Source organism: Rhizobium sp. CG4, assembly GCF_023701965.1.
GTDB lineage: Bacteria > Pseudomonadota > Alphaproteobacteria > Rhizobiales > Rhizobiaceae > Agrobacterium.
On sequence record NZ_JABAEG010000014.1, the window covers coordinates 1 to 57,671 of the forward strand.

52 protein-coding genes and 1 tRNA gene (1 of these 53 running past the window's edge) are annotated in these 57,671 nt (G+C 56.3%); 34 read left to right on the forward strand and 19 right to left on the reverse strand.

Annotated elements, in window-relative coordinates; all coding sequences use genetic code 11:
* Nucleotides 1-334: 334 nt before the first annotated feature.
* Nucleotides 335-1,588 (reverse strand): tyrosine--tRNA ligase, encoded by a 1,254-nt coding sequence (gene tyrS / locus HGO37_RS25665; RefSeq protein WP_250985854.1) that lies wholly within the window; start codon nt 1,586-1,588, stop codon nt 335-337.
* 141 nt (nt 1,589-1,729) lie between these two features.
* On the opposite strand from tyrS, the gene HGO37_RS25670 reads away from it, so the two are divergent.
* A complete protein-coding gene (locus tag HGO37_RS25670) occupies nt 1,730-2,851 on the forward strand; it encodes an anhydro-N-acetylmuramic acid kinase (protein ID WP_250985855.1) in 1,122 nt (373 codons plus the stop codon).
* Nucleotides 2,852-2,886: 35 nt separating this feature from the next.
* Nucleotides 2,887-3,369 (forward strand): hypothetical protein, encoded by a 483-nt coding sequence (locus tag HGO37_RS25675; RefSeq protein WP_250985856.1) that lies wholly within the window; start codon nt 2,887-2,889, stop codon nt 3,367-3,369.
* A 79-nt stretch (nt 3,370-3,448) separates the two neighbouring features.
* On the opposite strand, the gene HGO37_RS25680 is transcribed toward HGO37_RS25675, so the two are convergent.
* The gene (locus tag HGO37_RS25680; RefSeq protein ID WP_250985857.1) at nt 3,449-4,201 is read right to left on the reverse strand and encodes an SDR family NAD(P)-dependent oxidoreductase; all 753 of its coding nucleotides are present in this window, start codon (nt 4,199-4,201) and stop codon (nt 3,449-3,451) included.
* A gap of 108 nt (nt 4,202-4,309) precedes the next feature.
* Between HGO37_RS25680 and HGO37_RS25685 the strand changes: the two genes are divergently transcribed.
* Complete coding sequence (locus tag HGO37_RS25685; RefSeq protein ID WP_250985858.1) at nt 4,310-5,212, forward strand: LysR family transcriptional regulator; 903 nt, start codon at nt 4,310-4,312, stop codon at nt 5,210-5,212.
* Between the two features lie 56 nt (nt 5,213-5,268).
* On the opposite strand, the gene HGO37_RS25690 is transcribed toward HGO37_RS25685, so the two are convergent.
* Nucleotides 5,269-6,132: a DMT family transporter gene (locus tag HGO37_RS25690; protein ID WP_250985859.1), complete on the reverse strand. Its 864-nt coding sequence runs from the start codon at nt 6,130-6,132 to the stop codon at nt 5,269-5,271.
* Between the two features lie 85 nt (nt 6,133-6,217).
* Between HGO37_RS25690 and HGO37_RS25695 the strand changes: the two genes are divergently transcribed.
* Nucleotides 6,218-7,636, forward strand: a complete 1,419-nt coding sequence (locus HGO37_RS25695; protein WP_250985860.1) for an aminotransferase-like domain-containing protein — start codon at nt 6,218-6,220, stop codon at nt 7,634-7,636.
* Between the two features lie 116 nt (nt 7,637-7,752).
* The gene (locus tag HGO37_RS25700; protein WP_250985861.1) at nt 7,753-8,838 is read left to right on the forward strand and encodes a MerR family transcriptional regulator; all 1,086 of its coding nucleotides are present in this window, start codon (nt 7,753-7,755) and stop codon (nt 8,836-8,838) included.
* A gap of 85 nt (nt 8,839-8,923) precedes the next feature.
* Here HGO37_RS25700 and HGO37_RS25705 read toward each other — a convergent pair whose 3' ends face one another.
* Both HGO37_RS25705 and HGO37_RS25710 read right to left on the reverse strand, forming a co-directional pair.
* Nucleotides 8,924-11,311 carry a penicillin-binding protein 1A gene (locus HGO37_RS25705; RefSeq protein WP_250985901.1) on the reverse strand — a complete coding sequence of 796 codons (2,388 nt, stop codon included), beginning with the start codon at nt 11,309-11,311 and terminating at the stop codon, nt 8,924-8,926.
* A 590-nt stretch (nt 11,312-11,901) separates the two neighbouring features.
* Nucleotides 11,902-12,657 (reverse strand): SDR family oxidoreductase, encoded by a 756-nt coding sequence (locus tag HGO37_RS25710; RefSeq protein ID WP_250985862.1) that lies wholly within the window; start codon nt 12,655-12,657, stop codon nt 11,902-11,904.
* Nucleotides 12,658-12,727: 70 nt separating this feature from the next.
* Between HGO37_RS25710 and HGO37_RS25715 the strand changes: the two genes are divergently transcribed.
* From HGO37_RS25715 to HGO37_RS25725, 3 genes are all read left to right on the forward strand, one after another.
* Nucleotides 12,728-13,354 carry a TetR/AcrR family transcriptional regulator gene (locus tag HGO37_RS25715; protein WP_250985863.1) on the forward strand — a complete coding sequence of 209 codons (627 nt, stop codon included), beginning with the start codon at nt 12,728-12,730 and terminating at the stop codon, nt 13,352-13,354.
* A gap of 137 nt (nt 13,355-13,491) precedes the next feature.
* Nucleotides 13,492-15,093, forward strand: a complete 1,602-nt coding sequence (locus tag HGO37_RS25720; protein WP_250985864.1) for an EAL domain-containing protein — start codon at nt 13,492-13,494, stop codon at nt 15,091-15,093.
* A 64-nt stretch (nt 15,094-15,157) separates the two neighbouring features.
* Complete coding sequence (locus HGO37_RS25725; protein WP_250985865.1) at nt 15,158-16,219, forward strand: YwqG family protein; 1,062 nt, start codon at nt 15,158-15,160, stop codon at nt 16,217-16,219.
* A gap of 233 nt (nt 16,220-16,452) precedes the next feature.
* Here the strand turns inward: HGO37_RS25725 and HGO37_RS25730 are convergent, their stop codons facing one another.
* Nucleotides 16,453-17,130: an alpha/beta hydrolase gene (locus tag HGO37_RS25730; protein WP_192488811.1), complete on the reverse strand. Its 678-nt coding sequence runs from the start codon at nt 17,128-17,130 to the stop codon at nt 16,453-16,455.
* 212 nt (nt 17,131-17,342) lie between these two features.
* Between HGO37_RS25730 and HGO37_RS25735 the strand changes: the two genes are divergently transcribed.
* The 7 genes from HGO37_RS25735 to sufA all read left to right on the forward strand — a co-directional run bounded on the left by HGO37_RS25735 (nt 17,343) and on the right by sufA (nt 24,528).
* The gene (locus HGO37_RS25735) at nt 17,343-18,512 is read left to right on the forward strand and encodes a cysteine desulfurase family protein (protein WP_250985866.1); all 1,170 of its coding nucleotides are present in this window, start codon (nt 17,343-17,345) and stop codon (nt 18,510-18,512) included.
* Between the two features lie 144 nt (nt 18,513-18,656).
* Entirely contained in the window at nt 18,657-20,126 is a 1,470-nt protein-coding gene (sufB, locus tag HGO37_RS25740) for a Fe-S cluster assembly protein SufB (RefSeq protein ID WP_250985867.1), read from the forward strand.
* Nucleotides 20,127-20,198: 72 nt separating this feature from the next.
* Nucleotides 20,199-20,954: a Fe-S cluster assembly ATPase SufC gene (sufC, locus tag HGO37_RS25745; RefSeq protein ID WP_192488814.1), complete on the forward strand. Its 756-nt coding sequence runs from the start codon at nt 20,199-20,201 to the stop codon at nt 20,952-20,954.
* 23 nt (nt 20,955-20,977) lie between these two features.
* On the forward strand, nt 20,978-22,252 hold the full coding sequence (gene sufD / locus HGO37_RS25750) for a Fe-S cluster assembly protein SufD (RefSeq protein ID WP_250985868.1): 1,275 nt from the start codon (nt 20,978-20,980) through the stop codon (nt 22,250-22,252).
* Complete coding sequence (locus HGO37_RS25755; RefSeq protein WP_250985869.1) at nt 22,245-23,495, forward strand: cysteine desulfurase; 1,251 nt, start codon at nt 22,245-22,247, stop codon at nt 23,493-23,495. The genes sufD and HGO37_RS25755 overlap by 8 nt, the downstream gene beginning before the upstream one ends.
* Nucleotides 23,496-23,506: 11 nt before the next feature.
* Nucleotides 23,507-23,887: an SUF system Fe-S cluster assembly protein gene (locus HGO37_RS25760; RefSeq protein ID WP_192488817.1), complete on the forward strand. Its 381-nt coding sequence runs from the start codon at nt 23,507-23,509 to the stop codon at nt 23,885-23,887.
* A 254-nt stretch (nt 23,888-24,141) separates the two neighbouring features.
* Entirely contained in the window at nt 24,142-24,528 is a 387-nt protein-coding gene (gene sufA / locus HGO37_RS25765; RefSeq protein WP_192488902.1) for a Fe-S cluster assembly scaffold SufA, read from the forward strand.
* 577 nt (nt 24,529-25,105) lie between these two features.
* Here sufA and HGO37_RS25770 read toward each other — a convergent pair.
* The 4 genes from HGO37_RS25770 to HGO37_RS25785 form a co-directional block, all read right to left on the reverse strand.
* Complete coding sequence (locus HGO37_RS25770; protein WP_250985870.1) at nt 25,106-25,723, reverse strand: GntR family transcriptional regulator; 618 nt, start codon at nt 25,721-25,723, stop codon at nt 25,106-25,108.
* Nucleotides 25,724-25,842: 119 nt separating this feature from the next.
* Nucleotides 25,843-27,048 (reverse strand): ABC transporter permease, encoded by a 1,206-nt coding sequence (locus HGO37_RS25775; protein WP_250985871.1) that lies wholly within the window; start codon nt 27,046-27,048, stop codon nt 25,843-25,845.
* Nucleotides 27,038-27,757 (reverse strand): ABC transporter ATP-binding protein, encoded by a 720-nt coding sequence (locus tag HGO37_RS25780; RefSeq protein ID WP_250985872.1) that lies wholly within the window; start codon nt 27,755-27,757, stop codon nt 27,038-27,040. The genes HGO37_RS25775 and HGO37_RS25780 overlap by 11 nt, the downstream gene beginning before the upstream one ends.
* Before the next feature lie 16 nt (nt 27,758-27,773).
* A complete protein-coding gene (locus HGO37_RS25785; RefSeq protein ID WP_250985873.1) occupies nt 27,774-29,078 on the reverse strand; it encodes an efflux RND transporter periplasmic adaptor subunit in 1,305 nt (434 codons plus the stop codon).
* A gap of 302 nt (nt 29,079-29,380) precedes the next feature.
* Between HGO37_RS25785 and HGO37_RS25790 the strand changes: the two genes are divergently transcribed.
* Nucleotides 29,381-29,659: a hypothetical protein gene (locus tag HGO37_RS25790; RefSeq protein WP_250985874.1), complete on the forward strand. Its 279-nt coding sequence runs from the start codon at nt 29,381-29,383 to the stop codon at nt 29,657-29,659.
* Here the strand turns inward: HGO37_RS25790 and HGO37_RS25795 are convergent.
* Entirely contained in the window at nt 29,638-30,582 is a 945-nt protein-coding gene (locus HGO37_RS25795) for a sensor domain-containing diguanylate cyclase (RefSeq protein ID WP_250985875.1), read from the reverse strand. The genes HGO37_RS25790 and HGO37_RS25795 overlap by 22 nt on opposite strands.
* 397 nt (nt 30,583-30,979) lie before the next feature.
* Between HGO37_RS25795 and HGO37_RS25800 the strand changes: the two genes are divergently transcribed.
* Nucleotides 30,980-31,192 (forward strand): hypothetical protein, encoded by a 213-nt coding sequence (locus tag HGO37_RS25800; RefSeq protein ID WP_192490944.1) that lies wholly within the window; start codon nt 30,980-30,982, stop codon nt 31,190-31,192.
* Nucleotides 31,193-31,401: 209 nt separating this feature from the next.
* The gene (locus HGO37_RS25805; protein ID WP_250985876.1) at nt 31,402-33,219 is read left to right on the forward strand and encodes a PAS domain S-box protein; all 1,818 of its coding nucleotides are present in this window, start codon (nt 31,402-31,404) and stop codon (nt 33,217-33,219) included.
* 71 nt (nt 33,220-33,290) lie between these two features.
* Here HGO37_RS25805 and HGO37_RS25810 read toward each other — a convergent pair whose 3' ends face one another.
* Both HGO37_RS25810 and HGO37_RS25815 read right to left on the reverse strand, forming a co-directional pair.
* Nucleotides 33,291-34,280: an NAD(P)H-quinone oxidoreductase gene (locus HGO37_RS25810; RefSeq protein WP_250985877.1), complete on the reverse strand. Its 990-nt coding sequence runs from the start codon at nt 34,278-34,280 to the stop codon at nt 33,291-33,293.
* Nucleotides 34,281-34,288: 8 nt separating this feature from the next.
* Nucleotides 34,289-34,840, reverse strand: coding sequence for a hypothetical protein (locus HGO37_RS25815; protein WP_250985878.1), 552 nt, complete (start codon nt 34,838-34,840; stop codon nt 34,289-34,291).
* Between the two features lie 146 nt (nt 34,841-34,986).
* On the opposite strand from HGO37_RS25815, the gene HGO37_RS25820 reads away from it, so the two are divergent.
* The 5 genes from HGO37_RS25820 to HGO37_RS25840 all read left to right on the forward strand — a co-directional run bounded on the left by HGO37_RS25820 (nt 34,987) and on the right by HGO37_RS25840 (nt 39,969).
* Entirely contained in the window at nt 34,987-35,916 is a 930-nt protein-coding gene (locus HGO37_RS25820; protein ID WP_250985879.1) for a LysR family transcriptional regulator, read from the forward strand.
* Nucleotides 35,917-36,109: 193 nt separating this feature from the next.
* A complete protein-coding gene (osmF, locus tag HGO37_RS25825) occupies nt 36,110-37,018 on the forward strand; it encodes a glycine betaine ABC transporter substrate-binding protein OsmF (protein ID WP_409515560.1) in 909 nt (302 codons plus the stop codon).
* Between the two features lie 16 nt (nt 37,019-37,034).
* Nucleotides 37,035-38,234 (forward strand): ABC transporter permease, encoded by a 1,200-nt coding sequence (locus HGO37_RS25830; RefSeq protein ID WP_250985881.1) that lies wholly within the window; start codon nt 37,035-37,037, stop codon nt 38,232-38,234.
* Complete coding sequence (locus tag HGO37_RS25835; protein WP_250985882.1) at nt 38,231-39,169, forward strand: ABC transporter ATP-binding protein; 939 nt, start codon at nt 38,231-38,233, stop codon at nt 39,167-39,169. The genes HGO37_RS25830 and HGO37_RS25835 overlap by 4 nt, the downstream gene beginning before the upstream one ends.
* Nucleotides 39,170-39,198: 29 nt before the next feature.
* Nucleotides 39,199-39,969 (forward strand): ABC transporter permease, encoded by a 771-nt coding sequence (locus tag HGO37_RS25840; RefSeq protein ID WP_250985902.1) that lies wholly within the window; start codon nt 39,199-39,201, stop codon nt 39,967-39,969.
* Between the two features lie 42 nt (nt 39,970-40,011).
* Here the strand turns inward: HGO37_RS25840 and HGO37_RS25845 are convergent, their stop codons facing one another.
* Nucleotides 40,012-41,217 carry a cytochrome-c peroxidase gene (locus HGO37_RS25845; protein ID WP_250985883.1) on the reverse strand — a complete coding sequence of 402 codons (1,206 nt, stop codon included), beginning with the start codon at nt 41,215-41,217 and terminating at the stop codon, nt 40,012-40,014.
* Nucleotides 41,217-43,874: a TonB-dependent receptor gene (locus HGO37_RS25850; protein WP_250985884.1), complete on the reverse strand. Its 2,658-nt coding sequence runs from the start codon at nt 43,872-43,874 to the stop codon at nt 41,217-41,219. The genes HGO37_RS25845 and HGO37_RS25850 overlap by 1 nt, the downstream gene beginning before the upstream one ends.
* Nucleotides 43,875-44,351: 477 nt before the next feature.
* Between HGO37_RS25850 and HGO37_RS25855 the strand changes: the two genes are divergently transcribed.
* The 4 genes from HGO37_RS25855 to HGO37_RS25870 all read left to right on the forward strand — a co-directional run bounded on the left by HGO37_RS25855 (nt 44,352) and on the right by HGO37_RS25870 (nt 47,263).
* On the forward strand, nt 44,352-45,767 hold the full coding sequence (locus HGO37_RS25855) for a cytochrome ubiquinol oxidase subunit I (protein ID WP_310503188.1): 1,416 nt from the start codon (nt 44,352-44,354) through the stop codon (nt 45,765-45,767).
* Nucleotides 45,757-46,761, forward strand: coding sequence for a cytochrome d ubiquinol oxidase subunit II (gene cydB / locus HGO37_RS25860; RefSeq protein ID WP_250985885.1), 1,005 nt, complete (start codon nt 45,757-45,759; stop codon nt 46,759-46,761). Before HGO37_RS25855 ends, cydB begins: the two co-directional genes overlap by 11 nt.
* Nucleotides 46,761-46,886, forward strand: a complete 126-nt coding sequence (locus tag HGO37_RS25865) for a DUF2474 family protein (protein ID WP_250985886.1) — start codon at nt 46,761-46,763, stop codon at nt 46,884-46,886. Before cydB ends, HGO37_RS25865 begins: the two co-directional genes overlap by 1 nt.
* A gap of 98 nt (nt 46,887-46,984) precedes the next feature.
* Nucleotides 46,985-47,263: a hypothetical protein gene (locus HGO37_RS25870; protein ID WP_250985887.1), complete on the forward strand. Its 279-nt coding sequence runs from the start codon at nt 46,985-46,987 to the stop codon at nt 47,261-47,263.
* Nucleotides 47,264-47,318: 55 nt separating this feature from the next.
* Here the strand turns inward: HGO37_RS25870 and HGO37_RS25875 are convergent, their stop codons facing one another.
* The 3 genes from HGO37_RS25875 to HGO37_RS25885 all read right to left on the reverse strand — a co-directional run bounded on the left by HGO37_RS25875 (nt 47,319) and on the right by HGO37_RS25885 (nt 48,567).
* Nucleotides 47,319-47,564, reverse strand: coding sequence for a hypothetical protein (locus tag HGO37_RS25875; protein ID WP_250985888.1), 246 nt, complete (start codon nt 47,562-47,564; stop codon nt 47,319-47,321).
* A 123-nt stretch (nt 47,565-47,687) separates the two neighbouring features.
* Entirely contained in the window at nt 47,688-48,026 is a 339-nt protein-coding gene (locus tag HGO37_RS25880) for a hypothetical protein (protein ID WP_250985889.1), read from the reverse strand.
* A gap of 465 nt (nt 48,027-48,491) precedes the next feature.
* Nucleotides 48,492-48,567 (reverse strand) — tRNA-Lys (locus HGO37_RS25885).
* A gap of 178 nt (nt 48,568-48,745) precedes the next feature.
* On the opposite strand from HGO37_RS25885, the gene HGO37_RS25890 reads away from it, so the two are divergent.
* Nucleotides 48,746-49,492, forward strand: a complete 747-nt coding sequence (locus HGO37_RS25890) for a cytochrome c biogenesis CcdA family protein (protein ID WP_192490955.1) — start codon at nt 48,746-48,748, stop codon at nt 49,490-49,492.
* 44 nt (nt 49,493-49,536) lie between these two features.
* On the forward strand, nt 49,537-50,481 hold the full coding sequence (locus HGO37_RS25895) for an AEC family transporter (protein WP_250985890.1): 945 nt from the start codon (nt 49,537-49,539) through the stop codon (nt 50,479-50,481).
* 220 nt (nt 50,482-50,701) lie between these two features.
* Here HGO37_RS25895 and HGO37_RS25900 read toward each other — a convergent pair whose 3' ends face one another.
* Complete coding sequence (locus HGO37_RS25900; RefSeq protein ID WP_250985891.1) at nt 50,702-51,904, reverse strand: UbiH/UbiF family hydroxylase; 1,203 nt, start codon at nt 51,902-51,904, stop codon at nt 50,702-50,704.
* A 204-nt stretch (nt 51,905-52,108) separates the two neighbouring features.
* Here HGO37_RS25900 and pcsA point away from each other — a divergent pair, with 204 nt between their 5' ends.
* The 5 genes from pcsA to HGO37_RS25925 all read left to right on the forward strand — a co-directional run.
* The gene (gene pcsA, locus HGO37_RS25905) at nt 52,109-52,834 is read left to right on the forward strand and encodes a phosphatidylcholine synthase (protein WP_250985892.1); all 726 of its coding nucleotides are present in this window, start codon (nt 52,109-52,111) and stop codon (nt 52,832-52,834) included.
* A gap of 166 nt (nt 52,835-53,000) precedes the next feature.
* Nucleotides 53,001-54,575 carry an ABC transporter ATP-binding protein gene (locus HGO37_RS25910; protein ID WP_250985893.1) on the forward strand — a complete coding sequence of 525 codons (1,575 nt, stop codon included), beginning with the start codon at nt 53,001-53,003 and terminating at the stop codon, nt 54,573-54,575.
* A complete protein-coding gene (locus HGO37_RS25915; protein ID WP_250985894.1) occupies nt 54,565-55,653 on the forward strand; it encodes an ABC transporter permease in 1,089 nt (362 codons plus the stop codon). The genes HGO37_RS25910 and HGO37_RS25915 overlap by 11 nt, the downstream gene beginning before the upstream one ends.
* Nucleotides 55,653-56,573 (forward strand): ABC transporter permease, encoded by a 921-nt coding sequence (locus tag HGO37_RS25920; RefSeq protein WP_250985895.1) that lies wholly within the window; start codon nt 55,653-55,655, stop codon nt 56,571-56,573. The genes HGO37_RS25915 and HGO37_RS25920 overlap by 1 nt, the downstream gene beginning before the upstream one ends.
* A gap of 106 nt (nt 56,574-56,679) precedes the next feature.
* On the forward strand, nt 56,680-57,671 hold the 5' portion of the coding sequence (locus HGO37_RS25925) for a BMP family ABC transporter substrate-binding protein (RefSeq protein ID WP_192490962.1). 82 nt of this gene lie beyond the right edge of the window; 992 of the gene's 1,074 nt are visible here — the first part of the coding sequence; its start codon is at nt 56,680-56,682; its stop codon lies beyond the right edge, outside the window.

Here is a 57,671-nt window from a genome sequence, read left to right on the forward strand (position 1 = left end):
GCGGCCCATTATGAGGACGGTCGATGAGACCAACTCCCGTTCGGGCGCACGACCGCATGCTCCTCGGGGTGGCCACCTCGGGGAGCATCCAACTTCTCAAGCATTAAAGCATAAATCGGACAGACAATTCCCGTGCCTGTCACGGAAATCTAGTCGACGCGCGTCGGCGCGGCGGAAAGGGCTTTTCATCCCAAGGACTTGGGATGGGCCTGGATTCCCGCAACAAGTGCGGGAATGAGGGAGGCTGGGGTGAGCGTCGGTTTTCAAACTGTGCGTCCCAAACAAAAAGGCCGCTTGCGCGGCCTTTCCATCTATCATTCATGGGTGCTGGCCATCAGGCCGGGCGAACCAGAATGTGCTTTTTCTTGCCCAGCGACAGCTTGATGACATTGTCTGCCGTCACGTCGCCCGTGCCGATGATCTGACGTTCGTCGGACACGGCGTTGTCGTTGATGCGCACTGCACCACCCTGAATGTGGCGGCGGGCTTCACCATTCGATGTGGCAAGGCCAGCGCGAACGATCAGCGACAGCAGGCCAAGACCGGCTTCCAGCTCGGAAGCAGGAACCTCGATCGATGGCAGATTGTCGGCCAGCGCACCTTCTTCGAAAGTCTTGCGCGCGGTTTCTGCCGCTTCTTCGGCCGCTGTGCGGCCGTGCAGCATGGCGGTGATTTCGGTCGCGAGGATTTTCTTGACCTCGTTGATCTCGGAACCAGCCAGCGCCGAGAGGCGAGCAATCTCATCCATCGGCAGCGTGGTGTAGAGCTTGAGGAAGCGGGAAACATCCGCATCCTCGGTATTGCGCCAGTACTGCCAGAAATCATAGGCCGACAGCATGTCCGGGTTCAGCCAGACAGCGCCGTTCAGCGACTTGCCCATCTTGGCACCGGAGGCGGTGGTCAGAAGCGGCGAAGTCAGCGCGTAAAGCTGCGGTGTACCCATGCGATGACCAAGGTCGATACCGTTGATGATATTGCCCCACTGGTCGGAACCACCCATCTGCAAACGGCAACCGTAGCGCTTGTTCAGCTCCACGAAGTCATAGGCCTGCAGGATCATGTAGTTGAATTCGAGGAAGGACAGCGACTGCTCGCGGTCAAGGCGTGTCTTGACACTGTCGAAGGACAACATGCGGTTGACCGAGAAGTGACGGCCGACATCGCGCAGGAATTCCAGGTAGTTGATGTCACGCAGCCAGTCGCCGTTGTTGATCATCAGCGCAGGCTTGCCGGACTTATCGTAATCGAGATAGTTGGCAAACACGCGCTTGATGGAGGCGATGTTGCTCTCGATGGTGTCGATGGTCATCAGCTGGCGGGCATCATCCTTGAAGGACGGATCGCCAACCATGCCGGTGCCGCCACCCATCAGCGAGATCGGCTGGTGGCCGGTCTGCTGCATCCAGTGCAGCATCATGATCTGGATCAGGCCGCCGGCGTGCAGGCTAGGTGCGGTCGGGTCAAAGCCTATATAGGCGGTCACGGTTTCCTTGGCGAACAATTCGTCAAGACCTGCCTCGTCGGAGATCTGGTGAATGAAGCCGCGCTCGTCGAGCGTGCGGAGGAAATCGGACTTAAACCTGGACATAACCTTTTGTTCTCTCTGGTGTCATGTTTTCAAGTGCTGGCAAGCAGCAAACGCCGGGGCTTTAGCATTGTTTTTTGAATTGTGCACCAGTTTCAGCCATGAATGTTAAAAACGAATCCTTGATCAGGCAGGAGTAGCGGTGTGGGCACTATAAAAACGGCAATTGGCCTGATGAGCGGCACGTCGATGGACGGCATCGACATTGCCATGCTGCGCACCGATGGCGACTCATTTGTCGAGCGTGGGCCAAGCGGTTATTTTCCCTATGACGCCACCTTGCGGGCCAAATGGCAGCAGGCGCTGGTCACTGCGAAAAAGATCAATGAGCGTCGCGAACGGCCGGATGATCTGGCCGATGCCGAGACGGCACTGACGCTGTGCCATGCCGCCGTCGTGCAATCCTTTCTCAAGCGGAATGGTCTGGTGCCATCGGATGTTGATGTCATCGGTTTTCACGGGCAGACCGTTTTGCACCGGCCTGACGACGCGCTGACGGTGCAGATTGGCGACGGGCCGCTTCTGGCGCGTGAAACCGGTATCGATGTTGTCTATGACATGCGCGCCAATGACATGGTGCATGGCGGGCAGGGCGCGCCGCTTATCCCGGCCTATCACGCCGCCCTTTCGGCCAATCTGCCAGAGGCTTTTCAAACACCTGCGGTATTCGTCAATATTGGTGGCATTTCCAACCTGACCTTTATCGGCAATGGCGGCGCACTTGCGGCTTTTGACAGCGGTCCCGGCAACATGCTGATCGACCAGTGGATGGAGGCGCATACCGGCCAGACCTTTGACAAGGGCGGGCAGGTTGCGGCCAAGGGCAGTGTCAACGCGGCGTTGAGCGAACGTTATATGGCAAGCCCGTTCTTTTCGGCCAACCAACGGCGGTCGCTCGACCGCGGTGATTTTCTGCCGCCGCAAAAGGGTGAAATCTCTCTGGAAGATGGCGCGCGCACGTTGTCTCATGTTACGGCAGCCGCCATTCTCAAATCCGCGACCTATCTGCCGGACCACACCAAGACCTATATTGTCTGCGGTGGCGGGCGCCTGAACCCGGTGATCATGGCGGAGTTTGCCACCCTTGCTGCTGAAAAAGGTGCCAAGGTGGTGTCGGCCGAGGCGGCCGGTTTTGATGGCGGCGCGATGGAGGCTGAGGCCTGGGCCTATCTTGCCGTGCGCTCACTCAGCGGCCTGCCGCTGACCTATCCCGGAACAACCGGTGTGAAGGAGCCGGTGAGCGGCGGGGTTCTGGCAAAGGCATGAGGTTCCGGCCGTTCCGAAGACGTGAGAAAGTCCCGATGCCCAAAGACCGTATCGATGATTTGCAACTGCACATTGAGACCCTTTGGGCCAGTATCGGTAGGACTGCGGCTGTGCAGATTATGCGACGCCCTCAGGATGATGGCAGCCCGCATGTGGAAATGCGTGGTGACCTCTATGATATCGTTATTACCGAACGTGGATCGGAAAATAAGCGTATTGCCGGTCTTACACTCAACGATGCAGCGCGCTGGTTTGTGTTCGTCATGGCGGTTGGCCACGGCCAGAAAGAAGAACTTGAAAACCGCCACGTACCTGACGATGCGCCTTTGCTGGCATCTGGGCTGAAGGATGACGGTTATTCCCGCTGGAACTGGATGGCACCAGCAATCGAGATCATGGCGAAGATTTCACCGGAGTTTGGCGTGTGGGCTGAGGATTATTACGGCCAAGTGCTGAAGCTCTATCCGCTTGAGGCGTATGAGAAACGCAATTCCCGCTACCCATTGCCTGTTGAATAGTGCTGTGCCTGTCGAATAATGCGGTCGAGGAGGGCGTTGCCACTCTCCTCGTAACCTGTTGCTCAAATTCATGATGTGGTCAAATCTGCGCCTGACCACCATCAACGAACAATTCGATGCCGTTGACGAAGGAGGTTTCGTCGGAGGCCAGGAACAGCACCGCCTTGGCGATTTCTTCCGGCTGGCCGATGCGACCGGCGGGAATGAGGCTGGACAGGTAGTTCTTGGTGTTTTCGGCACTTTCGCCATTGCCGAACAGTTCATTGAGGCCGGCGGTGTCGGTCAGACCTGGGCTGACGGCGTTGACGCGGATGTGGCGGTCCTTCAGGTCCAGGATCCAGTTGCGGGCAAAATTGCGCACTGCCGCCTTGGTGGCAGAGTAGACGCTGAAGGCTGGCGTGCCGGAAATGCTTGTTGTCGATGATGTCAGGATGATCGAGGCACCGTCACGCAGCAACGGCAAAGACTTTTGTACCGTAAACAGTGTGCCCTTCACGTTGGTGTCGAAGGTTTTCTCGTAATGCTCTTCGGTGATGGCACCGAGGGCTGCCATCTCACCGCCGCCGGCATTGGCAAACACCACGTCGATCTGGGCATGTTTCTGCTGCACGGCATCATAGAGGCGGTCGATATCGACCAGCTTGCTCATGTCGGCCTGCACGCCAGTGACACGGCCACCAATTTCCTTGATGGCGGCATCCAGTGCATCCTTGCGGCGTCCGGTGATGAACACGAATGCACCCTGCCGCGAGAAGGCTTTTGCGGTGGCGAGGCCAATGCCGCTGGTGCCGCCGGTGACGATTACAACCTTGTTTTCAAATGTCTTGCTCATTGTCTTGTCTCCTTGTTGACGACCCGTTGTCGTTGGAATGAACATGACAGCAGAACGATGATGCAAATAGTCAGCAAAACTGTTACCCATCGTTCCGTATGGAGAACGATGATGCGATCTGATCTGAATGATCTCGTGTATTTTGCTGAAGTGGTCACCCATGGCGGGTTTGCAGCGGCGGGCCGGGCACTGCGGGAGCCGAAGTCAAAGCTGAGCCGCCGGGTTGCCGGGCTGGAGGCGCGTTTCGGTGTGCGGCTGATCGAAAGATCCAGCCGGCGCTTTCGGGTGACCGATGTCGGGCAAACTTTCTATGAGCGGTGCAAGGCGATGCTTGAGGAGGCGGAACGCGCCGAAGCGCTGGTCGCAGAGGCGCAGTCCGAACCCCATGGGCTAATTCGCATGAGTTGCCCGACCGGTCTGGTGGAACCGATCTCTGCGCTGATAACCCGGTTTCTCGGGCAATATCCCAAGGTGAGGCTGCAACTGGTGGCGATTGACCGCCCGGTCGATCTTATCGAGGAACGTATTGATATTGCGCTGCGTGTCCGCACGTCACTGGACGGTGATGCATCGCTGACCATGCGCTCGCTCGGCAATTCGGTGCGTATTCTGGTGGCAAGCCCGCAACTGGCCGGACGCATTGGCGAGATCGACCAGCTCGCTGCGCAGGCAACACTGTCGACCACCGACGATCATGGCGAGGTCAACTGGTTTCTGGAAACCGATGATGGGCGCAGCCACACGCTGCGGCATGAACCACGAATGGGTTGCGCTGATTTTACCGCTGTGAGAGCAGCGGCCATTGCCGGGTTGGGCGTGGCTTTGTTGCCGGACCATACCTGCCGTCAGGCGCTGGATGAGGGCAGGCTGGTGCGCGTGCTGCCAGCATGGCGTGGCGTGAAGGGGCTGGTGCATCTGGTGTTCACCACCCGGCGTGGCCTGCCGCCGGCGGTGCGCAAATTCATCGACAGTCTGGCGGCGGAATTTCCCAAGGACGCCTTGGCGCGCTGATGGGAAAATCCAGCCAGCCACCCCTCAAAAAAGAGAGTGGAGGCTGGCGGAATGGCTTACCGTGCAAAATGTTTGGCGCCGGCCACGCAAGCAATGACGGCAACCGTTACGGCAAGCATGCCCCAGGTTACCGGTTCGTTGAGCAGGGCTGCGGCCAGTGCAAGACCAAGGAACGGCTGCAGCAGTTGCAACTGGCCAACGGCGGCGATGCCACCCTGCGACAGGCCGCGATACCAGAATACAAAACCGATCAACATGCTGAACAATGAGACATAGGCAAGTCCGATGAAGGCGGGCATGTGAATGTCTGAAAATGTCGTGGGCATGTAAAGAAAGGCAGCGGGCAGCATCAAGGGCAGGGACAAAACCAGCGCCCAGCAGATCACCTGCCAGCCGCCCAGCGTGCGTGACAATCTGCCGCCTTCGGCATAACCCAGACCGCAGACGATGACGGCGGCCACCATCATCAGGTCACCAAATGGCGACACACTCAGTCCCTGAAACAGTGCAAAACCGGCAACCAATGCGCTGCCAAGAATGGAAAAGGCCCAGAAGGCTGGCTTGGGTCGCTCGCCGCCACGGATTGCGCCAAAGACCGCAGTTGCCAGCGGCAGCAGCCCAATGAACACGATGGAATGTGCCGAGGTCACGTGTTGCAGTGCCAGCGCCGTCAACAACGGAAAGCCGACCACCACACCACCGGCCACCACGGCCAGTGACACCAGTTCGCGGGGTGACGGACGTTTCTGTTTCAGCGCCAGCAAAAAGGCGAGTGCCAGCAGGCCAGCGATTGCGCCACGCGCCACTGTCAGAAACACCGGGTCAAACTGCATGACGGCCACACGGGTGGCCGGAAGCGACCCGCTGAAAATGACCACGCCGATAAAGCCGTTGATCCAGCCCGCACTTGTCCGTTCCATAATTCACTCCATTCATTGTCTCCCTGTTATCCAGCAAACCATTGGCGACACCAGTTACAGTCTGGTACAGTCTGCCGAAACTGTTATGGACACGAAGGCAGTACAGATGGCGGAAAATGCCAAGGGCCAGACACGGGTAGCCACCGTCATGTCAACGATCCGCCAGCGGATTGCCGGGCGAACACTGACGCCGGGTGCAAAGCTGCCTTCAGTGCGGCGGCTGGCTTCAAGCCTTGATGTTTCGACGTCAACCGTGGTGGAAGCCTATGACCGGCTGGTGGCGGAAGGTGCCATTCTGTCACGTCCCGGTTCCGGCTTTTATGTTGCCAGTCAGGTGGCGCCGTTCACGCTGACGCAGGCCGGGCCAAAGGTTGACCGGGCGGTTGACCCGTTCTGGGTGTCGCGCCAGTCGCTGGAGGCGAATGATGATAATCTGAAGCCCGGTTGCGGTTGGCTGCCGCCATCCTGGCTTCCCGAAGACAGTATCCGGCGGGCGTTGCGCGCACTGTCGCGGGCTGACGGCGCAACACTTGCCGATTATGGTTCGCCGCTTGGGCTTCCTGGCCTTCGCCAACTGGTGGCTCGGCGCATGGCCGAAAAGGGCATGGAGGCATCTCCCGACCAGATCATGCTGACGGAGTCAGGTACGCAGGCCATTGATCTCTTGTGCCGTTTCCTGCTGGAGCCGGGGGATACAGTGCTGGTGGATGATCCCTGTTACTTCAATTTCCATGCGCTGCTGCGTGCGCACCGCGCCAAGATTGTCAGTGTGCCCTATACGCCGAACGGGCCATCTATCGACGCTTTCGCCAGTACGGTCAGCGAGCACCGTCCGCGCCTCTACATCACCAATTCCGGCATACATAATCCGACCGGTGCTGCACTTTCGCCTGTCACCGCGCACCGGGTGCTGAAGATCGCCAATGAGTTCGATCTGACGATCATAGAGGATGACATCTTCTCCGATCTGGAGCAGGTGCCAGCACCACGACTTGCGGCCTTTGACGGTCTGGACCGGGTCATTCACATCGGCAGTTTTTCCAAGACGCTTTCGGCCTCGGCGCGCTGCGGATTTGTTGCGGCAAAACCGGAGTGGATCGAAGGGCTGACTGATCTGAAGATCGCCACATCCTTTGGCGGTGGCCGCATGACGGCGGAGCTGGTTTTGAATGCGCTGAGTGACGGCAGCTACCGCAAACATCTGGATGCGACGCGGCTGAGACTGAGCCAGGCAATGAATGACGTGTCGTCCCGGCTGGAAAAGCTTGGCGTGACGCCGTGGATCATGCCTACGGCTGGCATGTTTCTGTGGTGCCAACTGCCTGACGGCGCGGATGCAACAGATGTTGCCCGGGCAGCACTTGAGCGCAAGGTGGTGATGGCGCCCGGCAACGCCTTCAGCCTTAGCCAATCAGCCACCAGTTTCATGCGTTTTAATGTGTCGCAAAGTCTCGACCCACGGGTGTTTGAGGTGCTGGGCGGTATTCTCCGGCGGCGAGTGTAGCGGAAACGCATTGGCGCGCTGGCAGGCGCCAGCACGCAAAAAACTGAAAAAAGCCTCTTGCACCGTACCCAACGTCATACCTTACATCAGGGGCATGATTGAGCGGGAACGAGTGCATGCATATGGCAGCAAGCGATGAAAATTTCGAACTGACGGCGGCGCAATGTGCGCGGCGTGTCGGCATTTCGGTGCGCGCCTTGCGGCACTATGAACAGGCCGGAATCATCAAACCCCGCCGGACCGACAAGAACTGGCGTCTCTATGGCGCGAGGGAAGTCGCACGTCTCTATGAAATTCTGACGCTGAAACATCTTGGCCTCAGCCTGCAGGAAATTCGCGGCATTCTGGTTGGCAGGACCACCGATCTCGCTGGCTTGCTTGGCATGCAAAGCGAAACGCTGCAGGCGCAGCTGGAGCGTACACAAAATAGTCTGGCCACCATCAATACGCTGCGCGGCAAGATCGCGGCTGGTGGCGATCTATCGATTGACGATCTGTTGAAACTGACCAAGGAGGCAAACATGGCTGACATATCGCCCGATGCCGTGGCATGGCGCCGTTATGAACAGGCGCGGCCGCGCAGTGAAAAAAAGATCGATCCGTCGCTCTATGGCCAATATGCCGGAAATTATCTGCTGGACGGGCTGGGTTACGTCATCACGCAAAAAGACGGCAGGCTTTTTACCCGCATGACAGGACAGCCGGAGCTGGAAATCTTTGCCGAAGATGTCGACCGGTTTTTCTACAAGGCGGTTCAGGCGCAATTGACCTTTACCCGCGATCACACCGGTACCGTTATCGGGCTGGTACTGCACCAGAACGGTTATGAGCAGGCAGCGCCACGGGTGCAGGAGGTCGTGGTCAGCGAGTTGGAAAAAGGCTTGTCCGAGCGGGTGAAAAACCGTCAGCCATTTGAAAATAGCGAAGCGCTGTTGCGCCAGCTGATTGAGCAGCACCAACGTGGTGAGCCTGATTACGAGCAGATGAGCCCGCTGCTGGCCCAGGCAGCCAGCGAGCAGATCGATGTCATAAATGCTGATCTGGCACGGCTGGGGCCTCTTCGTGACATCAGTTTCAAGGGTGTCTCGCCGGAAGGCTGGGATGTCTACGATGTCAGGTTTGAAGAGGGTGAGTTGGAATGGCGGTTCACACTGGCGGCGGATGGCAAATTTGCCGGTATCCTCATCCGTCCGCCACTGTGAGTGCCGTTATGAGTGTGGTTTCGATGTTTGTTTCGACACTGGTCTCTGTTGTGGTCGAGATCGCGCGCCTGTCGCAATCTCTTTTCTAGAACAGACCGACGGCACCCTCGCGCAGTATTTTCTCCGCCTGCGGGCTGGCAACCAGCGGTGCCGATGCACCATTATCCTCCAGCGTGGTGAAATATGTGGCCGGTGTGGTGCCCGGTTTGAACATTTCCTGCACGCCGTCTGGATCATCCGGCGTGGTGGCCATGCCGGTGGTGCGGCTGATGAGATAGGCGGTCATGCCAGCGGGAACGTGGAAGTTCGACACGGGAACCTTGTCCAGCGCCGCAGACATGAAGTCATTGAACACAGGTGCTGCCAGTCCGCCGCCGCTGCCGGCACGGCCAAGACTGCTCGGTTCGTCAAAACCGATATAGATGCCGGTCACGAGTTCCGGCGTAAAGCCGACGAACCATGCATCATGGTTGGCATTTGTCGTGCCGGTCTTGCCAGCGACCGGGCGACCAAGCTTGACGTGGCGCGAGGCTGTGCCACGTTCAACCACGCCCTGCATCATCGATACGGTCTGGTAAGCGGTCATCGGGTCAAGCACCCGCTCGCGCGTATCGGTCAGTTCCGGTTCCGACTGTCCGTCCCATTTTTCGACGTTGCAGTTGTCACACTGGCGCTGGTCCTGACGGAACACTGTCTTGCCGGTGCGATCCTGCGTGCGGTCAATCAGGCTTGGCGTAACCTGCAACCCGCCATTGGCAATCACCGAATAGGCGGCGACCATTTTCATCAGCGTGGTTTCACCTGAGCCGAGTGACATCGACAGAACCGGCGTGCGGTGATCATAGATGCCCAGACGATCCGCGTATTCCATCACGGTGTCCATGCCGACGGCATTGGCAAGTTTTGCGGCCATGACATTGCGGGAATGTTCGATGCCGAAACGTAGCGTCTGCGGCCCGGCATAGCTGTCGCCGTCATTCTTTGGTGCCCACACCTGATCACCGAGGCGGAATTCGACCGGTTCGTCACGGATAACGGTGGCGGGAGAAAAACCATTGTCGAGGGCAGCTGCGTAAACGATTGGCTTGAACACCGATCCGGGCTGGCGCAGTGCCTGTGTGGCACGGTTGAATTGCGACTGGGTGTAGGAAAAGCCACCGACCATTGCCACAACACGGCCAGTCTGTGGCTGCATGGAAACGAGGGCGCCCTGCACCTTGGGGAACTGCCGCAAACGATAGTCACCGGAGGACTGTTTCTCGACCAGCACCACGTCACCGGCTTTCAGCAAATCGCGGGGTTTCTTTTTGCCCAGAGCCCATTTCATGCCGGCCGCAGCAAGGCGAACGCGGCTGTTATCGGCGTCCTTCAGGGTCAATTCAGCGTCGTCAGGGCCAATGGCATTGACGATTGCCACAGACCAGTCCGGTACATCAGTATCGGTCTTGATCTTGGCAAATGCCTCCTGCCAATTGTTGACGAGATCGATATGGTCAATCGGGCCGCGATAACCGCGCTGTTCATCATAGGCGAGCAGGGCGGTTTGCAGCGCCAAGCGGGCCTCACGCTGCAATTTCGGGTCAAGCGTGGTGCGGATGGAATATCCGCCCTGATAAAGCGCCTGTTCGCCCAGTTCGTCGACCATGGTCTTTCTGACGTCATCGATGAAATAACCAGCCTCGGCAAATCTGGTCGGTGCCGGTTGGCGGCCCACGCCAAGCGGTTTCTGTTTTTCAGCCAAGGCGAGATCTGCGGCGACGTAACCGTTTTCCACCATGCGGTCGATCACCCAGTTGCGCCGTTCCACCGCCGCCTTCTCGTACAGGAAGGGGTTGTAGTTGGACGGACCCTTGGGCAGGGCGGCAAGATAGGCTGCTTCGGCAATGGAGATTTCGCTGACCGGTTTGCCGAAATAGGTCAAAGCCGCCTGGGCAATGCCATAGGAGCGCTGGCCAAAGAAAATCTGGTTCAGGTAAAGCTCGAGAATACGATCCTTGGAAAACGTGCCTTCCATACGGATCGACAACAGGGCTTCCTTGATCTTGCGGGTCATGGTCTGGTCGGAGGTCAGCAGCAGGTTCTTGGCCACCTGTTGGGTAATGGTGGACGCACCAACCATACGTTTATCGCTGCCCATATTGGTCAGGTTGACGGTGATGGCGCGCGCCAGACCAATGAAGTCCAGACCGTTATGCTGGTAAAAGTTCTTGTCTTCTGCGGAAATGAAGGCCGCCTTGACGCGGTCCGGCACCGACTGGATGGGCAGGAACAGCCGTGGCTCAGAGGCAAACTCGGCGACCACATCACCATTTGATGCGTAAAGCCGCGACTTCAGCGGCGGGGTATAATCCTGCAAGCTGGTATAATCGGGCAGATCCTGCTGAACGGTGGCAACCAGCACGGCAACGCCAGCGGCGCAAAGCAGCAGGCCCATGCAGGCGATGGAAAAGAAGTAACCGATAAGTCTGAACAACTGCATTCTCACTTGCGGGAATTTGCGGGCGTGCCGGCGGCCATTCAGCCGCGGGCGAGGTCACCGGGGAAACCGGTGATGCGTCATTGCGATCATCATTGCGGCGAGGCTGAACGATCTAAGGCGTCAGCAGACGCACAGCATGTCTCACGTCGAGTTTACGAAGTGAACTTTCGCAGCAGCGCTGGTGGGGGCGCAGAAATCACGGACGAACGAAGCCCGAAAACGCATCGTCATAGTGTCACTGTTCTTTCTCGGCATTGATGGTGTCATCGGTGGAGGCCAGATCGGTCAAGGTCTTGCAATGTCTGATGTCACCGGTTGGGTGGGGCCGACACGATTGCCGCGTCGCGCCCGAGATGGCGGATCGTCATGGCGAAATCTGGGCAACCGACATCAATAGGGTGTGACTTTATGCTGAATCCACAGGATAATCTGAGGCGGATGAGGTGATGCAAAACGCGCCATGTTTGACGGCGGATCCGGGGCGCAGTCAGTCCCTGTCACAAGGATTTCCAACGAAGCGATAAAGCCGCAATGCAGTTGCGGCCTTTGTTTAGTTGCAGACGGTTTACAAAAGAACCGCGTGGTTACTCGCCCTTCGACCAGGCAAGGGCGTCTACGCCGGCTGGCAGGACAGTTGGGCAGGCCGGGTCAGTTGCAGCACGGAAAACCGCTTCTGCTACGTCCTGCGCCGTGGTCACGGCATTGGGGTCATGCGCTTGCATCTGCGACAGCGTCTGCTGCGCAAAGTCCTGATAGGCAGGGGGAAACCAGCCGCGTTTTGCGATCATCTCCTGCGCATTCGCGGCAAAGCTGGTCGATGGAGCGAGACCGGGAACAACAACGCGGGCCTGAATGCCGAATTGGCTAAGTTCCGGCACCGCAGCCTCCGTCATGGCGGTCAGTGCGGCCTTGCTTGCGCGGTAGACGGACAGGAGCGGCACCGGTTTGTAGATGGTACTTGAGCTGACATTGACGATGACGCCGGAGCGGCGCTCACGCATGCCTGGCAATACTGCCTGCATCATGGCCATGGCGCCAAACAGATTGGCTTCGAAAATCTCGCGTGCCGTATCGAGCGGGGTGCCTTCAATGGCGTTCAGCCAGCCGATGCCGGCATTGTTGACGAGGACGTCGATTTGGCCTGCCTTTGCGACGGCGTCAGTAATGCTATTTGGCTTGGTAACGTCGAGTGGCAGGACATGCAGCGCATCGGAGGCTGGAAGCGTGCTGGCCTCCGGGTTGCGCATGGTGGCAAAAACCTGCCAGCCCTTGTCGAGGAAGTGCAGTGCGGTTTCGCGGCCAAACCCGGTCGAGCAACCGGTTATGAGAACGGTGTTCATGAAATAATACCTTTGCTTTGGAAGGACCATTTCAATATATGAATGTTTCCTCAGGTTTGGTATTCGCATCATGAACAGGCTCGGTCCAACGCTGCTAAAGCCCAGAAAAGCGCCGAAACAGACGCGCTCTGTCGCCACGATAGAGGCCATTCACACCGCCACTATTCAGGTTTTATTGGCCGAGGGGGTGGCGCGTCTGACCACGACACGGGTGGCGGAACGCGCCGGCGTCTCTATCGGCACAATGTATCAATATTATCCGCACAAACAGGCGCTGTTGTTTGCGATTGTCGAACAGCAGCTAGAAACGGTGACAGCCTTCATGCTGGCGGCGGCCGACCGGCTGCGTGGCAGGCATGTCGGGGACGTTGCTGAAGGTCTGGCCACCGCCTGGCTTGACGTCAAGACCTCCGACAGCCAAGCCTTCCGGGCTATCTACAGCATCGCTGCCGAGTTTGATCTGGCGGAAGGCATGGGGCGGGCACTCAAACATATGGCTGAGGTGATGTCTCAATTGCTGGCAGCCGCACCGGATGCCAATTTTGAAGATTGCGATGCTGTTGCCTTCATGCTGGCATCAATGATTGGCGGTTCGGTGCGCACGGTGATGGATGCGGCGGCGTCGGAAGAAAACCTGATGCGCCTGCGACGCGAACTGCCCTTGGCCTGCCGCGCCTATGTGACGGCAGTGCGATAATCTGTTCCGGATCGGACGCTGACCCGCAGTAAAGATAACAAAATTCAATTCTGGGAAGCTACGGTAAGATTATGACAACCGGAAATGGATAAATAGAGCAAGGTTGCGTTGATCCCGGTGTTTTCAAGGAAACAGACATGCGGCGAAACAGTGTTCTGGCAATTGCATTCAGTCTGGCGATTTGCGCCGGCGTTTTGCCGCTTCTCGCCGCCTATTACATTTCGCGTGAACGGGCATTCGTGCTGGAACGTCGCCACCTTGCCGATTATGCCGACTGGACGTTGCAGCGCGCCGATCTGAATATTTCCAGAGCCAGAACTGCGCTAGAGACTGTGATGTCAGAACATCGCGAGACCTGTTCGGCCGCCGATATTACCCGTCTTCAGGAGATCACCACAGCAACCCTGTCAGTTGAGGAAATTGCCATCACCAATGGTGGTCGCGTGATTTGCAATAGTTGGGGACCAGTGCGTGATGAGGAGCATGTTAGCGGTGAGCCGATGCCACTTTCAGACGGTTATATGTTGCGTCTGAACGGTGGTGGTCTTTCGGATCCCTCGCAGGGCATGCTGGTGGTCAGCCATGGAGAGTTTCATGCGCTGTTAAAACGTGAACGGCTGGTGGATGTGCTGCATGACACACCGATGCTGCTTGGCGTTGCCTCACTGTCTGGCCAGCCGATCATGGTGTCCGGTGACGCTGACCCCGCGCTTGTCTCGCGGTTGGTCAGCCAGCAGGTCAGCGGCTTCAACGAAAGTGAAGTGTTTTCATCGCGCCGTGGCAAGGACTTTGCCGCTTTTGCTATCTCCAGCCGCAGCGTTGTTGATTGGCGAACGGACGGACAACTCTGGAAGATGATTCCAATCGGCGTTGGCGTGTCTTTGGCGCTGATTGCGCTGGTGGTCTGGATATCGCGGCAACGGCTGTCACTGGCCGGTGAGTTGATGACAGGCATTCGTCGCAAGGAGTTTGTCGCTCACTATCAGCCCATCATCGAATTATCGACTGGACGTTGCGTCGGTGCCGAAGCGCTTATTCGCTGGCCACGACCCGATGGCTCGACAGTCAGGCCAGACCATTTCATTCCATTTGCTGAAGATCATGGGATGATTGGCCAGATCACGGAACTTGTGATCGGCAATGTCATTGCCAGCATGAAGACGGCGCTGGTTGAGCATCGCGACATGCATATTGCCATCAATCTTTCCCCTGAAGACGTGGAAAGCGGTCATTTCCTGACACTGGTATCCGACGCATTGAAACAGACCGGCGTAGAGACCTCGCAAATCTGGCTGGAGGTAACGGAACGTGGTTTCATTCACGCCGATATTGCCCGCGCGACACTGACCAAGGCGCGCGACGCCGGTCATGTGATTGCGATTGATGATTTCGGTACCGGATATTCCAGCCTTTCTTTGCTGGAAAGCCTGCCAGTCTCTGTGCTGAAAATCGACAAGTCCTTTGTCGATGCGATTGGCCAGAATGCCGCCACCAGTCTGGTGACCCCACATATCATCGAAATGGCGCACAGCCTGAAACTGAAGATGGTGGCGGAAGGCATTGAGACCGTGGAGCAGGAGGCCATCCTTGTGCAGTCGGGCGTGCAATACGGGCAGGGCTGGCTATATTCCAAGGCGCTGCCCTTCGAGGAATTCATGGCCTTTTACAAAAAGCGCAATGCCGGCCTTGAGGAGGGCGGCGCTGCTGTGCCGGTCGGTGCTGCGTCCGGAAATGTGTAAAAACTGAGAGCGGCAGCGGTTGGGTGATCCAGCGTTCACCGCAACGCTCTTAAGGAAGGTGATCATGCAGACAGAAGCTTTTCCTGATAATACTGATGCCTTGCGACGTTCCCTTGAAGAAACCAGCCTTTCGCCTGATGTCATTTCGCATCTGGTTTCGCAGGCGCGTGCTGCCATTCTGTTGAGCACGAGTGAAAGCGACGAGGATGACATTCCGCTTGGAGCATCGAAGATTGGCGGCCGGCCGGACCTGCCACGTGGCATGGCATGGCCAACACGGCCAGCCTATCCCGATGCGGTGACAAGAGCCTCGGGCCATCGCAAGGAAGCCGAGCGACTGTTGGCAGATTCCAAAAAACCGCGCTCATGGATGACACCGGAACAGGGTGAACGGTTCAGCGCCGAATACAAGGCCAAGGCCGATGCGATAGAGACAGAGTTTCCTTTGGCGTTTCTAGGCCAGATCAATCTAACCGAATTGTCTGTTGAAAGCGGGTTTGATCCGATGTTTCCGAACAAGGGTCGCTTGCTGCTGTTTTACGATTACTGGGAACAGCCGGAAGATTTTACGCCGGAAGCCTCTGTCGGCTGGCAGGTGCTGTTTGATGAAACGCCTGAGGATGCGTTGGTGCGGACAGACATACCGTCAGCTTTGACTGGCATTTCCGATGATCAGTGGTCATGTGTGTTCAAGGCAGCGCGCATTTCGACGCGTAGCATCCTCACGCCCATTCCACCGAATGATAAGGGTTGGGGTGCGTTTTCCTTGGAAGATGACGAGGCACTCGATGAATATCAGGAGTGGTTATCACAGTTCGGAACGCCAGACATGGAAGGGCGCGACAACCATCAGTTCGGCGGCTTTCCGCAGACTTTGCAAAATGGTCTGCAGGCCACTGCGCAGTTGGTGACACATGGCCTGAACTGCGGCAGAAGCGAGGTGTGGAAGACCGATGAGGCAAAGGAGCTGATCAAATCGGCTGGCGAATGGCGGTTGGTGATGCAGCTTGGCGTGGACAAGCATGCCGGTATTCCATCACCCGGCGCCTATTACGTGATCATGCGCGATGAGGACATTGCCGCACGCCGTTTTGATAGGGCAAGGATTACGTATCAGTGTGATTGAGAGGGGGCGTATCACGCGGCCCTCATTCCCGTGCTTGTCACGGGAATCTAGTCGACGCGCGTCGGCGCGGCGAGAGGATGTCTTTTCAGCCCGAAGACTCGGGCTGGCCTGGATCCCTGTAACAGGTACAGGATGAGGGAGGTCGGGGCTACGTCATAGGCCAAACAATCACCCAAACAAAAAGGCCGCAACGACGTTACGGCCTTTCTGCATTTATCAGCTTCCGGTATCGCTTAGCGAATACGCTTGGCGGCCGGTTCCGGTACCAGTTCGCCATTCAGGCGGCGGTCGAGGTAATCCTCGCACTCGGCCATCAGTGTATCGACCTTGGCGTTGAAGAAGTGGTTGGCACCCGGCACCGTGCGGTGGGTGATGAGAATACCCTTCTGGGTCTTCAGCTTCTCAACCAGATTGTTGACGTCCTTTTCAGGCGCAACCTTGTCCGAATCGCCATTGATGATCAGGCCCGAAGACGGGCAGGGCGCCAGGAATGAGAAGTCATAGGTGTTCGGCTGCGGGGCAATCGACATGAAACCTTCGATTTCCGGACGGCGCATCAGAAGCTGCATGCCAATCCACGCGCCGAACGAGTAACCGGCGACCCAACAGCTCTTGGAATCTGGATGCAGGCTCTGTACCCAGTCCAGTGCCGATGCGGCATCCGACAATTCGCCAGCACCGTGGTCGAATTCGCCCTGGCTGCGGCCGATGGAACGGAAGTTGAACCGGAGCGTGGTAAAGCCGCGCTTCTGGAACATGTAGAACAACTGATAGACAATCTGGTTGTTCATGGTTCCGCCAAACTGCGGATGCGGGTGCAGGATAATGGCGATTGGGGCGCTTTTTTCTTTCGATGGCTGGTAACGGCCTTCGAGGCGGCCGGCTGGGCCGTTGAAGATGACTTCGGGCATTGATACTCCGGTCGTGTTTTCTGTTCCAAATGATTTTCAGGGCGCAACAAGACTTGACGTGGTGTGTCAGGTTTTCTAGAACCCAGTTTAGAACAATTCGAAACTATTGCGTGTTTTGAACACTTGAACGTGTCATAAGGCAATGGTGGCTGAAATTTCAAGGAAAATGCGCTGCGGCGTAAACGGGAAGTAGAGAAGCAGGTTCCTCAGATATGGCAAATACATCGCGCATATATCTGGATTGGAATGCGACGGCACCGCTTTTGCCGTGCGTTCGCGATGCCCTGCTGCATGCTTTCGATCTCTCGGGAAATCCGTCGTCGGTCCACAAGGAAGGGCGTGCAGCCCGTATGGCAGTCGAATCGGCACGCCGCAATGTGGCAAATCTGGTCGGTGCACAGGCGTCGCATGTGGTGTTTACCAGCGGTGCCACCGAGGCTGCCAATTTGGTGCTGACGCCGGATTACAAGATGGGTCGCTCCGCTTTGCGGATTGGCAGGCTTTATGTTTCGGCAATCGAACATCCCGCCGTGCGCGAGGGTGGCCGTTTTTCCAAGGATAACGTTACGGAAATTGCTGTTACGTCAGACGGTGTTATGGACCTCGACGTGCTGAAGAAGCTGCTGGAGGACCATGACAAGACAACCGGCCTGCCCATGGTTGCGGTGATGCTGGTCAATAATGAGACCGGTATCGTGCAGCCGGTGGCAGAAGCGGCAAGACTGGTGCATGCCGCCGGTGGCCTGATGGTGGTCGACGCCGTACAGGCTGCGGGACGTGTGCCTATTGATATTCAGGCGCTGGATGCCGATTTCCTGTTTGTCTCCTCGCACAAGATTGGTGGCCCCAAAGGGGTTGGGGCTCTTGTTACGTGCGGTGAAGCCATGATGCCGAAGCCACTTATTCATGGTGGCGGACAGGAAAAAGGGCATCGCTCGGGAACGGAAAACACAACGGCGATCATTGGCTTTGGTGCCGCTGCCGCTTTTGTGATTGACGAACTTGTCGAACGCAATGCCGCAATTGCGACTTTGCGTGAGCGTCTTGAAACCGGCATGCGCAAGGCCGCGGTGGATGTCATCATCCATGGGGCCGAGGTTGAACGGGTGGCGAATACGACTTTCTTCACCCTGCCAAGTCTCAAGGCGGAGACAGGGCAGATTGCCTTTGATATTGAAGGCATCGCGCTGTCTGCAGGGTCGGCGTGTTCGTCTGGCAAGGTGGGCGAAAGCCATGTGCTGACGGCCATGGGTAAAGACCCGAAGCTGGGTGGCTTGCGCATCTCTCTCGGTGTTTCAACATCTGAGGCCGAGATTGACCAGGCGCTTGCCGCATTTGAAAAGATCGCCAGCCGCAGGAAACCTGCCGGGCAGGCGGCCTAAAGTGAATTGAATTTGCGGAAAGTCAAATTTTCGCTTGCCGGAACTGGTGAAAAACGCCATCCGGACAACTACATCAAGGCGGACTAATCCGTCTTAACGTTGACAAGCCACCGGACCTTGGATCCGGCGAGATTGGAGAACGCAATGGCTGCGGTGCAGGAAACAATCGATCAGGTACGCCAGATCGATGTCGACCAGTACAAATACGGGTTTGAAACCCATATCGAAGTAGACAAGGCCCCGAAGGGACTGTCTGAAGAGGTGATCCGTTTCATTTCTGCCAAGAAGCAGGAACCGGAATGGATGCTCGAGTGGCGTCTTGACGCCTATCGTCGCTGGTTGACGATGGAAGAGCCCACCTGGGCACGTGTGAGCTATCCAAAGATCGACTTCAACGATCTCTATTATTATGCCGCACCAAAGAACATGACCGGCCCGATGTCGATTGACGATGTCGACCCGGAACTGATCAAGACCTATGAAAAGCTTGGTATTCCGCTGCGTGAGCAGGAAATTCTGGCTGGCGTGCAGACCTCGAGAGTTGCCGTTGATGCGGTGTTCGACAGTGTGTCCGTTGTGACGACCTTCAAGGAAGAGCTGAAAAAGGCCGGCGTGATCTTCATGTCGATTTCTGAAGCCATCCGCGAACATCCTGACTTGATCAAGAAGTATCTCGGTTCGGTTGTTCCAACCACCGACAACTTCTATGCAACGCTGAATGCGGCGGTGTTTACCGACGGTTCCTTCGTGTTCGTGCCAAAGGGCGTTCGCTGCCCGATGGAGCTTTCGACCTATTTCCGTATCAATGAAAAGAACACGGGCCAGTTCGAACGCACGCTGATCATTGCCGAGGACGGCGCTTACGTGTCCTACCTCGAAGGCTGTACAGCCCCGCAGCGCGACGAAAACCAGCTTCATGCTGCCGTGGTCGAGCTTGTGGCGCTTGATGATGCCGAAATCAAATATTCTACCGTCCAGAACTGGTATCCCGGCGACAAGGACGGCAAGGGCGGTATCTACAACTTCGTGACCAAGCGTGGCGACTGCCGTGGCAACCGTTCGAAGATTTCCTGGACGCAGGTTGAAACCGGTTCGGCGATTACCTGGAAGTACCCATCGTGCATTCTGCGTGGCGATGACAGCCGTGGCGAGTTCTACTCGATTGCGGTGTCCAACGGTCACCAGCAGATCGACAGCGGCACCAAGATGATCCACCTCGGCAAGAACACGTCGAGCCGTATCATCGCCAAGGGTATTGCGGCCGGTTTTTCGGAAAACGTCTATCGTGGTCAGGTGTCTGCCCACCGCAAGGCAACCAACACCCGAAACTTCACCCAGTGTGACAGCTTGCTAATTGGCGACAAGTGCGGCGCGCATACCGTGCCTTACATCGAGGCAAAGAACTCGTCCGCTCACTTTGAGCACGAAGCGACAACCTCGAAGATTTCCGAAGACCAGCTCTTCTACTGCCTGCAGCGCGGTATTCCTGAGGAAGCGGCGATTGCGTTGATCGTCAATGGCTTCGTCAAGGAAGTCATTCAGGAGCTGCCGATGGAATTTGCCGTTGAAGCACAAAAGCTGATCGGCATCTCGCTCGAAGGTTCCGTGGGCTGAGCCTTTTACGAATACGACCCTGAGTGCGCGGCTTTCGCGCACCATCGATCACACTATTCTTAGGAAAACATCATGCTTGAAATCATCGACCTGCACGCAAAGATCGCAGACACCGAAACCGAAATCATCCGTGGCCTGAACCTGAAGGTTGCGGCCGGCGAAGTGGCTGCCATCATGGGCCCGAACGGTTCCGGCAAGTCCACGCTGTCCTACATCCTGTCGGGCCGCGAAGATTACGAAGTGACCTCTGGTGACATTCTTTATAACGGCGAAAGCATTCTGGAACTGGACGCTGCAGAGCGTGCGGCCAAGGGCGTTTTCCTGGCCTTCCAGTACCCGGTAGAAATTCCAGGTGTTGCCACCATGCAGTTCCTCAAGGTTGCTATGAACGAGCAGCGCAAGGCACGTGGTGAATCCGAACTGACAACGCCTGACTTCATCAAGCGCGTCAAGGAAGCTGCTGGCGATCTGAAGATCGACATGGACATGCTGAAGCGTCCGCTCAACGTCGGTTTCTCCGGCGGTGAAAAGAAGCGTGCGGAAATCCTGCAGATGGCACTGCTTGAGCCAAAGCTGTGCGTTCTCGACGAAACCGACAGCGGTCTCGACATCGATGCGCTGAAGATCGTGGCTGACGGCGTCAATGCGCTGCGGTCTCCTGACCGGGCGACTGTTGTCATCACCCACTACCAGCGCCTGCTGGACTACATCGTGCCGGACACCGTCCACGTTCTCTACAAGGGCCAGATCATCCGCAGCGGCGACAAGACGCTGGCGCACGAACTGGAAGCCAACGGTTACGCCGACATCATCGGTGAAGCAGCCTGATCGGGCGCGAAAGGGATGATGTGATGAATATTCAAAACACAAACAGGCAAACAGCCGCAGAGACTGCGCTTGTTGAAGCCTATACCGCGCAACTGGGCGATCTGCCGGGCAACGGTGCTGTGATTGCAGCGCGCGACAACCTGCTGGAAAACCTCAAGAGGCTTGGTCTGCCGACCCGCCGTATCGAGGCATGGCACTATACGGACCTCAAGACGCTGCTGCGCGCCTTGCCGGACACCGTGCCGGTTCCGGTTCTGTCTGCTGCTGCCCCAATCGTTAGCGGTTCGCCTGTCATCGCGTCCTTGCAGGGCGTGGCGGCAAAGGGTGTAACAACGGAAGGTTTTTCCGTTTCCAGCTTTGGCGAAGCCCTGCTTGACGGTTCTGCCGCAGCCGGTCTCAGCGAATTGGACAAGGACGATGTCATTGGCCGTATCAACGGCAGCTTCGTGCGCGACGGTTTTGTGGTGGACATTCCGGCCAATGCCGAGATTGAAACACCAATCGAGATCCAGGCGATCCACGGCGGTGGCCAGGTTCACAACCGTTTTCCGGTCCGTTTTGGCGCTGGCGCCAAGGCAACCATCATTGAGCGTCACCTTGCCGCGACGGAAGACGGCGCGTTCGTGTCCTCGATCAGTGACATTACGCTCGAAGACGGCGCGGAAGTCACATGGGTTCTGCTGCAGCAGCAGGGCGCAGCTGACACCCATCTTGGCCAGTTGCGCATCCGCATGGGTGCGGATGTCAAGCTGCGTCTGTTCTTCATCAATGCCGGTGGCAAGCTGGTTCGCCAGGAGCTGCGCATCGATGTTGAAGGTGAAGGCAGCGATCTGATCGTTCGTGGCGTCAACCTGCTCGGCGGCGAAACGCATACCGACGTGACCATGGTTCTTGGCCATAACGTACCGAACACGACCTCGACGGAAATTTTCCGCAACGTCGTTTTCGACCGTGCCAAGGGCATCTTCCAGGGCATGATCCGGGTTGCTCCCGATGCCCAGAAGACCGACGCCAAGATGGCGTGCAACACGCTGCTGATGTCTGACGATGGCGAGTTTTCGGCAAAGCCGGAACTTGAAATCTTTGCTGACGACGTTCAGTGCGGTCACGGCGCGACGGTTGCCGATATCAGCGACACCCATCTCTATTACCTGATGGCGCGCGGTATCCCTCGGGCAAAGGCACGTGCCATGCTCGTCAACGCTTTCGTTGCTGAAATCGTTGAAGAACTGGAAGCTGAACACCTGGTAGAGGCGTTGGAAACCATCATTTCCAATTGGCTGGAAAATCATGCCTGATAGCGAACGCGCCGCAGTGGTGGCCCCTTATGACGTTGAAGCCGTGCGCCGGGATTTTCCGATCCTGTCGCGCGAAGTCTATGGCAAACCGCTTGTCTATCTTGACAACGGCGCGTCCGCACAAAAACCACAGGTCGTGATCGACGCGGTGTCGCATGCCTATTCGAATGAATATGCCAATGTGCATCGCGGCCTTCATTTCCTGTCCAATGCCGCAACCGATGCTTATGAGGCGTCGCGCGAAAAAGTGCGCCGCTTTCTGAATGCCGGTTCGGTGGATGAAATCATCTTCACCAAGTCCTCCACTGAAGCGATCAACACGGTTGCCTACGGTTATGGCATGCCCAAGATCGGCGAGGGTGACGAGATCGTCATTTCTATCATGGAGCACCACTCCAACATCGTTCCATGGCATTTCATTCGTGAACGCCAGGGCGCCAAGCTGGTCTGGGTGCCCGTTGATGACGAGGGTGCCTTCCATATCGAGGCATTTGAAAAAAGCCTGACCGAGCGCACCAAACTGGTTGCCATCACGCATATGTCCAATGCGCTGGGTACCGTGGTGCCGGTGAAGGAAATTTGCCGTATTGCGCATGAGCGCGGCATTCCGGTGCTGGTCGATGGCTCTCAGGGCGCTGTCCATATGCCCGTCGACGTGCGTGACATTGATTGCGACTGGTATGTGATGACCGGTCACAAGCTGTATGGGCCGTCGGGGATTGGCGTTCTCTACGGCAAGGCTGACCGTTTGAAAGAAATGCGCCCATTCATGGGTGGCGGTGAAATGATCCTTGATGTGTCGGAAGACATGGTCACCTACAATGATCCACCGCACCGCTTCGAGGCTGGTACACCACCTATCGTGCAGGCAATCGGCCTTGGTTACGCGCTGGATTATATGGATAATCTCGGCCGTGCTGCCATTGCCGCGCATGAGGCAGATCTGGCCGCTTACGCCAAGGAACGCCTGCAGGCGATCAATTCCTTGCGGATTATTGGCGATGCCCCCGGCAAAGGTGGTATATTCTCGTTCGAGCTTGCCGGTATTCACGCCCATGACGTTTCCATGGTCATTGACCGGCGCGGCGTTGCCGTGCGGGCCGGAACACATTGCGCCATGCCGCTCTTGAAAAGGTTCGGCGTGACGTCCACATGCAGGGCATCCTTCGGTCTTTACAATACACGGGCCGAGGTTGATGCACTGGCCGATGCGCTGGAATATGCGCGCAATTTCTTTGCCTGAGGATCAGGATTATGAGCGCCGAAACAAGCGAAAAGACTGTCGATATCGTAGAAACTTCATCCGCTTCGTCCATCTCGCCGGCCGAGCTGGCGCGTCTGAGCGATGACGTGATTGCTGCGCTCAAAACGGTTTACGACCCTGAGATTCCGGCAGATATTTTCGAGCTTGGCCTTGTCTACAAGATTGATATCGAAGACGACCGCATGGTCAAGATCGTCATGACGTTGACCGCGCCGGGTTGCCCGGTGGCTGGCGAAATGCCGGGCTGGGTGGAAAATGCCGTTGGCGCCGTTGAAGGTGTATCCGGCGTTGAAGTGTCAATGACGTTTGATCCGCCATGGACACCAGACCGCATGTCCGAAGAAGCCCAGGTTGCCGTTGGCTGGTACTAAGCCACGCTGGGTTCTGGCAGTTTAGATTGATGTCAGTCTTGCGAAATCAGGTTGCTGGTTTCGCGGGAATTGCGAGTAGCGATACAGTCTCACCCATTTTTGACGAATGCCATCTCTTGATATCAAGGGGGGCTAGGGCTAAATTCAGTGTATGAAAACATCGGGCCTTTACCCCGGTGGTATTTTAATAGCGTCGCTGCCAGACAAAACGCTTTGGTGTTTTTGAAGGTTCGATGCGACAGGAGAATGAGCCAATGGGCTTTGCCGTGATGACTATGACCGAGGCCGCCGCCAACCGCGTGAAGGCTATTGTCGCCAATTCCGGACCAGATGCGCTGGGTGTGCGCGTTGGTATCAAAAAAGGCGGCTGTGCCGGCATGGAATACACCATCGATCTGGTCAAGGAACCTGACGCCAAGGATGACCTGATCGAGTCCGCAGGTGCCAAGGTCTGGATCCAGCCATCTGCCGTACTTTATCTTTTGGGCACGCAAATGGACTTCGAAGTCACAAAAATGCGCTCGGGCTTCATTTTCAGTAACCCCAACCAGACATCAGCATGTGGTTGCGGTGAATCGGTTGAGCTGCAAGCAGCAGATCTTGCCGAGCTTGCCAAGCAGCGCGAAGCGGCCACCGCCTGATTTTATTGTTGCCCCGGGATTAAAACGGGTAGCGATTTTCATACCAGGGCCTGTCCCTGATATCGCCCGCACTTCCTCAAGCGTCGCTAATTTGGTTTGCGTGATTGGATCCTCGGGTCAGGCCCGAGGATGACGCCGAGACAATTGTCGGTGCAGGGGTCTCCAAAAACTCCCCTCATACCTCTCCTTGGTTCACGTCCGAGGATGACGGTGGATAGGTAGACATTTCAATTCCTGCGATTTTGAATGCTCGCGTGTCACCAAAACCTCCCTCATTACCGTGCTTGTCACGGGAATCCAGGCCAGCCAAGTCCTTGGGCTGAAAAGTCTCTTGTCGCGCGGACGCGCTCCACTGGATCTCTGTGACGAGCACAGAGATGAGGGGAGGTTGAAGGCACCGTGCGCCCTACCTCTACCCTTGTGGGAGAGGAAGAAAAATCATGGTCTTAGCTTGCTAAGTCATAGATTTTTCAGGTGAGGGGTTATGTACTTGCACACTGCACACTGCACACTGCATACTGCACACTGCTTGGCATCGACACGACGCTAGCAGACGTCAACCACCTCAACCACTCAGTCACGTCGTCGCGTGGTGAGACAGCAGCTTTGTATCTGCCTGTTCGGCCCGTTCTGAGTTGCCATCCAACAAGGCGTTGATGATATCCAGATGCATTTGCACTGCGGTTTTAAGTGCCGTGCTATCGGCGGATGAAAACCAGATACGTCGGAAATGCGTTTGCAGCGGCCACAGCGACGAGGCGATAAAACTATTGGGGCAGGCCTCGGCAACAATTTCATCGAGATGTTTGTCTGCCTCGTAAAAGGTGAGAATGTCGTCATTATCAGAGGACTGCACCATTTTGCCAGAACAGTCTTCCAGCGCGCGGCGCAGCGGCTCACAGATGTTCTGTGCAGCAAGTGCCACCGCCATCGGTTCAAGCTGCCGGCGCGCTTGAAGGATGTTGTTGCGGTCCATGGGGTTGATATGGGTAATCTGCAGGCCAACACGCGGCCGCACGCGAATGAGATTTTCCCAGGCCAGCCTCTGGATGGCCTCCCGCACCGGCGTTCTGCCGTGACCGGTCAGTTCGATAAGCTGTCTTTCGTTTACGATGGCACCGGGTTCTACACCCAGTGTAACAATGAGCTTTTCAAGGGCCAGATAGGCAAGGTGGCTCTGCGAAGCCTGCGTCATGAAAATCGATTCGTTATTGCACTCGTTCCAGTAGTGGCACGAAGGCCTGCGACATGCAATATTCCGAACTGTGCATATAAGCCTGTGTCGCGCAATCAGGATTAAGCCGATTTACGCCGTTATTCGTGTCGCAGTGCCTCGATCGGACTAAGACTTGCGGCGCGGCGGGCCGGAAAATAGCCAAAAACCACGCCAATAGCGGCTGAAAATGCAAAGGCGAGGAAAATGATCGATGGGCTTGCCACAAATGGCACGTTGAGGAAGCTGACAACCGCGTAGGCGAGGCCAAGACCGGTCAAAATCCCGACAATGCCGCCAAAGGCCGACAGCATGACGGCTTCCACCAGAAATTGTCGCAGAACCTGTGTTTCAAGAGCGCCGATCGCCAGGCGAATGCCGATTTCACGGGTGCGTTCGGTGACCGATACCAGCATGATATTCATGATGCCGATACCCCCGACCAACAGGCTGACGGCGGCCACCGAGCCAAGAAGACCGGTTAGCAGCGTTGTCGTGCCAGTCATGGCCGAGGCAATCTGAGTCATGTCATTGACGGAAAAATCGTCTTCGCGGCCAATGACGATGCGGCGTCTCTCCCGCAGCAGCGATTCAAGGTCGGACTGGACTTTCGAGGTTTGCACGCCATCCTGCGCCGATACCATGATGCTGGAGATGGTGCTGGTGCCGCCAATGCGGCGCTGATGGATTTTCAGTGGCATCAGGATGGTATCGTCCTGATCATCGCCCATGCCGGACTGCCCCTTGGTGGCGAGAACGCCCACCACTGGACAGGAGATGTTGCTGACGCGCACGCTCTGGCCAATCGGGTTGCTGTCGCCAAACAGTTCCTTGCGCACGGTCTCGCCAAGAATACAGGCAATCTGGCCGCCGCGTTCCTCTGCCGGAGTGAAGTCACGACCCAGTGACAGTGGCCAGTCCTGCGCAATCAGGTAGTCGTTGGTGGTGCCAAGTGCACTGCTGGAATGGTTCTTGCCGCCAAAAATTGCGGTTGCCGTGCTGCGGTTGACCGGTGCCACGGCACGCAGCCCGCTGATCTGGTCACGCATGGCTTGCACGTCATTGTCGTTAAAACGTTTGGCTTCGGTGCTGGCGCGGCCGGGACCAAACTGGCCGGGGCGCACAAACAGCATGTTGGTACCCAGTCGTGAGAGTTCGGATTTTACCTGCGCCGTTGTGCCATTGCCAACCGTGACCATGGCGATAACCGCGGCCACGCCGATTACCACGCCAAGAACCGTGAGGAACGAGCGCAGCAGGTTGCGGCTGATGGCGCGCATTGCCAGTTTGATTGTTTCAGGAAACATGGGCGGGCTCTCCATGGGTGTTGATGCTGTCAGATGCCAGATGGCCATCAACAAAGCGCAGCAGACGCTTGGCGTAAGCGGCAATATCGTCTTCATGGGTGACCATGATGACGGTGATGCCCTGTTCACGGTTCAGTTCCGTGATCAGTTCCATGATTTCAACGCTGGTCTTGGTGTCGAGATTACCGGTCGGCTCATCGGCCAGGAGAACGGCGGGATTGGTGACAATCGCACGGGCAATGGCAACGCGCTGTTGCTGGCCACCGGACAGCTCTTGCGTGGTGTGACCTTCGCGTCCCTTCAGGCCAACCCTTTCCAGGGCGCGCATGGCCATCTGGCGGCGCTCATTGGCCGGTGTGCCACGATAGACCAGTGGCAGTTCGACATTTTCCACTGCCGAGGTGCGTGGCAGAAGATTGAAACCCTGAAACACGAAGCCCAGCATGTGACGGCGCAGCAACGTCAACTGACCACCGGAAAAACCTGACGTCGATATGCCCTGAAACAGGTAATCGCCCGATGTCGCCACGTCGAGACAGCCGATAATGTTCATGGCGGTGGATTTGCCAGAACCGGACGGACCCATGATGGCCACGAATTCATGTTCGTGAATGGCAAGGTCGACACCGGCCAAAGCACGGATGGTCGCTTCGCCCATGCCGTATTCCTTGACCACGTTGCGAAACTCTATGAGGGGAGCCGTCTGCATGTCTGGCACCTTCCGTTCAGTTCCTGCGGGCAATGGCGTCGGTAATCAGTTCATCATCCGGCTGGATGTTGCCGGATTTTACCACGGTGAACTGCCCATCGGTCGATCCGGTTTCCACACGCTCGGAGACCGGCGTGCCGTTTTTCAGCACCCACACGGTGCGCTGGCCAGCCGCGGCACTGGCGCTGTCACCACCACGGCCCCCACCACGCCCCATGCGTGGCGGACGAAACAGGCTCATCAGACCGCCAGCGGAAGAGGCGTTCTGTCGTGGCGGGCTGTAACGCAGCGCGGCGTTTGGAATGAGCAGCGCGTCCTTGATCGATTCCACCACAATATTGGCGGTCGCTGTCATGCCAGGGCGCAGTTTCAGGTTGCTGTTATCGACGGTCAGTATGGCCTTGTAGGTCACGACGTTGGCCACGGTTTCAGAGGCGTAGCGCACGGTCTGGATTTCGGCCGGAAAACTTTCTTCCGGGTAGGCATCGACGCTGAATGTTGCCTGCTGACCGTTGCTGACCTTGCCGACATCCGCCTCATCGACGGCCACCTGCAATTCCATTTTCCGGAGGTCGCCGGCCATGGTGAACAGAACAGGGGCATTCAGTGACGAGGCAACGGTGGCACCGGGGTCAACGTCACGCGTCAGGATGACGCCGTTGATTGGCGCGACGATCTTGCCTTTGCCGAGGTTCAGTTCCGCCAGACGCAGATCGGCTTCAGCAGACAGCACGGAGGCCTCGTTGACCTCAAGCGTCGCTGCGGCAGAATTGTAGTTATACTGGGCTGCATCCAGATCCTGCTGGGTAGAGACGCGGTTCTGCACCAAGTTTTTCAGACGGTTCAGCGATGTCTCGGCCGAGCCCAGTTCTGCCTTGGCTTTCAGCACACTGGCCTTGGCGGATGCCAGCTTGGCTCTGGCGCTTTGCACGTCGGCTTCCAATTTGTTGGTGTCGAGTTCCAGCAGTACGTCGCCGGCCTTGACCTCGCTGTTATAGGTCACGTTGACCTTGCGGACAGTTCCGGACAATTCGCTTGAGATATCGACCTGATCGGTCGGTTGTACCGAGCCGGTGGAGGTGACGATGACCGAGAGGTCATCCTTCTTGGCCGCCGTGGTGGTGTAGGTGTAGGTGGAGCCGCTGGAGGCAGAGAAATAATAATAACCACCTGCGGCCACTATGATAATGGCAGCACCAAACAGGTAGGTGTATTTGCGGCTTTTACGACGTTTCGAGCCCGTAGACGCAAGTATCTCCTGCAGGCTGGGCTGCGTAGAGGCGCTCTTGGTCTTGTCGTCGATATTTTCCCGCTTGTTCATCGCGTCCGCCTGTAAAAAGAATTCCTGACATCAATGCTCTTGAAGATTGACCGGAATTTGCTCGCTCTATCTTACATTGATGTAGGGATGGCAGTTACACAGGTCACGGGGTTGTAAAAGTGAAATCTTGGTAATGTTACATTTGCAGTTGTACCGGAGCCGTCGTGACGCTGTTTCTGAATGGATTTCGTTGCTTTCTGCCAATTGAAGACGGGAAAATTGCCGCTATCTAGATATCAGGGTGTTTTATCGATGCGGACACGCACCGACAGACGAGATGTCTGCAGCGCATGGAGATATGAGTGACGGACGACAGCAGCCACATTCAACGCAATGAGACACCGCCGGTACGCCGCCGCAAGCCGCTGTGGCCATGGGTGGTCTTGTTGGTGCTGACACTGTGCGCGATATACACCTACACTCAGGTCACCCACATCATCGAGACGATACGCCACGAAGTACCGCCGGAGTTCTGGGATATCATCGAATGGATGTTGCGCCAAAGCGGCGTGATCCCTGACAATGGCAGGCAGGCACCGGACTTTGCCATGGGGTTTTTTCAGCCCGTACGTGCCGCGTAATTCAAAGCACCAAATTCGCTTGCTGCAATCGGGTTGAGGGAGGACCTGATGTCCACGATCTTACCGCTGGACTTGGCGTCATACATCAGCTTGTCGGCCTGATCGAGAAGGACGTCGAAGGTCATGCCGGCCTGGGCCTCGGCAATGCCGATGGCTGCACCCACCTGCACCATCTTGTCATCAATGGTGACGTGCTGGGCGATCTGGGTGCCGAGATCAAAAAACCGCAAGGCGGAAAACTCGAAAGCGGCCGGGATGACTGAAACGATTGCAAATTCGTCACCGCCGAGACGGGCGATAAAGTCGCCCTTGCTGGTCCAGCCACGCAGGCGATCGGCAATAACACGCAACAGCTTGTCACCAATCGAGTGGCCGTGCTGGTCATTGACCTGCTTGAAGCGATTGAGATCGATGTAGGCAAGCGTGATCCGGCAGCCCGGTTCAAGCGTTGCCAACGCCTGACGCAGGTAACTTTCAAACGAGGCGCGGTTCTGTAGCCCCGTCATTGAATCCACAAAAGCTGCTTCCATGATGGCGCGCTCATAAGCCTTGCGCTCGGAATTGTCGAGAATGATTTCAATGTCGAAACTCTCGCCATCAATTCGGCGGCGCTGTGCACTGATCAATCCGGGAATGACACGGCCGCTGGAATGCAGCATGTCCACTTCGGCAAGCTCGTAAAACCCTTGCGTGTCGAGCAGATGCAGTCTTTTCATACGGGCTGGATCGTCGAGCGGGTAGGGCAGGTCGTTGCCCAGTGACTGGCCGTTCAACTCTTCCCAACTGCGGCCAACCAGCCGCAGATAGGCCGGGTTCACCTTGATGTAACGGGAATCGTGATCAATTGTGGAAATGGAAAATGGTACTGGCGAAAGATCAAAAAGCTCTTTCAAGGCTGCGTCCAGAACGCTTTCTGAAATCATCTGCCACACCTGTATCCGCTGAAAATGACTAAGTGATCGTCCCGCAGTTTACGGCAGGTCGATTCGGTTGCGCACGTATAAGCATGCAATCTGCGCGCAAGACATTAATGATTGTTATATGACTGATACATAATTTTCAGAAAAACGGTGTCAGCACCATTACTCGGCACAATACGTAATTGTGATCGAAGAAATTTCATCGTGCTGTTGGAATAATTGATCGATAAAACAAATGGTTGCTGGCAATACAATAGGCCGCAGTTCGCCTTACCCCCAATATCACATAGACATAGGACACAATAAGCGTAAACTCCGCGCCATCGTTTCCAACCGATTTCGTAGGCGGTGACGACCGAGAGTTACTATGTGCTCCCGTCTGCAAAAGGAGGGCAGCCACATGACATTTTCGTACAGCGACACGTTGAAGGACGTGCTTTACGACCGCGCTACCTTGTACAGCGGCAACGAACGGATTCGTCTCGATCTCATAGATCGGACGGTGCGTGCGGTGTCGCATATCGATCTTGGTGTCGACGCCAATATCGAGGAAGCGCTGTTCCATCTGATGGACCAGATCGCCGGTTCTGACGCGTCTAAGCCAACCTTGTGAGGGAACAGGTTTTTCCCTGTCCATGTTTTGTTGTTACCAGGCCAGGTTGTCCGTTGATGACCTGGTTTTTTGTTGTGCTGACTGTCACGTCGCGACCTTATTTTAACGATTTCATCCGCTCTCAAGCACCACCTTGTCGAAGGCTGGAAGTGCTGTCATGTTAATGACACTGTAACAGTAGCTGCGTGAGCCTTGCGACGATGCACCGAATGGGGGATGGAAGTCTGGCTGGGCAAGGAGAGGCAACGAATACCGTTTCTGTTGCCACCCTGCTGGACACTGTAGACTGGCGTTCGACACCGCTTGGTCAAAGGTCCGAATGGCCAGCCTGTCTGCATGCCGCCATAGACATCATGGTGCCCTCCCAGGCGCAGATCGTGATGTTCTGGGGGCCAGAATTCGTTGCCCTTTACAATGACGTTTATGCGCCGACCATTGGCGACAAACATCCGCATGCCTTTGGCCGGCCGGGTCGTGAATACTGGAGCGAGCTGTGGGACGACCTTGAGCCGTTGCTGAAGCGTGTGCTTGAGCATGGCGAAACGGTCGCTGCCAGGGATCGGGCGTTTTACATCGAACGGCATGGCTTTCCCGAAACCGTGTATTTCGACATTTCCTATTCACCGGTGCGGGATCTGGACAGAAATGTTGTTGGCGTTTTCTGCATCGTCAACGAAACCACGGAGCGGGTTAAGACCGATGCTGCGATGCGTGAAAGTGAAGAGCGCTTCCGGGCGATATTTTCACAATCAGCAGCCGGCATCGCGCTGAGCGATCTCACTGGAAAGCTGACCGACGTCAACCAGCGCTACTGCGAGATTGTCGGTCGAACGGCTGATGAGCTGATTGGTACGCAGATGCAGGACGTGACCTTTGCCGGGGACCTGCCAGCCAATGTCGCACTGTTTCAAAGACTGATCGAAACCGGTGAAAGTTTCGATATTGAAAAACGTTACCTGCGTGCTGATGGCAGCCTGATCTGGGTTGCCAATTCCGTCTCTGCCATCCGGGATGAAAATGGCGAGATAGAGCAAACGGTGGCCATCGTGGTCGATATTACTGAACGCAAGCGTGCTCAGGAGATTGAAAAACATCTGGCCTCGATCATTGGTTCTTCCAATGACGCAATCCTTGGCATTGATCTCGACATGACAATCACCAGCTGGAACGCGGCGGCGCAACGGCTGTATGGCTATTACGAGGACGAAGCGGTTGGCCATTCCGTGTTGATGCTGGTGCCCGACGATCGCAAGGAAGAAGAACCGTCGATCCTGCGGCAGATCAAGGCGGGGCGTATTGTCGAACCCTATGAGACAAAACGCCTTCGCAAGGATGGCACGCTGGTTGACGTGTTGTTGAGTGTTTCTCCCATTCTCGACCCCTTGGGACATGTGATTGGCGCGTCAAAGGTTACGCATGATATCTCGACCCGCAAGGAGGCGGAGCGGCTGCAGGCCATTCTGGTGGGAGAGTTGCACCACCGCGTGAAAAATGTGCTGGCGACCGTCACGGCGATTGCCCGCCAGACCATGGGGCGCGACACGGCAAACCGAGAGGATGTGGAGGCCTTTACCAACCGTCTGTCATCGCTCAGCCGCGCGCAGGACCTGCTGCTGCACGGCGACTGGCAATATGCCGATCTCAAATCCGTGGTGATGCAGGCAATGGCGCCTTATGCGGTGGAGACATTTACCGTCAGCGGGCCCGCCGTGCCATTGCCACCCAAGGCCGTCGTCTCGTTGTCGCTGGCCCTGCATGAGCTTGCCACCAATGCCGCCAAATATGGTGCGCTTTCGGTATCCACAGGTCATATTACCGTCAGTTGGGACTATGACCGTTCAAGCTCGCATCTGCGACTGCAATGGCGGGAAGAGGGCGGCCCCGAGGTGGTAACACCAACCCGCAAAGGGTTTGGTTCGACACTGGTGGAGCGTTTGTTGACAGCCGAATTGAAGGGCTACGCGCAGATCTCCTACGAAGAAAGTGGTGTTATCTGCGTCGTGGAAGCTGACCTCTCACAAATCTGATCGCAACCATCCAGGTTTCCATCCGTCGGCGTCGGTCATTTCGTCAGTGGCGGAATGGGACGTTGAATGTGTCAGGGGTGGAAGCCTTCCAGCACGACCTTCCCGAACACGCCACCCTTTTCCATGTGTCGGTGTGCATCTGCCACCTGCGTGAAAGGATATACGGCGCCGATAACCGGGTGCACGGACTTGCCGAGCAAAGGCAGGACATTGTCTCTGAAACGAGCGACCATTTGCCGTTTTTCTGTCCGGGACCGTGACTTCATGACCGTGCCGATAAGTTGCAAGTGGTTGTGCAAGACGACGTCCAGCGGGATGATGGCATTGTCTTCGCGGCCGAGCAGCCCAACCTGAACAAGGCGACCGCCCGGCGCAAGACTGCGGATGTTGCGGGCAAGATAGGCACCGCCCACGAAATCGACAATCAGATCAACGCCATGCGAGGCGGTTGCATCGATGACATCTGCCTCGAAATCGGAGCGTCGGTAGTCAAACACCGCGTCGGCACCGATAGACAGGACATTGTCTATGTTGGTAGAGGCGGCGGTTGCCAGAACATGTGCCCCTGACGCTTTTGCCAATTGAACGGTAGCGGAGCCGATGCCTCCGGCTGCGGCATGGATGAGCACGGTTTCGGCTGTGTGGACACGACCGAGGTGGCCAACAGCTTCCCAGCCGGTCACAAAGCTTTCCATGACAGCGGCCGCCTGCGTAAACGACAGTCCGTCAGGGATCTTGGCAGCCATACCGCTGTCGAGGCGGGCATATTGCGCATAGGCGCCGCCGCCGACAATGCCCATGACACGGTCACCGACGGCGAAACCTTGCACGGCGCTGCCCGTGGCCAAAACCTCGCCAGCGATCTCCAAACCCAACAAGGTGCTGTCGCCATAACACCGGGTGCCATAGACGCCTTCGCGCTGGAGAATGTCGGCGCGATTGACGCCGGCTGCCATGACTTTGACCAGGAGATCGTCTGGGCGGATTTCAGGCCGTGGGGCATCACCGAGGTGCAGAACATCTGCACCTCCGAAGTCGTCAAACAGGATGGCTTTCATCATAATGTCCCTCAGTTTGCCTGTGCTGGAGTTGCCAGTGCCCGACGTGCGATGCTGGCAGCAAAAAGGGGTGTCTCACGACTGTTATGGTCACCACCTGCGGCCTGGCGTGCAGCGGCGGCGTCTTCATAGCTGACGCCATGGCTTTCAATGAATGTCATGAAAGCGTCGGTCGGATGGGCGGTGACACGATTTGTGTAGCGGGTGCGGTTTTCGCTGACCTTTTCGGCAATCAGTTCCCAGACCACGTTGACCTGGGTGCGACCGCTGGCGGTGAACACATCCGAGATCGAATTCATTCGGCAATAGGCGGGCTCTGCGACCTCTGCCACATAGTGCTGGACCACCAGGCCGGTGCCGATCTGCTCGACATTGATCGACATGCGGCGTCCGTCGTCTGTCCATGTGATGCCGGCGGCGATGTGGTCTGGTGCGCAGCAGCGCAGATATTCCGCTTCCGGCAGCGTGAACAGCCAGTCAGCAATGTCGATCTTTTCAAAGGGGACGTCGATTTCTGCAGAATATGCCGATTGTGAGAGAATGGTATCGAGAACCTTGACCATGTTGTTATTCCTTCGGTTAAGTGAGCGTTGATTGTTGACGAGAAGGAATGTGCTCCGGATGCCCGCAAATGATAACGAACTGAATGCTCGAAACAGTTTTGCGCTGTAAGCAAAGATGACGGGGTCAAACGGGTAACGGGGCAGACATGAAAGATCCAAGGTTCGCGGAACATCTTGCCGTCTATGTCGATGTGGTGCGCACAGGCAGTTTTTCTGCAGCGTCGCGCCGGCGTGCCGTCACACCATCCGCAGTGGTGCGGCAGATTGATGCGCTGGAGCAGGATCTTGGGGTGACGCTTCTGGTGCGATCCACCCGGGCGCTGGGGCTGACCGATGCCGGGCAGCATTTATTTGACCGCGCGCAACGGCTGCTTGAGGATCTGGCCGATACCCATGCCGAGGTCGCCGCCTTCGATAGCGAAGTGACGGGCACCCTGCGTGTTGCCTGTTTTCCGACATTCGGAAAACGGTATGTCATCCCTGTGATGGCGTTGCTGGCGCAACAACACCCAAACCTGCATGTGGAACTCGACCTTACCGAACGGCTTGCCGATCCCGTTGCCGAGCGGCTGGATCTGGTTATCAGAATGGGGGAGTTGCAGGACAGTTCGCTGATCGCCATGCGGCTTGCGCCGCTGACACGAATTCTGGTGGCAAGTGCGGACTATCTGGAAAAACACGGCGTACCGAGCACAGTTGCTGACCTACGCACCCACCGCCTGCTCGACAAATTACATGGTAACGACCTGCTTGAATGGTCTCGTGTGCTGGGCTGTGCCGCAGGCGATGCTGCTGGCCAAGTGGTACTTCGCTGCGATGATTTTGAAGCCTTGAATGGCGCTGCCTTGACGGGAATGGGAATTGCGCTGTTGCCCAGTTGGGTGGCGGGGCCTTCTGTCAAATCGGGCGATCTCATACGACTTCCGCTTTCGGCAGAAGCATTTTCAGGAGAGCCCTGGAACGACAATCCTTCCGGCATATATTTGTTGCGGGCACTTCAGGTGCCGTCGGCAAAAATCCGGGCTTTCACGGATGCTCTCAAGTCGTTTATCGGCACGCCGCCCCGTTGGGATTGATGCCACCGTGCCTCGCGCCCGGAAGAGGTGTCTCTGCCCGGTGATGTGGGGCGAGGAAGGGCGTTGTTGTCTCGCCGAAACAAAATGTGGCACGGTAGGGAACCGTAACGGCAGGTTTGCTGTTTACGCGCTGGTGAAAAACGGTTGTGTTCCGTTCGCAGCCGTTTTTGAAATCACAATTCCGGGGAGTCAAATTGTGAAAAGCCTTATCGTAGCCATTGCTCTTGCCGTTTCGCTGCCAGTTGCGCCAGCGTTTTCCCAAGTCGTCGTATCCTCAAAGATCGACACCGAAGGTGGCGTGTTGGGAAATATCATCCTGTCGGTCCTGAGCCATAACGGCATTGAGGTCACCGACAAATTGCAGCTTGGCGCGACGCCAGTTGTGCGTGAGGCGCTGGTGACTGGCGCTATCGACATTTACCCGGAATACACGGGCAATGCGGCCTATTTCTTCAACCGCGCCGAGGACCCGATCTGGAAAGATGCGGCGAAAGCCTATGAAGAGGCAGCCAAGCTTGATCTGGAGGCCAACAAGCTGGTCTGGCTGACGCCATCCAGTGCCAACAACACCTGGGGTGTTGCCATCCGCAAGGATCTGGCCAACAGCGAAAAGATCATCACCTTCAGCGATTTCGGCAAATATATTGCCGGTGGTGGTCAGGTCGTGCTGGCGGCATCCTCCGAGTTCGTCAATTCCGCTGCGGCGCTGCCTGCCTTCCAGACAGCCTATGGTTTTACGCTGAAGCCTGACCAGCTGATTACACTGTCGGGTGGTGATACGGCGGCAACCATTGCAGCTGCGGCCAACCAGACCAACAATGCCAATGCAGCGATGGTTTATGGCACGGATGGCGGCATTGCGGCCTCTGGTCTGGTGCTGTTGGAAGACGACAAATCCGTTCAGCCGGTTTACCAGCCAGCGCCGGTTATCCGCAAAGATATCCTCGACAAGAACCCGCAGATTGCCGAACTGCTGAAGCCGGTATTCGGTAAGCTTGATGCCGCAACCTTGCAGGAACTGAACGGACGCGTGCAGGTGGGCGGTGAACCCGCCAAGGCGGTTGCCACGGACTTCCTGACCAAGAATGGGTTCCTGAAATAAGCGGAGCCGAAGCGACTTGGCCGTCATTATTCCTGAGAAGACCGGGTTTGTCGGGGTAAAAACTGACAAACCCGGCATCGTCATTGCGCTTATGCTGGTTGCCGGTGCCTTCGGCCTGCCATTCGTCATCCTGCGGCCAAACCGCATTGTGGCCGGTGAGGCGCTGTCGATTTTTCAATCGCTGCCTGTGTATTTGATGACGGCACTGGCCTGTCTTCTGGTGGTGACAGCGCTTGCCATGTCCATCAGAATATCGGCTGCACTGCGGCTTGGGCTTGTTGCCGTGACACTGGCATTGTTGGTTGTTGCTGCCGGCATGGCGGCCAGTTTCGTGATGCCGGAAGGCAACAGCTATGCCCGTGTCTCGCCGGGGGCTGGCGTGTGGGTGTTGCTGGCAGCACTGCTGCTGGCCACTGCCGACTGTGTAACACGGCTTCGCCCGCATCCACTGTTTCGCATCGTCCTGCTGGTTTTCGGTTTTGCCGGTGCTGCAGCCGTGCTGATGACCGGCGTGTGGGACAATCTTTCGATCATGAAGGAATATGCCAACCGCGCCGATGTGTTCTGGCGCGAAGGTGCGCGTCACATCACGCTGGCGGTCGGATCACTGGCGGCGGCAATTGTGGTTGGGCTGCCGCTTGGCATTGTGGCGCACAGGGTAACGGCGCTGCGCAGCGCTGTTCTCAATACGCTGAACATGATCCAGACCATTCCGTCGATTGCGCTGTTTGCCATTCTGATCGCGCCGCTTGGCTGGATTGCGGTCAATGTGCCCGGCGCGTCTGCGCTTGGCATTGCCGGTATTGGTGCAGCACCGGCCTTTGTGGCGCTGTTTCTCTATTCCCTTCTGCCGGTTGTTGCCAACACGGTCGCGGGCCTCGCGGGCGTGCCGCAATCCATCACCGAAGCAGCGAAGGGTGTTGGCATGACGAGAGGCCAACGTCTGCTGGGCGTTGAAATGCCGCTTGCCGCACCGGTCATCCTGACCGGTATCCGTATCGTGCTGGTTCAGAATATCGGCATGGCAACCATTGCCGCACTGATTGGCGGCGGCGGTTTTGGAGTGTTTGTTTTTCAAGGGGTCGGACAGATGGCCATGGATCTGGTGCTGCTGGGTGCGATACCCACCGTGGCACTGGCCTTTGCCGGTGCCATTATTTTTGACGCCCTGATTGAATTGTCTGCCAGAAAAGAAGGCGGGAGTGCCACAGCATGATCGAGATCGACCATCTGACCAAACGTTTTGAAGGTGCGGTTGCCGTCAATGATGTGTCCCTTACCGTCAAAGCGCATAGCGTGACGGTTATCGTGGGCTCCTCGGGCTCCGGTAAGACGACCTTGCTGCGGATGATCAACCGGCTGATCGAGCCAACCTCCGGCAGTGTGCGGATCAATGGACGCGACAATAAATCCATTGCCGGGCACGAACTGCGCCGCAGCATCGGTTACGCCATTCAGGGTTACGGCCTGTTTCCGCACCGTAGCGTTGCGCAAAACATTGCCACGGTGCCGCAGTTGCTGGGCTGGGACAAGGCACGGATCGATGCGCGGGTGCGTGAACTGCTGGAGCTTTTCCAGCTTGAGCCAGGCGTATTTGCCAAACGGTTTCCGCATGAATTGTCCGGCGGCCAGCAGCAGCGCATTGGCGTGGCACGGGCGCTGGCGGCCGAACCTGAACTGCTGTTGATGGACGAACCCTTTGGCGCTTTGGACCCGGTTATCCGTACCAGAGCCCGGCGCGACCTTCTTGATATCAAGGCGCTGTTGGGCACGACCATCATTCTTGTGACCCATGACATGGATGAGGCCTTTGCCATTGCCGACCATATTGCTGTCATGGACAAGGGCGTTCTTGTCCAATACGGCACGCCGGCGGAACTGGTGCACAAGCCGGCAACAGAGTTTGTTGCCGCAATGATCGGACCGGAGGAGCGACCATTCCGGTTGCTGGCATTACGGCCGGTTTCCGAGGCAATAGAGCAGGGTACTGCCGGGGGCGAGCCGATCCCTGCAGCGCTCAGTCAGCGCGAAGCCCTGTCAAATCTTGTCTGGACGGGACGGCAGGAAGCCCCTGTTGCGAATGATGAGGGACAGGTGCTCGGCAAGGTAACCATGGCAGCACTTTGCCAGCAGGCTGCGGGCAGCCCATGACCATTCAAACAACGACCGCGACCAGCGAGATGAAGGCTGCAAAAATACCAACGCAGTGGCTGGCGCACGCATTGCGGGTGTTTGGTCTTGTGCTTCTGGTTTCATTTCTCGTGCAGCCACATTGGTTTGAACCGGTTTTCCGGCCGCTGGCGCCAGCCAATGCGCCTGCCATCTATACCCAGGCCGACTTGCTGGTGTTGACCGGACAACATCTGCGCACGGTGCTGATTGCCACGGTGCTGGCGAGTCTGCTGGCGATAACGCTGGCAATCATCGTGACACGGCCATCCTGCCGGGAGTTTCTGCCCCTGTCACGTCTGGTGGTGAATACCGGGCAAACATTCCCCCCGGTTGCCGTGCTGGCGCTTGCCGTGCCGATGCTGGGTTTTGGTGAAACACCAACGCTTGTGGCGTTGTTTCTTTATGCACTGTTGCCGATTTTCGAGAGCACGCTGACCGGGCTTGCCAATGTGCCGGATGTGACGAAAGAAGCGGCCCGCGGCACCGGCATGACCCCATGGCAAAGCCTTGTGAGCGTGGAATTGCCACTGGCCTTGCCGGTCATCCTGTCAGGCGTGCGCATATCGGTTGTCATCAGTCTGGCGACGGCAACGATCGGCTCGACGGTCGCCGCGAAAACGCTCGGCGAGGTGATTATTGCCGGCCTGCAATCCAGCAATATGGCCTTTATCCTGCAAGGCGGGCTGGTGGTTGGTTTGCTTGCGATATTTGTCTATGACGCCCTCATGGCGCTGGAACGCATGGTTACGGGTTGGCAGCATGTGTCCCGCTCACGCTAAGTGGGGCCATATGTCAGACCCCACCGGTTGGTAAAACATGGTTCAGATTGCCTCAAGAAATGCAATCAGCGCTTCGCGTTCTCTTACCGTCAGTGAAAACGGCTTGAGGAACGGCGATGTCATGCCGGCATAGGGCATGAAGGGATTGGCGCGTTCCTGCTCGTTGCGTGGCCGCGTTCTGCCGCCACCCACTTCATAAAAACGCACGACGCGCCGCAAATCCCGGATGATACCGTTGTGCATGTAAGGCGCCGTTTGCGAGACGTGGCGAATGCTGGGGGTTCTGAACCGGCCGACATCCAGCAACTGGTTGGTAATGGCGTATCGGCCAACGTCTTCACGCGGACGGCCCAGCAACGAAAGCCCAAGATTGTGAAACTTGTTGTCGGTCAGCAGCGGACCGTTGTGACAGTTGGCGCAACCACCCTTGGTGCGGAACAGATGCATGCCCCAGATCTGCTCATTATTGAAGGCGCGGTACTGACCCGACAGGAAACGGTCGAGCCGTGTCGGTTCTTCAAGCGTGCGCTGGAAGGTGGCGATGGCATCGGTCAGTTCTGCGGCGGTTGGCGTGGAGACGTTGTAGACCGCCTGAAAAGCCTCCTGATAATCCGGCCGGGCGGCAATCCGCTGAACGGCAGAGGCGATATCGTGGTTTGCCATTTCGCGCTGGTCTGTCATGGGCATCAGCGCCTGTTCCTCCAGCGTCTCTGCGCGGCCATCCCAGAACAAAGGTGAGCGCAAACCGACATTGAACAAAGGCGGCGCGTTGCGTTTTCCCCTGGCGCGGTCATGGCCGAAGGAGCTTTGCAGGCCATCGCCCCAGCCAAGCTCCCTGTTATGACAGTTCTGGCAGGAAATCTGGCCAGAGCGCGAAAGCTGAGGATCGCGGAACAGCTTGAAGCCAAGCTGCGCCTTGGCCAGTTGCTGGCCCTGCGGGCGCGGCGGTATTGGCAAGGGTGCCAGCTCTTCTGCTTTGATACCTGAAAATAGCGACAGCGGCGGAAAGTTTTCCGCCGGTTGCCGATAGGTTTGCGCGAGCAATGAAAGGTCATGTTCGGTTGGATTTGCTGGGAACTCGACCAGCAGATTTTGCCGGCGCTGTTCAATGGCCCGTTCTTGCAGCGCCGCCAGCCGTTCTTCATTTGCCAGCCTGCGTCCCTTGGCAACCTCGTAGCACGAGATTGCCAGGATAACGGATGCGGCAACGGCACAAAAGACATAGAGCAGTCTGAGATGCGTCGACATCAGAAGGTTGCCTTCGCGCCAAGCCATACCATGCGGCCGGGAACCCATGGTTGGGCGGGTTTGGCGTTACGGTTTCCAACGTCGTTGAAAGCGTTTTGCACTCTCATCTCAAGATCCAGCGAGCCATATTTGGATTCGAATGCACGGTATTTTGCATTGAGATCAACCGTCACGGCTGTTCTGAAACGATAGTCTTCCCGGATTTCATGCACCATGCCCAAACCCTCTGAGCCAGCTGGTAGATGGCATGCTGCAGTAAGACTTACTGAGGGTGTGCATGTCGTATCCGTTTTGCGAACACCGTCATATGGTAAAATCACATTGCCGGTAACGCCGAACTTGAATTTGTCATCAAACCAGGAGGTGACGAGGTCCAGAGATCCCTTGATGGGGATATCCATGTTACCTTGCACCATCTCGAAATCTCCGAGACCATAGGATTGGTCGTTGTACCAAATGCGCGTATCGCTTGGGTCATCGAAGTAACCATTGGACGTGGACTTACGCTTTGACCACGTTAGGCTTCCGAACAGGCCTACTGTCTCCAGATTGGCATTTTGTAGTCCCCATGTCTTTCCGTATTCGATCGTCGCCGATTGAAACGCAGATTTTCCTTCATTGGTCAGCGTCATAACACTGCTGGTGGAATCCACGGACTTGAGGTACTGATCCTTGCCGTGTCGGTTCAAGTAGCGAATGCGTAGTTCACCATCGAACCATGGGTCATTCCAATCTATTCCGGCCGTAAATTCATCAACGTAAGGTGTGACAAGATCATCGCCTAAGAACGAGTAATAACGCTGTGTGCCTGCGCCGACCCAATTTGTAACCACGCCACTTGAAGTGTGGGAACGATTATAAGCGCGTGCGAATGGCTGGTTGTTTCGGATGGCATAATAGACGGCATCGGCATTGTAATAACGATTGAAACCGCCAATGACCGAGAAGTCTTCAGTCGGTGATATGGTTGCCGTCAGACGCGGAGCGAAGTTCAGATTGCCGAAAAAGTCTTCATAGCTGGCATGCACACCGGCCCGTACATTCAGCCAGTCCCAAGTCTGATCCACTTCGGCATATGCATCAAGCGAATTGATTGATGCCTTGTTGTGATAGCCCGGTGTCACGGTCTTTACCCGTGTGTACTGCTCGTATGAGCATGAGGCATCGCCGGTTGGGCACGTAAACGAGGAAACGAGGGGCGTATTCAGCAGCGTATAGTTCGACGAGTAGAGCGTGTATTCATCTGCCTGTCGATATGCGTCTGTCTTTCGGTAATCAAAACCAGTCGAGAACGTACCTGCTAGAAAATCACCGTCGATATCTGCCTTGAAGCCTTTTTCTTCCTGTCCCTGCGCCTTGTTGCCGTAACCGCCTTCACGGCAGAGTTGGGATGTTCCGGTCAAACCGGATGCCAGTGGTACCTGGCACCAGGATAATATGCTTGGATCTGTCGAATAGAACCATGTAGCTGGGTTGGTATTAGACACAGCCGATCTCGCCCAAACAGTGCGATACAATGTTTCATTTGCCCCACCGTCATTAACGGTTCGGGATTTGTTGAAATAGGCTCTCGCGTCTATCTTCACGTCCTTCACGCCGAAAGGCTCAAAGACGATTGCATCAAGATCATTTTCCCATTGCAACTGGCTGGTTAATCCTTTGCTCTGTGACATGATTTGCGTGTCGCGATAGAAGTAACCATCCCACTCCTGCTCGTAATCTGTGTAAGAGCCATCCAGTGTGAAGACGCCGAGGTCTGTGTCATGCCGACTGGAAAGGCGGTAGAAATTGTTCTCTGAGAACTCTTCCGCTTCAAGACCATAGTACCTGTAATCTTTGACCTTATTGGTGTCCGCACCAGAACGGCTGTACTGGCCAACTACCGCCCAATTGTCAGTGATTGGCACGTTGACGGTTGCAGATGTTTTGTAGCGGTAAAATTCCGGTGGCGGGTTGTTTTGTGGATTGAGCCCGTCTTCTGTTCCCAAAACGTAACTTGTCGTGCTGTCGCTTTCAAAACCATAGCTGACCGAACCGGTGACCTTGTCTGTTTTTGGTTTTGCCAGTGTATATTCAACCACGCCGCCCTGAAATTGGCCGTAACGGGCCGAAACATTGCTATCCATAACACTAACATTGTCCAGGAATTCTGCTGGTACAAACACGGTTTGGGAATGAAGGCCAAAAACCTCGTTGATGTTGGGAGTATTCTCGTAACTTCCAAGCGTACCGCCAAATGGATCCTGCGATCCCGTGACATTGTTGATGCCGATGCCATTGAGGATGAAGTTGTTTTCATAGACCTTACCGCCGGAGATTGACATCTCCTGCGGACGCAGGTTGATCATGTCTTGACCATCGACACCGGCATCATTGTCGGAATCGTTCTGATACTGGACATTGGGCAGGTTGCGCAGGATCGAGTTTGCATCGCCGAGACCGCTTGCCTTGTTGCTAATAAGTTCACCCTCAAGAATTGTCGTGCCGATATCCGATTTGCCTTTGCCACCCAAGCGTAGCCAGTTGGGTAGCTTGACAATGATGTTATCAAGAACCGTCGCGTTGGCTGGTGCAAGAGTTGTGTCCTGCGCCATGACAGGTGAAATGGAGACGATACCACCAACGGTAACAAGCAGGCACACGGAAGCCTTCGCCACGTGTCGTGACGTTTTCAAGTTCGGATACATGTTTGAAAAACCTCCAGAAAATTCTGCGTTATGGCGCGTTGGAGGTGGGATAATAAAATGTGACTGTATGAGTCAAGATTTCGCCGTAATAAATATGATATTTTGACACAACTTTGTCATGATGCGTTGCGCGAGCAACAGCCGGGCGAGGTGAAGTGACGCCTTGTAGTTGTTTGTCGTCGATTTTTATTTTCTAAGGTTGTGTGGTGTGGCTTTGCTATTGCGCTGAGTCTTGAGCGTGGCAACGCAACCGCACCGCACCGGAAATCAATGCCATCGCGTTCTGGCTGGCGCCTTTTTACGTTTAAAATCTTTAAGCTGTACTTTCCGGCGCATAGCGTCACAATGCCACGCGCGCCAGATTACCGCGCGGTAATTGATCACAGCGCGTTCGGTTATTGTTTCAAATAGACCAGAGATCCATTTCACTCATTGATGGAGATCAAAGTGTTTGAAGGTTTCAGCGCCGAGATTCTGGCACGAATACAGTTTGCCTTTACTGTGTCGTTCCACTTTCTGTTTCCGGCGTTTTCCATTGGCACGGCGAGTTATCTTGCCGTTCTCAATGCGTTGTGGCTGTGGAAGCGCGATCCCGTTTATCTCAAGCTGTTCGAATACTGGAAACCGATCTTTGCCATTACCTTCGGCATGGGCGTGGTGTCCGGCATCGTCATGAGCTACCAGTTCGGCACCAACTGGGCGGTGTTTTCCGACAAGGCTGGTCCGGTGATTGGCCCGCTGATGGGATATGAAGTGCTGACCGCCTTTTTCCTGGAGGCAGGTTTTCTTGGTATTGCGTTGTTCGGGCGCAAACGTGTCGGTGATCGGCTGCACATGTTTGCCGTCGCCATGGTGGCCGTGGGTACCTTGATTTCCGCCACCTGGATCCTGTCTGCCAATAGCTGGATGCATACGCCGCAAGGTCACATCATTGGTGAAAACGGCCAGTTTCTGCCACAGGACTGGTGGAAGATCATTTTCAACCCATCCTTTCCGTATCGGCTCACCCATACCGTGCTTGCCGCGTTCCTGACGACGGCTTTCGGCGTTGGCGCAGTGGGTGCGTTCCATCTGTTGCGAGACCGCACGAATAAACAGGCGCGGGTGATGTTTTCCATGGCGATGTGGATGGCGGCACTGGTAACGCCGGTGCAGATTTTCGTTGGTGACCTGCATGGCATCAACACACTGGAGCATCAGCCGGCAAAGATTGCCGCCATGGAAGGCCATTATGAAAGCCATAATGGCGCGCCGCTCATTCTGTTCGGCATTCCCGATGATAAGGCCGAAGTCACCCGATATGCAGTCGAAATTCCAAAGCTCGGCTCGTTGATCCTCACCCATGATCTCAATGGCGAAATCAAGGGCCTGAAAGAGTGGGCTCCCGAGGACCGGCCACCGGCGCTTATTCCCTTCATGGCCTTCCGGGTGATGGTTGGGCTTGGCATGTTGATGCTGGGTGTTGGCCTTTGGTCGCTATTGGCCAGGTGGCGAGGCTGTCTTTACGAAAGCCGGTTGTTGCACCGTGCCGCCATCTGCATGGGGCCATCGGGTTTCATTGCGGTGCTGGCAGGCTGGTTTACCACCGAAGTCGGCCGTCAGCCCTATACGGTTTACGGGCTGTTGCGCACATCTGAGAGCCTGTCGCCGGTCGATGCGCCCGCTGTCGGTGCGTCGCTGATGGCCTTTATCGTGGTGTATTTCATCGTGTTCGGGGCAGGGGTCTTTTACCTGCTGCGGCTGATGTACCGCACGCCGGTACTGGATGAAGACCATGAGCTGGACCACGCCCCATCACGAGCAACGGGAATTACCCCGGCGATTGCTCATGAACTTAATGCGGGAGGCCGCCATGATGTTTGATCTTGCGTTTATCTGGGCGGCGCTGATCGCCTTTGCCGTGTTGGCCTATGTCATTCTTGATGGGTTTGACCTCGGCATTGGCATATTGTTTCCGATGTTCCCCAACCGGCATGACCGGGACGTGATGACCAATTCCATTGCGCCTGTTTGGGACGGTAATGAAACCTGGCTGGTGCTGGGTGGCGGTGGCCTGATGGCGGTGTTTCCGCTGGCCTATGCCACTGTGCTGCCAGCCCTCTATATGCCGATTATTCTGATGCTGCTCGGGCTGATCTTTCGCGGTGTGGCGTTTGAATTTCGTTGGCGCACCAAACGCGGCAGCATCTGGTGGGACGGAGGTTTCTTTGTCGGCTCCACCGTTGCGGCCTTCATGCAGGGCGTGGCGCTTGGCGCGCTAGTGCAGGGTATCAAGGTGGTGGACCGCGCCTATGCCGGTGGCTGGTGGGACTGGCTGACACCATTCAGCATCGTTACCGGCCTAGCGGTGGTCGTCGGTTACGCATTGTTGGGCGCCACGTGGCTCAACCTGAAAACCACAGGTGATTTGCAGGCCCGGTGCCGCAAACTCTCCATGGTCGCGGGTGTCGGTACGCTGCTTTTGATCGGCACTGTCAGCCTGTGGACACCGTTTATCGACCGCGTTTACTTTGATCGCTGGTTCGGTTGGCCAACGGCGTTTTTCTCGGCACTGGTGCCATTGCTGGTTGCCATCTGCGCATTGGCGCTGTGGCATGGCCTGACGCACGACAAACACCTGCAACCGTTTCTGGCGGCACTGGGACTGTTCGTCCTCAGTTTTGCAGGCATCGGCATCAGCTTTTACCCCTATATTGTGCCGGGTTCGCTCACCATCTGGGAAGCGGCGGCACCTGAAAGTTCGCTTGCCTTCCTGCTGGTTGGCGCGCTGGTGCTGATCCCCACCATTCTTGCCTATACCGGTTATGCCTATTGGGTATTTCGCGGCAAGATCGATCCGGAAGAGGGCTATCACTAATGGCTGACCCAGCACCTCAAGAACGTTTGCCCAAGCGCCTGCTGTGGTTTGCGGCGATATGGCTGGCCAGCGTGCTGGCGCTGACGGTGGTGGCCTATGCCATCCGGTTGATGATCATGCCATAGGGACCGTCAGATGGCGGGTGGGGCGGTACGCTCCATCCGCCATTTCTCGGAACCAAACACCTTCATTTGCTTTTACTGATATAGCAAGGGAGGAAGACATGTTTTCTAAACACGCAATTTCCACCGACCGAATAAGTACCGACACGTGGCTGAAGATCATGTGCGGATTGATGGTCAATGCGATGCTGTTTGGTGTCGGTGTTGTCACCACGCTGTCTATCCCGGCATTGGCGGAACACGCCAAATACCTGATCCCCGCCGTCGTCGTTGCCAGTTTTGTGCTGACACCTTTTCTGGTCGGCTTTTTCGCTCGCCGCATGCGCATCCGCAATTGGGGTGTCAAAGGCTGGCAGAAGGGCGACCTGATTTCTGGATAGAAGTCGGTCGCCAGCTGCGCCGTTTCTGCGGCAGGGTAACCCGTCGGCGGCCAGCTTATCTCGTGGTCTGGGTCGTCTTCGTTGTCTTTGCTGCAGCCGCGGCTGCCTTTGCTGCGTTCGATTTGGTGTAATCAAACTTGACTGGCTGGCGGTATGTCTGATTGGCTCTCGGGTTCGGTATCTTGTGATAAAATGCCAGCAGCGCCAGATGAAGCGCCATACCATCTTCCTTACGATCCCCGGTGACACTGCTGAGTTGCGTCGACGAAATATTACCCCGCGCATCCGTCTTGATCGTCACATAAACGGTATCGGAATGGACGGTCGTTCAGGCCTGAAGCAAAAGCGCCAACGCGCCAACAACGACTGGCAAACGGAATTTCATCTCAAAGGCTTTCTGAAGAATATGTATCCAGCGGAAGCATTATTTTGTGCCGGACGCACTCTTGGTTTTTTCCTTGGTATCTGCCGCGCTCTTTTCTTTGGTAGTGATCAGTGGTCTTACTTCACTAATTTCGACGGGCTGTCTGTATGTGTGCGAAGCTTGAGGTTGCGGAACCTTTGATTTGAAATAGTTTTTTGCCAAATTGACCGCATAGGCGTCTTTGTCCATGTCACCTGAAGATTTGGCGATTGTCGTTGATGCAAGTTTGCCCTTGGCATCCGTGTGCAACATCACCACCGTAAGCGTACTGTCTTTCGCTGAACATCCCTGCAGCGAAAGAGCCAAAGCAGCAACCAATATTGGAAAAACAAACTTCATCTCAAATGCCTCTGAAAATACGCAAGCGGTTGTTATCGAATCATATCGCGATTTTCAGGTTTAGTAGTTTGTGGATTTGCAATCAGCAAGCGAATACGACAACCCTAGAGTTGTTTGCTAATTTACCTCGCTTTGTTGCTATTCGGGGCTTCGTTGAAGCGAGCCGTTAGCGGTCGTCTACATCTATAATTTTAAAGCGTGAGGACGGCATCTGCTCCGTACATGATCCATTTCCAATCGCCGAATGGGAATCACCGATGCAAATGAGAATCGTCGAGCAGAATCACAGCAGCGCTTCGCGGGTGATTCGTTTGTCATGATTGCGTTTTGGTGGAACGTGTCAGATCGCAAATGGTGACCCAAGGCGGGTAGGGCCTGCAAAGCCGAAAAGGCTTATTGCGCGGTATGTGGGGATTGTTGTGTTTTATAGACTTGATTTGATATCAACCACTTCGTTGAGAGAAGTGGTGAGAGCACAGGGATTCGAACCCTGGACCTACTGATTAAAAGTCAGTTGCTCTACCGGCTGAGCTATGCTCTCCCTTGCAGTTCGTCTGCCCTGCGGAAGTGGGCGGAACATATTTACGGCCTCGGTTCGGGTCAACCCTCAAAAACAACTTTATTTCACTATTCCGCGTTTTTTTGTCTCACCCCCTAAAAGGTGATTGGCGAAGCGGTGGTGCAAAGATTAAAACTCCTTGAAAAATACGGAGTTACACGTGTCCATCGCCGAAATTTCCCTGTTCAGTGCATTGTTTGCCGGTGCCCTGTCTTTTCTCTCGCCCTGTGTGTTGCCGCTGGTTCCACCGTACCTGTGTTACATGGCGGGCGTGTCGGTTGAGCAGTTCAAGTCGGAGAATGTTCAGGCGGAGCCGCGTGTCAAATGGGCGGTGCTGCTGTCGGCGCTTTTCTTCACGCTTGGTTTTTCCACCGTGTTTATCGGTCTTGGTGCTGCAGCCTCCAGCATTGGCATGTTGCTTCGCCAGAACCTCGATATTCTGGCAAAAATCGGCGGCCTGATTATCATCATCATGGGCCTGAACTTCCTCGGCGTATTCCGCATCGGTATTCTGTCGCGCGAGGCGCGTTTTCAGGGCGGCGGCAAACCGGCGACGCTGTCCGGCGCCTATGTCATGGGCCTTGCCTTTGCTTTTGGCTGGACACCCTGCATTGGCCCGGTTCTCGGTGCGATCCTCGGTGTTGCTTCCATGCGTGATACGGTGGGTGATGGTGCCATTCTGCTGGCCATCTATTCGCTGGGTCTTGCCGTACCGTTCTGGATTGCCGCCAGCTTCTCCGGCTCTTTCATGCGCTTCATGGTGCGTTTCCGCCGCCATCTGGGCCTGATCGAAAAGATCATGGGTGTGTTCCTGATCCTCACCGGTATTGCTTTCATGACCGGCTTTATCACCAACATGGCAATCTGGTTCCAGGAAACCTTCCCAATCCTGATGCAAATAGGCTAAGCGTCGCCCCGTCGATCCATCTCCCAATCGACGGGTAGGGTATTATGTCTGACATTATCAGTCTGTTGCTGCCGTTTTTCGGCATGATTCTCATTGGCTATGTCGCCGCGAAGCTGATCCGCCAACCGGCAGAGGCCATGGGCTGGCTGAATGTGTTCATCATTTACGCTGCCCTGCCGGCGCTGTTCTTCAAGCTGATTTCCAAAACACCGATGGAGCAGCTGGCGCGGATGGATTTTGTCGGAACCAGCCTGCTCGCCACCTATTCGATTTTTGCGTTGCTGTTCGTCATTGGTGTGTTCATTCGCAAAAACAGCATTGCCGAGACCACGATCCAGAGTTTTGCCGGCAGTTACGGCAATATCGGTTACATGGGGCCGGGGCTTTCGCTGCTGGTGTTTGGCGAGACGGCGGCCGTGCCGGTGGCGCTGATCGTCTGTCTGGAAAATGCCACGCATTTTATCGTGGCACCGGCGATGATGGCGATTGCCGGAGGAGACAAACGTTCACCGTTGAAGCTGGCCGCTGACATCCTGAAAAAGGTGCTGACCCATCCATTCATTCTGGCTGTCATTGCCGGGTTTCTGGCGGCCGGAACCTCATGGGAGCCACCTTTGGCCTTCCAGCGATTGATCGATTATCTGGCGCAGACGGCAGCACCCTGCGCGCTGTTTGCCATGGGTGTTACACTGGCGCTGCGGCCGATCAAACGTCTGTCGGTGGAAATGGCCTATATCGTGCCGGCAAAACTTATTCTGCACCCGTTGGTGGCCTATGTGTTCCTGACGTCGTTCGGCACATTCGACCCGGTCTGGGTCTATTCTGCCGTGCTGCTGGCGGCCTTGCCGACGGCGACCAATGTTTTCGTCATAGGCCAGCAATATCAGGTGTGGCAGGAGAGGGCGTCCGCCTCGATCCTGATCAGTACGGTGCTGTCGGTCGTGACGCTGACGGCGGTACTTTATATCGTGCGGCAGCTTGCGGGGTGAGCCTTGCGCGGCTTTCCCGTTCGTCGTCATTCTCGGGCTTGTCCCGAGAATCTAGTCAGCCCAAGTCTTTGGGCTGAAAAGGCTCTTTCGTCGCGCCGACACACTCCGCTGGATTCCCGCAACAAGTGAGGGAATAAGGGAGGTCGGGGTTGGCATCCGAAGACATAAGCAACATTCGAAAGTGTCGTCTCGGTATTCAAGGGTGATCCGGTCGGCGGTCTTATCTTTTGAGACCGGCCCACAGCAAAGACGGAATGGCTTTCAACCCACGGCCAGGCTCGATGCCTTCGCGCATGATGGTGCTGCGCAGTGGTGACAGGCCGGAAAGAAGGTGAAGACCGGCGGCGCGCAACATCTGCACCGGCAGGAAAGACGACAGTAGCGAGCGGTTGAGCAGGTCAACGCTCCAGGTGCGGCTCATCACATCCACCTTGCGGCGGCGCTCGAAGGCGTTACCGGCATCGCCAGCAATCGGCTTGTCAGTGGAGGCGCCGAGAAGATCGGTCAAGGTCATGATATCGCGCAGGCTGAGGTTCAGGCCTTGTGCGCCAATTGGCGGGAAGGCATGGCCGGCTTCGCCAACCAATGCAACGCGACCCTTGCCAAAACGGTCGGCCGTCATGCTGGACAGTGGCCAGCTCTGCACGCCGTCTTCCACCGTGACCTTGCCGAGCATGGATTGCATACGCTGTTCGACACGAGCGCTCAATTCTTCTGTCGAAAGTGCCAGCATCTCGGCTGCCTGTTCCGGTTTGACCACCCAAACGAGGCTGGAACGGTTGCCCGGCAACGGTACCTGCGTAAACGGGCCGGTTGGGGTGTGAAACTCGGTAGAGACATTGCCGTGCGGCAGGGTGTGGGCGAAGTTCATGACCAGCGCGGTTTGCGGGTGACCCCAGCTGCGCACGCCAATGCCGGCGGCATCACGCACCTTGGATTTGCGGCCATCGGCACCAATCACGAAAGCGGAGGTTACCGTTTCACCGTTGTCCAGCGTGATCTCAACTTGTTCCGGTGTCAGCTCTATGGTGTCGGCAACGGCTTCAATGACGGTGATGTTGGGTTCAATCGCAATGGCCTGTTCCAACGCGTCATTGAGCGGCTTGTTGGGAATGTTCCAGCCAAAGGCTGGCAGGCTGATCTCGGAGGAACGGAATTGCACGGTTGGCGCGCGCAGCAACCGGTCCGTGCCATCGATAATCTGCATGATGGACAGGGCGGCCGAGGACGGTTCGATATTTTTCCACAGGCCCAACCGGTCCAGAAAACGGATGGACTGGTCCATCAGTGCGGTGGTGCGCTGATCGTTGCGGGCGGTGTTCGGCGCAATGAGTGCGACGTGGCGGCCAGAACGCGCCAGCGCAATGGCTGCGATCTGTCCGGCAAGGCCAGCGCCAACAACTGAAATATCGTAATCCGTCATGGTCATTATCCGTTTATCTGCGCGTCAAGCATAAAGACATTGCCGTTTGAAATCCACTGCAACCGCTGTTTGTCTTATGCTTCTGTTCCTGTAACATGCTGTAAGATGCCTTAGGATAATACATTTTCGACGGTTGCATTGCGTGTTGAATGGTCGCATACCGGACGTGGACTGAAGATTGAAAAACGAGGCGCACCCGCAGTGATGAAAATATTCAAATACAAGCGCGTGCCCTATGCGGAAATCCGCGCTTTTTCCGTGCATATACTGACAGCATCCGGTTCTTTCCTGGCATTCCTAGGCGTTGTTGCCGCCGCAGAACATCGTTTTGTCGATATGTTCTGGTGGCTCGGTCTGGCGTTGCTTGTGGACGGTATAGATGGGCCTATTGCCCGCAAGGTGCGGGTCAAAGAAGTTTTACCCAATTGGTCGGGCGATACGCTCGACAATATCATCGACTACGTGACCTATGTGCTGCTGCCGGCCTTTGCGCTTTATCAAAGCGGCATGATTGGCGAACCCTGGTCGTTTGTTGCCGCCGGCATGATCGTGGTGTCCAGTGCCATTTATTATGCCGACATGGGCATGAAGACCGATGAATATTTCTTCTCCGGTTTCCCCGTAGTGTGGAACATGGTGGTGTTCACGCTGTTCGTCATCGATGCCAGTGCGATGGCCGCCATGGCCGTTGTCACCGTGTCCGTTGTCTTGACCTTCCTGCCGATCAACTTCCTGCACCCGGTGCGCGTCAAGCGTCTGCGCGGCCTCAATATGGCAATTTTCCTGCTGTGGTGCGCGCTTGGCGGTTACGCGCTGCTTCTGCACTTCGACACACCTGTCTGGGTCAGCACCGGCGTTGTCGTCTCCGGCATCTACCTCTACTGCATCGGTGGAATATTGCAGCTTTTCCCGTCGCTTGGCACCAAATAAGGCGGCCTGCCGCTGCACATTAGGCTTAATAATGAAATTCTGTTGTGCATGGCAGCAAAGTCTTTATCAATAAGTCAAAAAACATATTGAGTAAGTGCTGAAACGTCGTAGAAAAGCATAGAGTTTGTTTTGTCAAAGCCTCGTAGAAGGCAGACGAAAGAGGGGAATGGTGACGCAATCGACCGCGCAGCAGAATGCGCCACTCTTAGCTGTTTCTCAGCTTTCCAAATATTTCGGCAATTTCGCAGCATGCAACGAAATTGACCTGACTGTTCAGCGGGGCGAAATTCACGCCCTTCTGGGTGAAAATGGCGCGGGAAAATCCACGCTCGTCAAAATGCTGTTCGGGGTGCTGGAACCGACAAGCGGCGACATTCTCTGGCACGGAAAACCGGTTCGCATCAGCTCCCCCGGCGTGGCGCGCAAGACCGGCATCGGCATGGTATTCCAGCATTTTTCGCTGTTTGAAGCGCTGACCGTTGCAGAAAACATTGCGCTGTCTCTCGATCCGGGTATCTCAATCAAGGAAATTGCCCGCAAGGCGGAAGAGCTTTCCAACGCTTACGGCCTGCCGCTCGACCCCAATGCCCATGTTGCCGACCTTTCGGTGGGTGAGCGTCAGCGCATCGAAATTGTCCGCGCATTGCTGCAAAACCCTGAGCTGATCATTCTCGACGAGCCAACCTCGGTTCTGACCCCGCAGGAAGCCGACCGGCTGTTTGAAACCCTTGCGAAACTGAAGGCCGAAGGCCGTTCCGTTCTTTATATCAGCCACCGTCTGGAAGAAGTGCAGCGCATCTGTGATCGCGCCACGGTGCTGCGGCACGGCAAGGTCACCGGCAGCTGTGACCCAAGGCAGGAAACGCCTGCCTCGCTTGCCCGCATGATGGTGGGCAATGACGTGGCGGGCATTGAGCGTGACGCCTATTGCACGCTGGGCGACAACCAGCTGGAAGTCACGGCGCTTTCGGTACCGGCCCGCACTCCTTTTGCAGTGTCGCTCAAATCCGTCACCATGAAGGTCCGCGCCGGCGAGATTTTGGCCATTGCCGGTATTGCTGGCAACGGGCAGGGCGAGTTGTTCGATGCCCTCTCGGGTGAATATCCCGTTGCAAATGACGAAGCGATCCTTATCAGGGGCAAGGCGGTTGGCCGCACCGGCATCAATGGGCGGCGCCTTTTGGGGGCTGGTTTCGTGCCGGAAGAACGCCACGGCCATGCGGCGGTCACTGCACTCAGCCTGTCTGAAAACCTGCTGCTGGCCCGCCATCGTTCGGACGCCAAGAGTTTCCTCGGTGGTGGCCTGTTCAACGTCATCCGTTATTCGGCCATTAAACAGGCAACCAAGCGTATCTGTGACACCATGGATGTGCGTAAAAGTGCGGAAGACCCGGCAGCCGGTTCGCTGTCTGGCGGCAACCTGCAAAAATTCATCGTGGGACGTGAACTGGACCGCCAGCCATCGCTGCTGGTGGTGAACCAGCCGACCTGGGGTGTGGATGCCGGTGCAGCCAGCCGTATTCGTCAGGCGCTGGTTGATCTCGCCAAAAGCGGTTCTGCGCTTGTTGTCATCAGCCAGGATCTCGACGAAATCTTTGAAGTCGCAACCAACATTGCGGTTATCTCCGATGGCCGCCTGTCGGATGCCTATGCACGGGAAGACATGACGCGTGAGAAGATCGGATTGCTGATGGGTGGTCTGCACGAAAGCAAACCGGAGGCTGTCGCCCATGCGCATTGAGCTTGAAAGGCGCAGCGGCGTTTCCGCATTTTTCGCGATTTTTTCGCCCTTGCTGGCGCTGGTGCTGACACTGGTTTTCGGCGCCATCATGTTTGCGATGCTGGGCAAGGACCCGTTCAATGCGCTCTACAGTTTTTTTGTAGAGCCGCTGCTTGAAGTGTGGTCGCTGCATGAACTGGTTATCAAGGCCGGACCGCTGATCCTGATCGCCGTTGGACTATCGATCTGTTATCGCTCCAATAATTGGAATATCGGTGCGGAAGGTCAGTTCACCATCGGCGCGATTGCCGGCTCCATTATACCGGTGCTCTATCCTGAATGGCACTCGCCGCTGGTGCTGCCGCTGATGATGATCATGGGCTTTATCGGTGGCGCGCTTTACGCCTCCATTCCCGCCCTGCTGAAGACCCGCTTCAACACCAATGAAATCCTGACCAGCCTGATGCTGGTCTATATTGCCCAGCTGTTTCTGGACTGGCTGGTGCGCGGTATCTGGCGCGATCCGAAGGGTTATAACTTCCCGCAAACACAGCCGTTTTCGAGTGACGCCGTTCTACCGGAACTGCTGTCATCCGGCCGTGCGCATTGGGGTTTTGTCTTCGCAATCGTGTCCGCCGTCGCGCTGTGGTTCATGATGCGCTACATGCTGAAAGGCTTCCAGATTGGCGTGCTTGGCCAGTCGGCACGAGCAGGCCGCTTTGCAGGTTTCTCGACGTCCGGCACGGTGTGGTTCTCGCTGCTTCTGTCTGGCGCACTGGCGGGTCTTGCCGGTATTTCGGAAGTGTCCGGTTCGATTGGTCATTTACAGCCGGCCATTTCGCCCGGTTACGGTTTTACCGCTATCATCGTTGCCTTCCTTGGACGCCTCAACCCGCTTGGCATCATTGCTTCGGGTCTGGTTCTGGCGCTGACCTATCTCGGTGGTGAAGCGGCACAGCTTTCTATCGGTGTTTCCGACAAGGTGACCCGTGTTTTCCAGGGGCTTATGCTGTTCTTCGTGCTGTCCTGCGACACACTCATTCTCTACAGGATCCGCATCAGATTTAACCGGGGTGTATCCAGTGAGGGGGCCGTCTAATGGATATGGCACAGGCGATACTTCTCACGGTCATTACCGCGGCAACACCGCTGGTGATTGCATCCCTGGGTGAACTGGTCACGGAACGTTCGGGTGTGCTGAACCTTGGCGTGGAAGGCATGATGATCATGGGTGCGGTCTGCGCATTTGCTGCCGCCCACATGTCCGGCTCTCCCTATCTCGGCATTATCGCCGGTATTGCCGGCGGCACGGTGTTTTCACTGTTATTCGGTTTCCTGACACTGACGCTGGTCACCAACCAGGTAGCAACGGGTCTGGCATTGACCATTCTCGGCCTTGGGCTTTCCGGTATGCTGGGTGAAAGTTTCGTCGGCCTGCCGGGCGTCAAATTGCAGCCGATCGTCTTTCCGCTCCTCTCGGACATTCCATTCATCGGGCCTCTGCTGTTTCGCCAGGACCTGATCTTCTACATGTCGATTGCGCTGGTGGTCGGTATCAGCTGGTTCCTGTTCAAAAGCCGCACGGGCCTCAAGCTGCGGGCGATTGGCGACAGCCACGCCTCGGCGCATGCGCTTGGTATCAATGTTATTGCCACCCGCTATCTGGCCATCATGTTTGGTGGTGCCTGCGCGGGTCTGGCAGGCGCACAGCTGTCGCTGGTCTACACACCGCAATGGGTGGAAAACATGTCGGCCGGTCGCGGCTGGATTGCACTGGCGCTGGTGGTGTTTGCCTCATGGCGGCCATGGCGGGTGCTGGCCGGTGGCTATCTGTTTGGGGCCGTCACTATTGGCCAGCTGCATGCGCAGGCCTTTGGTCTTGGCATTCCGTCACAGCTGCTTTCGGCCATGCCTTATGCGGCAACAATCATCGTGCTGGTTCTTATTTCCTATAATCGCCGCACGACGCTCATCAATACTCCGGCATCGCTTGGCAAACCATTCGTGCCGGACCGGTAACAGCATTCGAAGCTTAAAACGCCTTGTCTTGGATGAAAAACAATGTCTTGGATGAAGAGACAATGCGTTTTGGAATAACTGCAATCAAACCACAGCAGGGGTAAAAATGAAGAAGTTCATTCTCGCACTCACCGCAACGGCAGCCGTTCTCGGCGGCCTGTCTTCGGCCGCTCGCGCCGAAGATCCAAAGAAGATCTGCTTCGTCTACGTCGGTTCCCGCACCGATGGCGGCTGGACACAGGCGCATGACATTGGTCGTCTCGAACTGCAGAAGCATTTCGGCGACAAGATCGAAACGCCTTTCCTTGAAAGCGTTCCGGAAGGTCCAGATGCCGAGCGCGCTATCGAGCGTATGGCCCGTTCTGGCTGCGAAATGATCTTCACCACCTCGTTCGGCTTCATGGACGCCACCGTCAAGGTTGCCGAGAAGTTCCCGAAGGTGAAGTTCGAACACGCGACCGGCTTCAAGACAGCTGAAAACCTGGCGACCTACAACTCGCGCTTCTACGAAGGCCGTTACATTCAGGGCCAGATCGCTGCGAAGATGTCGCAGAAGGGTGTTGCAGGTTACATCGCGTCCTTCCCGATTCCGGAAGTTGTGATGGGCATTGACGCCTTCGTTCTCGGCGCACAGTCCGTGAACCCAGAATTCAAGGTGAAGGTTGTTTGGGCCAACACCTGGTTTGACCCAGGCAAGGAAGCCGACGCTGCCAAGGCTCTTATCGACCAGGGCGTTGATATCCTGACGCAGCACACCGACACGACTGCTCCAATGCAGGTTGCGACCGAGCGTGGCATCAAGGCTTTCGGCCAGGCTTCCGACATGATCAAGGCTGGTCCTGAGACCCAGCTGACCGCGATTGTCGACACCTGGGGTGCTTATTACATCAAGCGCACGCAGGACCTGCTCGACGGCAAGTGGAAGTCGGAATCGGTTTGGGACGGCCTGAAAGACGGCATCCTGACCATGGCGCCTTATACAAACATGCCTGACGACGTGAAGAAAATGGCGGAAGAAACCGAAGCCAAGATCAAGTCCGGCGAACTGCATCCATTCACCGGCCCGATCAAGAAGCAGGACGGTTCCGAGTGGCTGAA

Excerpts from the sequence above, each read along its gene's own strand:
- HGO37_RS25675 (WP_250985856.1), top strand. The coding sequence starts at position 2,887 with ATGCCCAAAGACCGTATCGATGATTTGCAACTGCACATTGAGACCCTT.
- HGO37_RS25755 (WP_250985869.1), top strand. The coding sequence starts at position 22,245 with ATGCCTGATAGCGAACGCGCCGCAGTGGTGGCCCCTTATGACGTTGAA.
- HGO37_RS25915 (WP_250985894.1), top strand. The coding sequence starts at position 54,565 with ATGCGCATTGAGCTTGAAAGGCGCAGCGGCGTTTCCGCATTTTTCGCG.
- cydB (WP_250985885.1), top strand. The coding sequence starts at position 45,757 with ATGATGTTTGATCTTGCGTTTATCTGGGCGGCGCTGATCGCCTTTGCC.
- sufD (WP_250985868.1), top strand. The coding sequence starts at position 20,978 with ATGAATATTCAAAACACAAACAGGCAAACAGCCGCAGAGACTGCGCTT.
- HGO37_RS25895 (WP_250985890.1), top strand. The coding sequence starts at position 49,537 with ATGTCTGACATTATCAGTCTGTTGCTGCCGTTTTTCGGCATGATTCTC.
- HGO37_RS25690 (WP_250985859.1), bottom strand. The coding sequence starts at position 6,132 with ATGGAACGGACAAGTGCGGGCTGGATCAACGGCTTTATCGGCGTGGTC.
- HGO37_RS25880 (WP_250985889.1), bottom strand. The coding sequence starts at position 48,026 with ATGAAGTTTGTTTTTCCAATATTGGTTGCTGCTTTGGCTCTTTCGCTG.
- pcsA (WP_250985892.1), top strand. The coding sequence starts at position 52,109 with ATGAAAATATTCAAATACAAGCGCGTGCCCTATGCGGAAATCCGCGCT.
- HGO37_RS25695 (WP_250985860.1), top strand. The coding sequence starts at position 6,218 with ATGGACACGAAGGCAGTACAGATGGCGGAAAATGCCAAGGGCCAGACA.
- HGO37_RS25920 (WP_250985895.1), top strand. The coding sequence starts at position 55,653 with ATGGATATGGCACAGGCGATACTTCTCACGGTCATTACCGCGGCAACA.
- HGO37_RS25865 (WP_250985886.1), top strand. The coding sequence starts at position 46,761 with ATGGCTGACCCAGCACCTCAAGAACGTTTGCCCAAGCGCCTGCTGTGG.
- HGO37_RS25840 (WP_250985902.1), top strand. The coding sequence starts at position 39,199 with ATGAAGGCTGCAAAAATACCAACGCAGTGGCTGGCGCACGCATTGCGG.
- sufC (WP_192488814.1), top strand. The coding sequence starts at position 20,199 with ATGCTTGAAATCATCGACCTGCACGCAAAGATCGCAGACACCGAAACC.
- tyrS (WP_250985854.1), bottom strand. The coding sequence starts at position 1,588 with ATGTCCAGGTTTAAGTCCGATTTCCTCCGCACGCTCGACGAGCGCGGC.
- HGO37_RS25845 (WP_250985883.1), bottom strand. The coding sequence starts at position 41,217 with ATGTCGACGCATCTCAGACTGCTCTATGTCTTTTGTGCCGTTGCCGCA.
- HGO37_RS25760 (WP_192488817.1), top strand. The coding sequence starts at position 23,507 with ATGAGCGCCGAAACAAGCGAAAAGACTGTCGATATCGTAGAAACTTCA.
- HGO37_RS25730 (WP_192488811.1), bottom strand. The coding sequence starts at position 17,130 with ATGCCCGAAGTCATCTTCAACGGCCCAGCCGGCCGCCTCGAAGGCCGT.
- HGO37_RS25685 (WP_250985858.1), top strand. The coding sequence starts at position 4,310 with ATGATGCGATCTGATCTGAATGATCTCGTGTATTTTGCTGAAGTGGTC.
- HGO37_RS25815 (WP_250985878.1), bottom strand. The coding sequence starts at position 34,840 with ATGGTCAAGGTTCTCGATACCATTCTCTCACAATCGGCATATTCTGCA.
- HGO37_RS25710 (WP_250985862.1), bottom strand. The coding sequence starts at position 12,657 with ATGAACACCGTTCTCATAACCGGTTGCTCGACCGGGTTTGGCCGCGAA.
- HGO37_RS25820 (WP_250985879.1), top strand. The coding sequence starts at position 34,987 with ATGAAAGATCCAAGGTTCGCGGAACATCTTGCCGTCTATGTCGATGTG.
- HGO37_RS25900 (WP_250985891.1), bottom strand. The coding sequence starts at position 51,904 with ATGACGGATTACGATATTTCAGTTGTTGGCGCTGGCCTTGCCGGACAG.
- sufA (WP_192488902.1), top strand. The coding sequence starts at position 24,142 with ATGGGCTTTGCCGTGATGACTATGACCGAGGCCGCCGCCAACCGCGTG.
- HGO37_RS25735 (WP_250985866.1), top strand. The coding sequence starts at position 17,343 with ATGGCAAATACATCGCGCATATATCTGGATTGGAATGCGACGGCACCG.
- HGO37_RS25800 (WP_192490944.1), top strand. The coding sequence starts at position 30,980 with ATGACATTTTCGTACAGCGACACGTTGAAGGACGTGCTTTACGACCGC.
- HGO37_RS25720 (WP_250985864.1), top strand. The coding sequence starts at position 13,492 with ATGCGGCGAAACAGTGTTCTGGCAATTGCATTCAGTCTGGCGATTTGC.
- HGO37_RS25780 (WP_250985872.1), bottom strand. The coding sequence starts at position 27,757 with ATGCAGACGGCTCCCCTCATAGAGTTTCGCAACGTGGTCAAGGAATAC.
- HGO37_RS25700 (WP_250985861.1), top strand. The coding sequence starts at position 7,753 with ATGCATATGGCAGCAAGCGATGAAAATTTCGAACTGACGGCGGCGCAA.
- HGO37_RS25715 (WP_250985863.1), top strand. The coding sequence starts at position 12,728 with ATGAACAGGCTCGGTCCAACGCTGCTAAAGCCCAGAAAAGCGCCGAAA.
- HGO37_RS25795 (WP_250985875.1), bottom strand. The coding sequence starts at position 30,582 with ATGATTTCAGAAAGCGTTCTGGACGCAGCCTTGAAAGAGCTTTTTGAT.
- HGO37_RS25835 (WP_250985882.1), top strand. The coding sequence starts at position 38,231 with ATGATCGAGATCGACCATCTGACCAAACGTTTTGAAGGTGCGGTTGCC.
- HGO37_RS25680 (WP_250985857.1), bottom strand. The coding sequence starts at position 4,201 with ATGAGCAAGACATTTGAAAACAAGGTTGTAATCGTCACCGGCGGCACC.
- HGO37_RS25770 (WP_250985870.1), bottom strand. The coding sequence starts at position 25,723 with ATGACGCAGGCTTCGCAGAGCCACCTTGCCTATCTGGCCCTTGAAAAG.
- HGO37_RS25785 (WP_250985873.1), bottom strand. The coding sequence starts at position 29,078 with ATGAACAAGCGGGAAAATATCGACGACAAGACCAAGAGCGCCTCTACG.
- HGO37_RS25810 (WP_250985877.1), bottom strand. The coding sequence starts at position 34,280 with ATGATGAAAGCCATCCTGTTTGACGACTTCGGAGGTGCAGATGTTCTG.
- HGO37_RS25725 (WP_250985865.1), top strand. The coding sequence starts at position 15,158 with ATGCAGACAGAAGCTTTTCCTGATAATACTGATGCCTTGCGACGTTCC.
- HGO37_RS25805 (WP_250985876.1), top strand. The coding sequence starts at position 31,402 with ATGGGGGATGGAAGTCTGGCTGGGCAAGGAGAGGCAACGAATACCGTT.
- HGO37_RS25775 (WP_250985871.1), bottom strand. The coding sequence starts at position 27,048 with ATGTTTCCTGAAACAATCAAACTGGCAATGCGCGCCATCAGCCGCAAC.
- HGO37_RS25870 (WP_250985887.1), top strand. The coding sequence starts at position 46,985 with ATGTTTTCTAAACACGCAATTTCCACCGACCGAATAAGTACCGACACG.
- HGO37_RS25910 (WP_250985893.1), top strand. The coding sequence starts at position 53,001 with ATGGTGACGCAATCGACCGCGCAGCAGAATGCGCCACTCTTAGCTGTT.
- sufB (WP_250985867.1), top strand. The coding sequence starts at position 18,657 with ATGGCTGCGGTGCAGGAAACAATCGATCAGGTACGCCAGATCGATGTC.